Annotated in this window: 43 protein-coding genes (1 of these 43 running past the window's edge); 26 read left to right on the forward strand and 17 right to left on the reverse strand. The window is 48.2% G+C overall.

Features of this window, described 5'->3' with window-relative positions:
- Positions 1–103 precede the first annotated feature (103 nt).
- From ACJJI8_RS02790 to ACJJI8_RS02800, 3 genes are all read left to right on the forward strand, one after another.
- Positions 104–1078 (forward strand): FHA domain-containing protein, encoded by a 975-nt coding sequence (locus ACJJI8_RS02790; RefSeq protein ID WP_444934196.1) that lies wholly within the window; start codon positions 104–106, stop codon positions 1076–1078.
- Positions 1079–1184: 106 nt separating this feature from the next.
- Entirely contained in the window at positions 1185–3767 is a 2583-nt protein-coding gene (locus tag ACJJI8_RS02795; RefSeq protein ID WP_444934197.1) for a protein kinase domain-containing protein, read from the forward strand.
- 126 nt (positions 3768–3893) lie between these two features.
- Entirely contained in the window at positions 3894–6437 is a 2544-nt protein-coding gene (locus ACJJI8_RS02800; RefSeq protein ID WP_444934198.1) for a protein kinase domain-containing protein, read from the forward strand.
- On the opposite strand, the gene ACJJI8_RS02805 is transcribed toward ACJJI8_RS02800, so the two are convergent.
- Positions 6434–6973: a hypothetical protein gene (locus ACJJI8_RS02805; protein WP_444934199.1), complete on the reverse strand. Its 540-nt coding sequence runs from the start codon at positions 6971–6973 to the stop codon at positions 6434–6436. The two genes, ACJJI8_RS02800 and ACJJI8_RS02805, sit on opposite strands and share 4 nt — an antisense overlap.
- Positions 6974–8199: 1226 nt before the next feature.
- Here ACJJI8_RS02805 and ACJJI8_RS02810 point away from each other — a divergent pair.
- The 6 genes from ACJJI8_RS02810 (at position 8200) to ACJJI8_RS02835 (ending at position 15524) form a co-directional block, all read left to right on the forward strand.
- On the forward strand, positions 8200–9981 hold the full coding sequence (locus tag ACJJI8_RS02810; protein ID WP_444934200.1) for a trans-sulfuration enzyme family protein: 1782 nt from the start codon (positions 8200–8202) through the stop codon (positions 9979–9981).
- Positions 9982–10091: 110 nt separating this feature from the next.
- Positions 10092–11390, forward strand: coding sequence for a S1C family serine protease (locus tag ACJJI8_RS02815; RefSeq protein ID WP_444934201.1), 1299 nt, complete (start codon positions 10092–10094; stop codon positions 11388–11390).
- Positions 11381–12421, forward strand: coding sequence for an FHA domain-containing protein (locus tag ACJJI8_RS02820; RefSeq protein WP_282931212.1), 1041 nt, complete (start codon positions 11381–11383; stop codon positions 12419–12421). The genes ACJJI8_RS02815 and ACJJI8_RS02820 overlap by 10 nt, the downstream gene beginning before the upstream one ends.
- Positions 12418–13491, forward strand: coding sequence for a histidinol-phosphate transaminase (gene hisC / locus ACJJI8_RS02825; RefSeq protein ID WP_444934202.1), 1074 nt, complete (start codon positions 12418–12420; stop codon positions 13489–13491). Before ACJJI8_RS02820 ends, hisC begins: the two co-directional genes overlap by 4 nt.
- Before the next feature lie 76 nt (positions 13492–13567).
- Positions 13568–14509: a penicillin-insensitive murein endopeptidase gene (gene mepA, locus ACJJI8_RS02830; protein ID WP_444934203.1), complete on the forward strand. Its 942-nt coding sequence runs from the start codon at positions 13568–13570 to the stop codon at positions 14507–14509.
- A 4-nt stretch (positions 14510–14513) separates the two neighbouring features.
- A complete protein-coding gene (locus ACJJI8_RS02835) occupies positions 14514–15524 on the forward strand; it encodes a D-alanine--D-alanine ligase (RefSeq protein ID WP_413663360.1) in 1011 nt (336 codons plus the stop codon).
- Positions 15525–15577: 53 nt separating this feature from the next.
- Here the strand turns inward: ACJJI8_RS02835 and ACJJI8_RS02840 are convergent, their stop codons facing one another.
- Entirely contained in the window at positions 15578–16147 is a 570-nt protein-coding gene (locus tag ACJJI8_RS02840) for an HNH endonuclease (RefSeq protein WP_282931208.1), read from the reverse strand.
- A gap of 786 nt (positions 16148–16933) precedes the next feature.
- Between ACJJI8_RS02840 and ACJJI8_RS02845 the strand changes: the two genes are divergently transcribed.
- The 7 genes from ACJJI8_RS02845 (at position 16934) to tcuB (ending at position 26242) form a co-directional block, all read left to right on the forward strand.
- Positions 16934–18421, forward strand: coding sequence for a PQQ-dependent sugar dehydrogenase (locus ACJJI8_RS02845; RefSeq protein ID WP_444934204.1), 1488 nt, complete (start codon positions 16934–16936; stop codon positions 18419–18421).
- Positions 18422–18471: 50 nt separating this feature from the next.
- Positions 18472–18786, forward strand: a complete 315-nt coding sequence (locus ACJJI8_RS02850; protein ID WP_444934205.1) for an exodeoxyribonuclease VII small subunit — start codon at positions 18472–18474, stop codon at positions 18784–18786.
- 15 nt (positions 18787–18801) lie between these two features.
- Positions 18802–19695 (forward strand): polyprenyl synthetase family protein, encoded by an 894-nt coding sequence (locus ACJJI8_RS02855; RefSeq protein ID WP_444935137.1) that lies wholly within the window; start codon positions 18802–18804, stop codon positions 19693–19695.
- 95 nt (positions 19696–19790) lie between these two features.
- Positions 19791–21707 carry a 1-deoxy-D-xylulose-5-phosphate synthase gene (dxs, locus tag ACJJI8_RS02860; protein ID WP_444934206.1) on the forward strand — a complete coding sequence of 639 codons (1917 nt, stop codon included), beginning with the start codon at positions 19791–19793 and terminating at the stop codon, positions 21705–21707.
- Positions 21708–21847: 140 nt separating this feature from the next.
- Positions 21848–23698: a DUF885 domain-containing protein gene (locus ACJJI8_RS02865; protein WP_444934207.1), complete on the forward strand. Its 1851-nt coding sequence runs from the start codon at positions 21848–21850 to the stop codon at positions 23696–23698.
- A gap of 101 nt (positions 23699–23799) precedes the next feature.
- Positions 23800–25188 carry an FAD-dependent tricarballylate dehydrogenase TcuA gene (gene tcuA / locus ACJJI8_RS02870; protein ID WP_444934208.1) on the forward strand — a complete coding sequence of 463 codons (1389 nt, stop codon included), beginning with the start codon at positions 23800–23802 and terminating at the stop codon, positions 25186–25188.
- Complete coding sequence (gene tcuB / locus ACJJI8_RS02875; RefSeq protein WP_444925948.1) at positions 25175–26242, forward strand: tricarballylate utilization 4Fe-4S protein TcuB; 1068 nt, start codon at positions 25175–25177, stop codon at positions 26240–26242. Before tcuA ends, tcuB begins: the two co-directional genes overlap by 14 nt.
- 18 nt (positions 26243–26260) lie before the next feature.
- Here the strand turns inward: tcuB and ACJJI8_RS02880 are convergent, their stop codons facing one another.
- A complete protein-coding gene (locus ACJJI8_RS02880; protein ID WP_444934209.1) occupies positions 26261–28339 on the reverse strand; it encodes a TonB-dependent receptor in 2079 nt (692 codons plus the stop codon).
- Positions 28340–28721: 382 nt separating this feature from the next.
- Between ACJJI8_RS02880 and ACJJI8_RS02885 the strand changes: the two genes are divergently transcribed.
- Entirely contained in the window at positions 28722–29849 is a 1128-nt protein-coding gene (locus ACJJI8_RS02885; RefSeq protein ID WP_444932648.1) for an ISAs1 family transposase, read from the forward strand.
- A gap of 328 nt (positions 29850–30177) precedes the next feature.
- Here the strand turns inward: ACJJI8_RS02885 and speA are convergent, their stop codons facing one another.
- From speA to ACJJI8_RS02900, 3 genes are all read right to left on the reverse strand, one after another.
- Positions 30178–32112 (reverse strand): biosynthetic arginine decarboxylase, encoded by a 1935-nt coding sequence (gene speA / locus ACJJI8_RS02890; RefSeq protein ID WP_444934210.1) that lies wholly within the window; start codon positions 32110–32112, stop codon positions 30178–30180.
- Positions 32113–32122: 10 nt separating this feature from the next.
- Positions 32123–32452, reverse strand: a complete 330-nt coding sequence (locus ACJJI8_RS02895; protein WP_444934211.1) for a DUF2218 domain-containing protein — start codon at positions 32450–32452, stop codon at positions 32123–32125.
- 331 nt (positions 32453–32783) lie between these two features.
- Positions 32784–33467 carry a response regulator transcription factor gene (locus tag ACJJI8_RS02900; RefSeq protein WP_444934212.1) on the reverse strand — a complete coding sequence of 228 codons (684 nt, stop codon included), beginning with the start codon at positions 33465–33467 and terminating at the stop codon, positions 32784–32786.
- 476 nt (positions 33468–33943) lie between these two features.
- On the opposite strand from ACJJI8_RS02900, the gene ACJJI8_RS02905 reads away from it, so the two are divergent.
- The 6 genes from ACJJI8_RS02905 to ACJJI8_RS02930 all read left to right on the forward strand — a co-directional run bounded on the left by ACJJI8_RS02905 (position 33944) and on the right by ACJJI8_RS02930 (position 42755).
- The gene (locus tag ACJJI8_RS02905; RefSeq protein WP_444911550.1) at positions 33944–35326 is read left to right on the forward strand and encodes an MATE family efflux transporter; all 1383 of its coding nucleotides are present in this window, start codon (positions 33944–33946) and stop codon (positions 35324–35326) included.
- Positions 35327–35451: 125 nt separating this feature from the next.
- The gene (locus tag ACJJI8_RS02910) at positions 35452–37293 is read left to right on the forward strand and encodes an IucA/IucC family protein (protein WP_444911551.1); all 1842 of its coding nucleotides are present in this window, start codon (positions 35452–35454) and stop codon (positions 37291–37293) included.
- Entirely contained in the window at positions 37280–39199 is a 1920-nt protein-coding gene (locus ACJJI8_RS02915) for an IucA/IucC family protein (protein ID WP_444934213.1), read from the forward strand. Before ACJJI8_RS02910 ends, ACJJI8_RS02915 begins: the two co-directional genes overlap by 14 nt.
- The gene (locus ACJJI8_RS02920) at positions 39183–40490 is read left to right on the forward strand and encodes an AMP-binding protein (RefSeq protein ID WP_444911553.1); all 1308 of its coding nucleotides are present in this window, start codon (positions 39183–39185) and stop codon (positions 40488–40490) included. The genes ACJJI8_RS02915 and ACJJI8_RS02920 overlap by 17 nt, the downstream gene beginning before the upstream one ends.
- A 43-nt stretch (positions 40491–40533) precedes the next feature.
- A complete protein-coding gene (locus ACJJI8_RS02925; RefSeq protein ID WP_413663375.1) occupies positions 40534–41910 on the forward strand; it encodes a DUF6005 family protein in 1377 nt (458 codons plus the stop codon).
- On the forward strand, positions 41907–42755 hold the full coding sequence (locus tag ACJJI8_RS02930) for a sugar phosphate isomerase/epimerase family protein (protein WP_444934214.1): 849 nt from the start codon (positions 41907–41909) through the stop codon (positions 42753–42755). The genes ACJJI8_RS02925 and ACJJI8_RS02930 overlap by 4 nt, the downstream gene beginning before the upstream one ends.
- Before the next feature lie 53 nt (positions 42756–42808).
- On the opposite strand, the gene ACJJI8_RS02935 is transcribed toward ACJJI8_RS02930, so the two are convergent.
- Positions 42809–43696 (reverse strand): carbon-nitrogen hydrolase, encoded by an 888-nt coding sequence (locus ACJJI8_RS02935; protein WP_413663377.1) that lies wholly within the window; start codon positions 43694–43696, stop codon positions 42809–42811.
- A gap of 58 nt (positions 43697–43754) precedes the next feature.
- Positions 43755–44789 (reverse strand): agmatine deiminase family protein, encoded by a 1035-nt coding sequence (locus tag ACJJI8_RS02940; RefSeq protein WP_444934215.1) that lies wholly within the window; start codon positions 44787–44789, stop codon positions 43755–43757.
- Between the two features lie 475 nt (positions 44790–45264).
- On the opposite strand from ACJJI8_RS02940, the gene ACJJI8_RS02945 reads away from it, so the two are divergent.
- Positions 45265–45582, forward strand: a complete 318-nt coding sequence (locus tag ACJJI8_RS02945; RefSeq protein WP_108734565.1) for a DMT family transporter — start codon at positions 45265–45267, stop codon at positions 45580–45582.
- A 39-nt stretch (positions 45583–45621) separates the two neighbouring features.
- Here ACJJI8_RS02945 and rsgA read toward each other — a convergent pair whose 3' ends face one another.
- Positions 45622–46740: a ribosome small subunit-dependent GTPase A gene (gene rsgA, locus ACJJI8_RS02950; protein WP_444934216.1), complete on the reverse strand. Its 1119-nt coding sequence runs from the start codon at positions 46738–46740 to the stop codon at positions 45622–45624.
- 590 nt (positions 46741–47330) lie between these two features.
- On the opposite strand from rsgA, the gene pulA reads away from it, so the two are divergent.
- Both pulA and ACJJI8_RS02960 read left to right on the forward strand, forming a co-directional pair.
- Entirely contained in the window at positions 47331–50657 is a 3327-nt protein-coding gene (pulA, locus tag ACJJI8_RS02955; protein ID WP_444934217.1) for a pullulanase-type alpha-1,6-glucosidase, read from the forward strand.
- Positions 50658–50808: 151 nt separating this feature from the next.
- Positions 50809–52083: an amidohydrolase family protein gene (locus tag ACJJI8_RS02960; RefSeq protein ID WP_444934218.1), complete on the forward strand. Its 1275-nt coding sequence runs from the start codon at positions 50809–50811 to the stop codon at positions 52081–52083.
- Between the two features lie 125 nt (positions 52084–52208).
- Here ACJJI8_RS02960 and ribA read toward each other — a convergent pair whose 3' ends face one another.
- From ribA to ACJJI8_RS03000, 8 genes are all read right to left on the reverse strand, one after another.
- A complete protein-coding gene (gene ribA, locus ACJJI8_RS02965) occupies positions 52209–52826 on the reverse strand; it encodes a GTP cyclohydrolase II (protein WP_108734569.1) in 618 nt (205 codons plus the stop codon).
- A 17-nt stretch (positions 52827–52843) separates the two neighbouring features.
- A complete protein-coding gene (locus ACJJI8_RS02970) occupies positions 52844–53479 on the reverse strand; it encodes a retropepsin-like aspartic protease family protein (protein ID WP_444915485.1) in 636 nt (211 codons plus the stop codon).
- A gap of 18 nt (positions 53480–53497) precedes the next feature.
- A complete protein-coding gene (locus ACJJI8_RS02975) occupies positions 53498–53986 on the reverse strand; it encodes a phosphatidylglycerophosphatase A family protein (RefSeq protein ID WP_444934219.1) in 489 nt (162 codons plus the stop codon).
- Positions 53987–54028: 42 nt separating this feature from the next.
- Positions 54029–54970 (reverse strand): thiamine-phosphate kinase, encoded by a 942-nt coding sequence (gene thiL, locus ACJJI8_RS02980; protein ID WP_444934220.1) that lies wholly within the window; start codon positions 54968–54970, stop codon positions 54029–54031.
- Between the two features lie 10 nt (positions 54971–54980).
- Positions 54981–55424, reverse strand: coding sequence for a transcription antitermination factor NusB (gene nusB, locus ACJJI8_RS02985; RefSeq protein WP_444934221.1), 444 nt, complete (start codon positions 55422–55424; stop codon positions 54981–54983).
- A 69-nt stretch (positions 55425–55493) separates the two neighbouring features.
- Positions 55494–55964, reverse strand: coding sequence for a 6,7-dimethyl-8-ribityllumazine synthase (gene ribH / locus ACJJI8_RS02990; protein WP_108735355.1), 471 nt, complete (start codon positions 55962–55964; stop codon positions 55494–55496).
- Between the two features lie 77 nt (positions 55965–56041).
- Complete coding sequence (ribBA, locus tag ACJJI8_RS02995) at positions 56042–57163, reverse strand: bifunctional 3,4-dihydroxy-2-butanone-4-phosphate synthase/GTP cyclohydrolase II (RefSeq protein ID WP_413663385.1); 1122 nt, start codon at positions 57161–57163, stop codon at positions 56042–56044.
- A 78-nt stretch (positions 57164–57241) separates the two neighbouring features.
- On the reverse strand, positions 57242–57671 hold the 3' portion of the coding sequence (locus tag ACJJI8_RS03000) for a riboflavin synthase (protein ID WP_108734575.1). It continues 233 nt past the right edge of the window; the window shows 430 of its 663 coding nt (coding positions 234–663); its start codon lies off the right edge, out of view; its stop codon occupies positions 57242–57244.

Genomic DNA, 57671 nt, shown 5'->3' on the forward strand with positions numbered 1-57671 from the left:
CTGAGGTATTCGCAGGACAAGCACAGCGGGCATCCGCCAGTATGAATGAACTTTGTCGCAATCAGGCCACAACTTGAGTTGGCCACGGCAGAAGGGTAGGAATATGGCTTGCTTGCAGCATCCAGATAGGGAACAACCAGTTTACTTAATGGCACACCACACCATTGGGCGCCGGCAGGGTGCAGTAGACACAAGAATCACAAGTGCTGAAATATCGGGCATCCATGCCGCAGTGCAGTGGACCGGTACTCATTGGAATATCCGCGACCTGAGTCGCAATGGCACTTGGCTAAATGGCCAGCAGCTGGTACCAGCTAAGAGCTACCCACTCCAAACCGGTGATAAGATCGCTTTTGGTCGGGCTAATAACCCAGCCTGGATCGTCGAAAACCTCGACGCTCCCGAGAACTTGTTGATCGATATTCACTCCGGCGAGGCACAGCCACTGGAACAATACCACCTGCTGCCCGACGAAAATGAGCCTCTCGCCAGCCTTCAGTACAGCCCCCTAACAGGACAGTGGTTGTACGAGTTCACAGGCCCATCCGCTGAAGACGGCGATAAGATCCTGGTAAATCATGGCGATCGCATCGATTGCGGCCTGCATAGCTGGCAGCTATTCCTGGCGGACAACCAAGGGGCAACGAAAGAGTTGTCACTGCAGCAGCTGTCTATTGTCGACTTTGAGCTGAAGTTCTCTGTGAGTTCCCACGAAGAGCATGTGCAGTTACAACTTCAGCGGGAAGGCATGAAGCAATCCTTACCAGCAAGAATCCACAACTATCTCTTGTTGTACCTTGCTCGTGCCCGCCACAAAGATATGCAGAGCGGCATGGACACTGACTCCCAGGGCTGGGTTTCTATTCAGGTAGCCACTCACGAGCTGGGTATCACTGTTAACCACTTGAACACCCAAATCTTCCGCGCCCGCAAACAAATCTCTGAATCCCTACCTGATGCAGTGGATACATCGAGCCTAGTAGAGCGTCGATCCTGGGAAATCCGTATTGGTTGCCCGCAATTCGAAATTTATAAAGGCAACCAACTCGAGGCAAAAACAGAGCCGGAAACGGTATAGCCTCACCTCCAGAAAGGGGGCTTAAGGCTAAGCCCCTTATTATCTATTCAGTAATTATTTGCCAGGGTGGCGGAGCTGAATATCTTATCCCTCGGCAAGAATTACAATGTCAGCGCAACCACCCTCTTATATCGGTCGGTACAAGATCATCAGGCAGCTTGGAGCCGGGGGAATGGGAGTTGTGTACCTCGCCAAAGATGAGCGACTTAACCGAGAGGTCGCTATAAAGCGATTGCTCAACAACCCTGAAGACGAATCTGCCTCACGGCGAATTCGCCAGGAAGCATTACTGCTCGCACAACTAAACCACAACCATATCGTACAAATTTATGATGTTGTGGAGGAGCAGAACGATGTAGCCCTAGTTATGGAGTATGTTGATGGCCGCCCACTCACCTATTGGGCACGGGAGTTTAACCCCAGCCTCTGCCAGAAAATCCAGCTACTCAAGCAAATCACTACCGGTCTTGCGCGTGCCCATGCGGCTGGAATTATTCACCGCGACTTGAAAGCTGACAACATCCTTATTGACAGCAATAACGTCGCAAAAATCGCTGATTTTGGAATTGCGCGGAGCTGGCAGGATACGAAAGAAATTACCCGCGAGCAGCATATCGCTGGCAGCTGGTACGCAATGTCTCCCGAGCAGGCCCTCGGCGAGAAACTGGATAACCGCTGTGACTTATTTGCCCTGGGGATGCTCGCCTATCACCTACTGTGTGATCAGCCTCCCTTCGGCAAGCATGGAAGCCCATACGTTATTATCGATCGGATCATCAACAACCCGCACCCACCAGCAGGGGCCATAAACCCCGGACTTCCTACGGCGCTTTGCAAGTTACTGGATAAGCTGCTGGCCAAAAACCCGGACAAACGCCCCGTCAGTGCTGCCGTTGTAGCCACCGATTTGGATGTGATACTGAGCCAATTAACATCGGATCATGAAACCGCCGATGACCATGACATCACGATCACCACGGAAGACTTTCATGTACAACATCGACGTACAAACAAAGGACACAAACTTCTAGCCGGCATACTCCTGGCATCCGGTGCGATGTTACTCGGCTTAACCGCCGCTGTTTTTCCTGAGCTTTCTCTATGGGGAAGGAAAGAACCCTCGGCAAAGTACATTGCGATTATTGAGCCAGACTTATCAAACCTGCGCAGCCGAGAGGAAAAGCTACTGGCCAATAACCTTCTCAGTTCCATCAAACAGGGGCTTTCCGATCAACCAGCGCTACTACTTGTGCCCTATTCGGAATCCCAGCAACTAAAAGGCAAGCCTTTGCGGGAGCAGGCGCAAGCGCTCAACGCACAGCTGCTGCTCCAGTTTGCCCTAAACTGTGAAGCCACCGCCTGTGAAGCTTCATTTGCCCTTATAGAAACCGAGGGGTTTGCTGAAGTCGCCAACCGCAGTGCCATGCTGAACCTGGATGCACCGCTGGAGAGCCGCGCACGTGTTTTGCAGCAACTGCACTATCTACTTCCCAACTACCCAACAGGAAGCCTAAGAGTTCAGTTCAGCCTTAGCCCTGAAGATTACCAGCAATACCTCGAGATATTCGAACAGCGCAATAATGAAGCTAATGTTGCCGAGGCAATTACCAAAGTTGAGGCTCTGCTAAAAAGGAACCCCTACTTCCCCTCCTACTATGAACTGTTAGCGGATCTATTAGCCACCCACCTATATCACTCGCGGGATACCAAAATACGCGGCCGACTCACAGGGCTTCTCAACAACATACCAACAAAGATTTCCAACCACCCAACGGTGTTGATCACTAAGTTGCGTATTGCCATCTTCCTGGCAGATACAGAGCTTACAGAGTCCTTACTTGCAAAACTAAAGCTGCAACTACCTGATCAGGCTCTCTACTACTTCCTGCGCGCGAAAGCCTATCAGCGAGGGGGGAATTACAACCGTGCGCTGGAAGTCATTAACCAAGCACTCAACATTCGTACCAGCCCTCTTTATCTTCGCCAAAAGGCTCTGACCCTGACCCTGATGGGACAAATGGAAAAAGCGAGACCTTACCTTTTACAGGCTATCCGTCTCAACAATCAATATATTGATGCTATCTCCTTGCTTGCAGCCAATGAATTGGATTCCGGCCGCCCCAAAGCGTCTATCCGGCTCCTTAGTGAGGTGGGCTTAAAGCATTTAGGGGATCGGGATACCTTCAACCTTTGCTTGTCCTATTACATCGAACATCAGCTACAGGATACGAAAAACTGCCTGAGCCATGTTGCTGAACGAGCCCCTAACGATCCCCATGTATATCTGCTGCTGGCAGAGATTGCCCGCCTGGAAAATAGGCAGCTGCAATCACAAGAGTTTGCCCAGCGCGCTCTGACCTTGGCACAAAAGCAGGAGGACTGGCTTGGATTGTTACTGCGAGCAAGAGCCTATTCTGAACTGGGCCAGGGTGAGCAAGCCATTGAGACACTATTAAAGATGGATAACACCGCGCCAGACGGCCTATTTGTCAATTACAGCCGCGCCCAGGTTTATATGGCCAGCGGCGATATGCTTTCCGCCAAAGCCTATATACGAAAGACTTTAGAGTTAGGTATGGCTCCAGTGTGGTTCACAACAATTGGCTTTCAACCTATTTGTACTTTGGCAAATTTTGAAGATTTGCGCACTAATTATCCAACACTATGTTCTGACAGGATTGACAGCTAAACAGTCATAAGCAAGCCGAACAGAATGGAATAACGTGAACCATTTCCCTTTAAGAGGCGACAGATGCCTTCACGAAATTGTACTATCAGGTAAAATCCCCCATCCATCCGAGAAGAACAGATTACAATGGACGTAGTTGCGCTAGAGAAAACTGAGGAATATCAGGGCCGTTATAGGGTTGAGCGTACCCTCGGTGCCGGGGGAATGGGCGTTGTTTACCTTGCCGAGGACATCAAGCTCGGGCGCAAAGTAGCTATCAAACAATTGCGCTCAGATATGACTGGCAACTCTGCAGAAGCGCGCTTTCGCAGTGAAGCTCAACTTCTCGCCAGGCTCAATCACCCCAACATTGTCCGTCTGTACGATGTCCTTGAAGAAAAGCACAGTATTGCCCTGGTAATGGAGTTGGTTGAGGGGGTAACCCTTAAGGAGTGGATGCGAGAGAACTCCCCGACCCTGGCGGAAAAGTTAGACCTGCTAATGCAAATTTGCCAGGGCCTAGGGAAGGCCCACTGCCTGGGAATCATCCATCGCGACTTAAAACCAGAGAACATTCTTGTCACTATTGATGGCATCGCCAAGATTACCGACTTTGGTATTGCCAAAGCCCTGGACTGTGATCAACAGTTGACCCGCGAAGACCATATTGCTGGCAGTGTTCAGGCTATGTCCCCAGAACAACTGCAAGGGACGAAGTTGGACGCTCGCAGTGATCTCTTTAGCCTTGGAAGTATTGCCTACGAGCTGCTCTGCAACGAAAAACCCTTTGAACGCGGAGAGATGGGCGCACTCGCCTTTGCCCAACAAATTACCACAAAACCCCATATACCGCCTCAAAAGACCTGGCCGGAGATCCCCAAACCTCTAATCGCCCTTCTCGATCACTTGTTGGCGAAACGGCCAGACCAGCGCCCCGATAGTGCACAGCAGGTTTTTGAGGCCCTAGAGCTGGTGCACAAGCACGGTATTGACGAGGATACTCAGCAGTATTCGGAAACGGTTACACAGTTACTGATTAAGCCCAAGAAGCAACGCCGTCGCATTGTCTGGGCCGCAGCGGGGTTAGCGGCCATTAGCGGAATAGGTTTTTGGGTGTGGCATGCGTTTATGCAGCTGCCTCCACAATATGTTGCTGTCTTACCTGTGCAAATTAATGGAAACTTGAAAGGCGGTAAAGAAGCAGAGGTCTTGGTATCTACAATGGTACGACGCGCCTTGATGAGCACTCCGACTAAACTGAAATCAAGTGCCCTAGTTAGTTACAACCCTGCTAGAGGGATAAGTATTGACTCCCAATTAGAAATCTTACGCGATAGAGGTGCTACAGATGCCCTATTTGCACACCTGGAGTGCATGGAATTCCGCTGCACCATTGAGCTACAACGTATTAGCCCGATTGATAACCAAGTAAAACAGCAAGAAAGTTTTGTCTTTCTCAGTGAAAAACAGCAGGAAGCTCAATATTCAATTAGTAATACAGCTGTGGAACTATTCCCTCCAGCATATCGAGAGAGGTCAACAACCGAGATTCGAATGAGTCCAGATGATTATGCACAATACTTGGATATCATGTCGCTCATCAGAACTCCAACGTCAAGTACATTGGAAGTACTTGAAAGGCTTATAGGTAAGTACCCTAAAAATACAAATCTCTACACCACATACGCTGAAGCAGCAGCTGGATTGTTTACACAAACCAATGATAGTAAGGTACTTACATCCGCTCTTGCCATCTTAATAAATGGAAGTGATTCAGGTGCAGATAAAACATCACTTCTTGAAGCCATGCTTCAAATTAAATCCCTAAGATCCGATCGAGAAAGCTTCGAAGCAACACTCAAGAAGCTACCAAAGGGCTACCCTTCTGCCCATATATTGGCTCAGTTTGCTCGCTTCCACTACTCACAGGGTGACTATGAGCAAGGGCTGAACTATGCCTTACAAGCCGTTACCCTCAATCCCTCTAACAATAACCGCTACTTATTAGCAATTAATCAGTATGCCGTTGCAAATTATAAGTCTGCTAGAGAAAACCTTGAGAAGTTAATAAAAGAACAACCCAATTATTGGCCTGGCTATTCGGTACTGGCAGCTATAGAGCTTGAGCAAGGGGACCTTGTTGAGGCCGAACAAACACTAATTACAATCCCTCAGGATAATCGGACCTGGGGTATGAAGAGTAATCTAGGAACAGTATTATTTTTGCGAGGGAAATATTCTGATGCTCAGGCGATATATCTCGACTTACTGAAAGAATCTCCAGAAAATCTTGTAGTATTAAACCAAGTAGCTGAGACATATTTAATGCTAGAGCAGCAATCAGAGGCTAATGTATATTTTAGCAAAATACTTAAAATTACAGGTCATAGCTCTGATTTAAGATCTAAGCAGTATCGTGCAATCTCACTTGCCCACCTTGGTAAAACTGCAGCATCAATTGCCTTAGTGAACGAGCTGTTGCAAGAAGCCTCTGAAGATACATATATCAAGCATTCAGCCACTCAAATTTATGCCATGGCAGGAGAGTGGCAGTCAGCTAACTATTACTTAGAACAACTACTAAACCAAGGGATGAGCGCCGATTGGTTTGCACTACCGCCGTTCCAAAAACTATGCGCTCAACCCCAGGCATCTCAAAAAGTGCTCGATCAAGCATGCCCGTCTAACTAGGTACTACCGTCCGAGCCAGTATTATTATCGTTATTACTATTTCCTCCGCCGCTAGCAGGGAAAGGATCAACAACCGCCTGAGGATCACCCGATACAAAATGCATACCAGTTTCAGGATCAACACACATCCAAAGGAAGTTAAAGCGGTCCTGAATATCTGCCCTATCCTTAATGCGGATAATCAGCTGGGTGTAATCCCCATCCACTTCACGTGCACGAGCGCGGAACTGGTGACGAAAATCAGGGGTCAATGCAATGAGACCGTCAAGCTTATGGCCCTGGCGGTAACGTACAAACTCAAGCTCACGTCCTGGCACATCTGACAGGTCCAGCTTCACTCGTAAGATCAGTTCAGCCTTCCGGTGAATTTTGAAGTGCATATTGCCAAACTCCTCTCCAGGAGTCCCCTCAATATGCAATGGCCAGTATACTGGCTCATTATTTTTCTGCTCCTGGGGCCGCAAAACCAGATCTAAAGTCATCCCCTCTTTAGGCACCTCAAGGTCCAGTGGGAGCTTTTTATCACACTCGCCCATTATTCATCCCTCTCCAAAAAATTGTTATTTGGTGTCATCAACGGACATTTTAATTGATATAAAATACGTCCGTGACTGTATCATCACAACCGGCTTATCCCCTAAAAAAGCCGGCGGTAATAAAACTGCCGGCCCGAAATGATGGTCCCAACCATCGACGGTTACAACAACACTATCAAGAGCAAAATTCGGCATCCGTGCCCGGGCAAGCATATCCAGTTGAATCGACCAAGACTCTGCACCTGCCGACTCCAGCTTGACCGCTCAGCTTGCGCTGAATCCCTTCACTCCCTAACGCGCAATGGGCGATAAGGGAATTAAATCCATCCGAAATTTTATTGTGGGAGCTACCCTTCCATGGCGAGGTAACTGTTCCCACAATCACCTGTACTCCCTCAACTGGACCTCAATGTACAGACTTAAGGACTACAGGTCGATCACACCTTATTACAGACAATCACACACCAAATATATAAAAGGGGCACATAGCGCGCACAGAGTCACCGTACGCCAAAAATAATATTTAATCAGCGCTCAACTTAAGAAGAACCGAGACGCAAGGATTATTCCTTTTCCACTATTGCGACACCGAGACCAAAATCAGGCCATATTTTTTAAAATAAATATAAAACTGTTCTTGGAACTTGTTGAAATCAATCGATGATCCCATTCGCCAATTTAATCTAATTTGAATTGCGTCACAGAACTTTATTGGGTGCTACACGGCAGGCTTGAAGACTGGAAAATATTGTATGGGTAATAGCTCTCAAAATGGAGTCCAAATTAAAAAAAGCCGGCAGTAATAAAACTGCCGGCCCGAAATGATGGTCCCAACCATCGACGGTTACAACAACACTATCAAGAGCAAAATTTGGCATCCATGCCCGGACAAGCTCATCCAAGAGAATCGACTAAGACTCTACACCTGTCGATTCCAGCTTGACCGTTCAGCTTGCGCTGAATCCCTTTATTTCATCGCACCACCTAAGGCTACGAGGAAATTAAATCCTGTTTAAATGTTGTGGGGGCTGCCTTTCCATGGCCGGCAACCATTAACACAGCCACCTACCCCCTCAACTGGAAGCTACTGTACAGATTTCCAAATTACAGATCGATCACGCCAAAACACAGCAAATTACATACTAATTGCCCGCCAAGTGTTTTATGCGCCGCACAGGACTGTTAGAGTCGCCATATAACAAAAAGCATCACGTAGTGAGGACACAATGGAAGCGAACCTAGAAGATGTAAAAATTCTCTCTCCCCGCCGCAACAGCACCGAGGCAAAAAATATTGATGAGCTGGCAAAAGAGCAATTGCAGCACTTTTGCATTGATAGTGAATCAGAACATGGAAAACTGTTAGAACAGACCGCAACCCTGCTCTACCAGGCACAGGGAAATCTGAGCCAGCTGTGGAGCCAGGTAACGGACACACTCCAGCGCTTGGACAAGTCTGACAAGATTGCCTATTTCAATGCCAAACGCTTTATGAGTTTCCAGCTGGCGAAATTATTGGACACCTTACAAAACCCATTGCGAGCCAGCTTTCAAAGCCTACAGGGGGACGACTTTAATATCACCACACGGGGTGGTTACCCCCTGTTCGATAATATTCCTGCTATTTTTTCTGCAACCCCGGTAATTGCCCGCACGGCAACTTACATTTATGCCTGCACCGAGTGGGTGGACGATGCTTTCCGTGGGCGCGAACCGAGCCACGATATTTATTCACGTTTACTCAACCCCACTTCCATTTCCCTGGCCAATGCTATTGTGGATTTGGAATGCGGGCCTGAAGCCAGTGAGTATATGGCCTGGAATTTTAATTCCGGTATGGCTGCAATCGATGCACTCCTGTCAAATCAATTGCGCCACGGGGATATTTTAATTGTTTCCAGGAATATCTATGGCGGCACTCACCAGCTGTTACAGGATTTCTACGCCCGCAAAGATAAACTGTCTATCAATCTGGCCTGGTTTGATGGCACTACCGGTGAAGAGTTCGAAAAGCTACTGGCTGATACCCAGCATGCATACGCAGACGAAATCAGTGCCGGAGCAAAAATACACGTCTATATTGAGTCTCCATGCAATCCCCACGGGATCATGCTGGATGTACCGGCTATTTGTAAAACCGCTCACCGGGAAAATATCCTGGTAAGCCTGGATGCCACCCTGGCAACCCCTTTCCTATATCAGCCACTGCGCCGCAAAGATAGGGAAGAGAGACCGGATTTTGTTGTTCACTCCTACACCAAGGATATCGGTGGCACCGGTGCCGCCACTGCCGGTGTGGTTATCGGCGAAAACCACCGCATGTTTATCCCTAAAGGCGACAGCGCAAAAGGCCTTAATTGGGATCAGTGCATGTTCTGGGATGTTTATTACATCAAGGGGGCTTTCCTGGATGCAGACAAGGCCTGGGAAGTGCATTGCGGTATGCGCACCCTGGAAATGCGTATGCTCACCAAGTGTATTAATACTTTGAGCCTCAGCCATTTTTTCGCCAGTCACAGCAAGATTCGTGTCAACAGCCATGCAGTGGAAACCCACCCCAATTCCGGGCTGCGAGAATCGCTGATGCGCTACCAGTTCCCCACACCATTATTCAGCATCGACATGGAAGCTGCGCAAATTCCCACCGAAGCCTTTAAAAGTTTCTTTGACGCGCTGGAGCCCGCTTTCGGGCAGATGGTGAGCTTGGGCCAGACAAATACCATGGTGCTCTGCCCTGCCCTGACATCTCACTCAGAGCTATCACCTGAAGCGATGGAAGCGGCGGGTATATTCCCAACCACCATCCGAATTTCTGTTGGGGATGAAAATATGGCGCAGATGGCCGCTCATGTGATCAACTGCGCGCGCCTGCATCTCGATCCAGCTAGCCCTGGTTTTAGCGAGGGCTTTATCGCTCCGGAAGAAGCCGACAAACTCTTCAGCCGCTTTTATCTCGAGTCGCACCAAAAAGTGATAGAGACACAGCCAAAAATTGTGGACTATCTCTAACCATCCAAAACAAACCCATCACTGGTAGATAGCGCCGGTGATGGGCGCTTGTTGCACTATCCTATATCCCGTAGTATCACGCTTCCTGTCCACAATTTAATCAATTCAAAATGCCGAAACTTTCCACGTGGCTCTTCGCCTGGATTCTGTGCTGCTTATCCACTGTTGCAATGGCGCAAGGCTATGAAAAGCTCTACAGTGATTATCGCGGCAGCCTCTATCAAATTCGACTTATCGAAAAATCCTCCAATTCAAAAGCCGGCCTGGGGTCAGGCTTTCAAATCTCCCCCGATGGATTGATCGCCACCAATTACCACGTAGTGGCTCAAGCGGTTAGCGAGCCGGACGAGTACTCCCTGGAATATCTTGCAGTTAATGGCACCCGGGGAAAATTAACTCTACTGGATATTGATGTGGTCAATGACCTGGCGCTGCTGCGCCAGGAGAAGCCGGGAGACGAATACCTGGAGTTGGCGACAGACACCCCCAAAAAAGGGGAAACCATTGTCTCCCTGGGTAACCCATTGGACCTCGGCATGACCTTGATTCCCGGGACCTATAACGGTATTGCCGGCGGTAGCTTCTACGATCGTATTCACTTTGCCGGATCTATTAATCCGGGAATGAGCGGCGGGCCAGCGATCAATACCCAGGGGCAGGTAGTGGGCATTAATGTGGCGACTGCGGGCAACCAGGTTAGCTTCCTGGTACCAGTGGATAAGCTGTCGTCACTTTTAAAACACTACCGCGCTGAAGGCGGCACTCTCAACCTGAAGCAAGTAACTTATCAACAGCTTTTGGATAACCAGCAAAAAATTATCGACTCAATACTTAGGGCCGACTGGCAGCGTCGCGCCCTCGGTGAGGCCCAGGTTGTCGGTGAAATAATTCCAGCCATTAAATGCTGGGGAAACACCCAAGAGAGCGAAACCAATCCGATCAAGCGAATTGATAAAGGCTGCACCGGACAAGATGTTATTTTCCTGTCCGACGACTTCAACACCGGGCGGGTAGAGTACGAATTTTTCTGGCTGCAAGCCGAGGATCTTCTGCCCGCGCGCTTTTATGCCAAGTACGAAGGGCAGATGGACTCCTTTTACCCAGGCAATAGCGCTGGAGAAGAAGATGTAACCAATTTCCGCTGCCAGCAAGGATTTACCTCTCAGGAGCGCGGCAATGAAACCTCGGTATCGAAGCCGGATCGCAATCGCGAGCCCCTGATCGCACGCACCAGCTATTGTGTCAGGCGCTACAAGGACTTCCCAGACCTCTACGATATTTTCTTCCTGAGCCTAAGTGTGGATCAGAAAAATCGCGCACTGGTCAGCCACTTTACCTTGTCCGGCTTTACCCAGGAGTCCGCCGACGCCTTTACCCAGAAGTTTACGAGCGAGATCCAATGGCCCTGATTATTGAAGAACTCAATCGCGCCCACCGGGTGCAGCTGCGCTACCGAATGGACGGGGATAAATTTACCCTGGGCCGCGCTTACGACAACGATGCAATTCTGGAGGACATCCATTCCGATGCCCACCATGCCGAAATCAAGCGGGGAGAGGACGGCCAGTACGTCTTACACGACCTCAATTCGACCAACGGCTGCCAGCTTTTGGGAAACCTGAAAGATAAGTCCGTTAAACCAGATACCATCGCTCAACACAGGATTTCCTCCGGTGACTTGCTGCAGTGTGGGAAGTCACGCTTCCGGGTTTTCCATACGGATGACCCGGTACCTGAAGCTACCCCTCTCCATTCACTGGAAAACCTGTTTTCCAGCTTGTCCCACCCCCTGGGAGCAATACTGCTGCTGTTGTGTTTTGGTTTTGCCAGCGTACTGATGAGCTACCTCGGTTACGCCCGAAACTATCAATGGACTATTGCCGTCAACATTCTTGCCACGGCCATAATTGGCATGGTGATTTACGCCGGAGTCTGGGCGTTTATCGGCAGGGTTGTCAGGCATGAAACGCACTTTTTCACCCATCTATCCATCGCCGCCATAGGTGCACTTACTTACACTTTTTGGGAATGGCTGAGGGGGCTAATCAATTTCAATTTTGCCATCGGCACTACTATTCAGGTCCTGGACTTCCTGGTACTCGCCATCATATTACCGGCAATGCTCTGGTCCGCCTGCTATTTGGCCACCAACCTCGCCAGAGGCTGGCGCTGGACAGTGGCACTGACACTGCCACTGGCATTCCTCGGCCTGGGTTTAGCTGAAAGCGTTAACAACATGGACGAATTCAGCGAGGTTCCGCCGATATCCACAGAGCTGAAATACGATAATATGCTATTCCGCAACCCTGTTCCCATGCAGGAATTTATTGGAAATTCGGCCGATCTGTTTGATATCCCCATCAAGAAAAAAGAAACTAAAGAAGGCGCTGAAGGCTCCTCCAGCGACAATCAAAGTAGTACCGCAGAGGTGGAATCATGAGCAAGATTTATTGGAGCCCAGGGCTCGACCAGCTGGAACCCTATACACCCGGGGAGCAGCCCAAGAGTGAAACCCTGATAAAGCTCAATACCAATGAGAACCCCTACCCTGCCTCCCCCGAAGCTTTAAGGCTCCTGGAGCAGCACGACTTTGCCGATGCATTGCGCCGCTATCCCGACCCGGAGTCCTGTGAATTGCGCCGCGCTATTGCCGATAAGCACAATCTCTCTGCCGAACAAATATTTGTGGGCAATGGCTCCGATGAAGTGCTGGCTCTGAGCTTTTACAGTTTTTTCCGCCGCAGCGAGCCCCTGCTATTTCCGGATATCACCTACAGTTTTTACCCGGTATATTGCCAGCTCTTCAATATCAAAAGCCGCGCTGTTCCCCTGCACGTTGATTTCTCTATCCAGCTTGAGGACTATGCCGCTCCCGCAGCCGGTGTAATTATTCCCAACCCCAATGCACCCACGGGACGGTACCTGCCGCTAGAGCAGATTGAGCAGCTATTGCGCTCACAGCCTGAGAGAGTGGTGGTTATTGATGAGGCCTATATCGATTTTGGCGGACAGAGTGCAGCAACACTCATCGATCGCTACCCCAACCTGTTGGTGATACACACACTGTCAAAGTCCTATGCCCTCGCAGGGCTTCGCCTCGGCTTTGCCATGGGGCAGAAACACCTGATTGAAGGATTGCTGAGAGCCAAGAACTCCTTTAACTCCTACCCCATTGATGCCATTGCCCAGCGTGTGGCCACTGCAGCGATCCGCGATACCGCCTGGCACAGCGACAATTGCGGCAAGGTCATCGCCACCCGCGAGCGCTGTGAGCGGGCGCTTACAGACCTGGGGTTCGAAGTGATTCCCTCCCAAGCCAATTTCCTTCTGGCCAAACCACCGGAACCCGGCGCAGAAGCCCTGTATCTGGCACTGCGGGAGCGTAATATTCTCGTACGTTACTTCAACAAGCCCCGGATCAGTGAGTACTTGCGTATCTCTATTGGCACCGATGAGGAAATGGAGCAGCTGATACGGAACTGCAAAGAGATACTTGCGTCACAGAGCTAGCACTCTGTCTGTCTATACTCGTCGGGCGCCACTTGAGGTGGCCCGACAACTGTGACTTATTGGTATCCAGGGACCTATGCACCCGAAAGCTCAAAATTCAGTATCCACTACCGAGACCGTTAGCCCCTTTAAAGCGGGATTTTTACGGCAACTAACCCACACCCTGATTCTCGCCTCGGCCCTGGCGAGCGGCGCCGCAAGTGCCAACGACTGGGATAAGGTCGAAGGGCCCAGTGCACAGACACCATCGAGTATTGGCACCTACACCAATGGCTGCCTGAGTGGAGGGGAGACCCTGCCATTGAGGGGAGAGGGCTATCAGTTGGTGAGGACTGGCCGCGATCGACATTTTGCCCACCCCCAGACCATTGACTTCCTGAAGGAGTTCTCCCAGAGCGTGGCGCAGAAAGATCTGGGCAGAATCCAGATCGGTGACATGTCTATGGCTCGAGGGGGCCCTTTCGGCAGTGGTGGGCACAACAGCCACCAAACCGGCCTGGACATAGACATCTGGTATTCCCAGGATCGGCGAGCCGCAGAGCGTCCCCTCACCCCGTGGGAGCGTGATAATATTTCTGCTGTTGCCTTGGCTGATGAGCGCAAACACCGCCTAATCCCTGAAAACTGGGACGACCGGGTTCCCAAAATCCTGCGCTTGGCCTCAGAGGACCAGCGGGTCGAACGAATTTTTGTACACCCGACCATCAAGCGCCACCTGTGCGAAATATCCGGCGAAGATAACGAGTGGCTGCGCAAAGTGCGCCCCTGGTGGGGGCACAATTACCATTTTCATGTACGCCTGGCGTGCCCAGAGGGAAGCACCAACTGTAAGCCCCAGGCTCCGGTGAGCACTGCAGCCTGTGGCAGTGACTTGGATTGGTGGTTTAGCGATGACTTCTATGCAATTCTCAATGGCACTAAACCCCAGCCGAAACAGAAAAAGCCGAAACCAAAGACCTTGCCCCAACAGTGCGAACAGGTATTAACCGCACCTTCGGCAGGCACTACGACGGAATAATTTTATGATTAACACCTTGCTTATCTGCGGCGGTGGCGGCAGCGAGCACGACGTATCCCTCAGAACTGCTGATTTTATCGAGGACAAGTTGTCAGCAGCAGAGGACATCGCCCTATTGCGGGTGGAAATGGATAGCAGTGGCTGCCTTACCGACAGCCAGGGCCGGGTTTACCATATCTTTTACGATCGCAAAATTCGCGATGAAGAAGGTAACTCCTGGGATGTGGACTACGTAATTCCTGCAATTCACGGCTACCCGGGAGAGACTGGCGATTTGCAGTCGCAACTGGATATGTTCGGCATCCCCTATTTCGGCTCTGCACCTGAGCCCAGCAAAATCTGCTTTAACAAAATTAAAACCAAGATGTGGCTCAGCGCTCTGGGTATTGAAAACACACCTTACGAGTTTTTGCACAGCACTGAAGTCGAGGAACTACAAAAAGCTCACGATGCCCTGGAGAACTGGGGCGAGGTATTTGTAAAAGCCTCCAATCAGGGATCTTCCGTAGGTTGCTTTAAGGTCCGTGACAAAGAGGAGTTAGAGGCCGCGATCGAGGATGCCTTTAAACTCTCCCCTTATGTGCTGATAGAAAAAGCATTGAAAGCCAGAGAGCTGGAAGTTGCGGTTTACCACTACAACGATGATGTGATCGCAACCCGCCCGGGAGAAGTACGCGCCCCAACGGATACTTTTTACACTTATAAGGAAAAGTATGCCGAGGGCAGCCGCGCGGTCACCTTTATCGAAGCTGCTGATCTTCACGAAGAACAGCTTCAATGGATAGCCGAAGTATCCCTGCGCACTTTTAAGGCCCTAAAGCTGAAGGATTTGTCCCGCATAGACTTTTTCCTGACAGAAACCGGCGAACTCTACCTCAATGAGGTCAATACTTTTCCCGGTATGACCCCAAACTCCATGTTCCCCAAAATGATGGAAAACCACGGGCACAATTTCACCGAATACCTGGCCGGTCTGATCCGCTCTGCGGTATCTTCACCTAACGACAAGACATAATTAAAAGGGGCTTATTGGCCCCTTTTCTTTTTTGCTCATTTCGATCCGACGGGCTAGTGCAACAACCACCCCTGTTGACGTCGCCGTGAAAACTGGCCGCGCAGAAACTCCATCTGATCGCCGCGAATCCGCTCACTGTTAATCAGGGCAAGGTATTCAGCTGCATTGGGGCAGAAGGGCAAGGCCAACAGCTCCATGTCGATATTTTCCAATAATTGATTGCCCTTATGCTGGTTACAGCGCCTGCAGGCCGCGACCACATTTTCCCAGGAATCAACTCCGCCTTTGGAAACAGGAATAACATGGTCCCGTGTCAAATCCACACTTTTAAAGAAATTACCGCAATAAAGACAAGTATGGGAATCGCGAAAAAACAGTGCTCGATTTGTTAGAGGTGGGCGCCGGCGCGGACGGGCCATACGTGCACCGCCACAGGCGATAATAGCGGCCAGATCGAGGCTGGAACGATCGCCATTGCGATTAAAGCCTCCTCTCACCCGCTGGACAACACCTCCCAGCGACCATGTAACCAGCTCCCGCACGTACAAACAGGATGCCTCTTGCCAACTCAGCCACTCCAGCGGTTGTCCCGCCAGATTTAAACGCAATATTCTCGCGTGCATAACCTCGCCTCCCCAAAGTCGAATAGAACAAGGCAGCCCCGGAACTGTTTCCGTGTAATCACAACGGTTTTTATAAAGAAGAAAAAAGAAGTTTTGGAGTGACAGATCGAAGGGACTGAATGACGATGACACAGGCTGACGCAATTCGCAGCTTTAGAAAAAACTGCCACTTTCGAAAGTAAAAGCTTGCTTCCAGACAAGATGAAGGAGCCTGAAAGCTTTTTTACCAACGAAAATAAAGATGCCCACAGGCGTAGTTTTGCCTTGGGTAATACGGGCACTTCTGCTGGTAAATTACTGAATGCGCCACCCTCCGCCGGCCCATGGGTAATTTGGCCGGCCTATCAACATTAAAGCGGATAACTATTACAAATTCCAGACATCGACATGCCGCTGATGGAATAACAGCAAATTACAGAAGAAAGGTGTAAATTGTGGAAAGCGTTGCAGGCAGGTTAAAGCAGAATGTAAAACACCGCCCAGGCAATCCGGCCCGGGCGGTGCGTCTCACAGGATGGTGCCCATATCCCTAGGGCGAGCGGCGCAATCCATTTATCCATTGCCGCAGTAGTGCAGTCCCTTTCGCGTCCTTGCAAGTTAATTATGGACATCAAGGGAGAAAAAAGTAGGGGAAATCTGCTGAATTTTGTGTAAGAGATATCTCACAAACTGAGCTACCTGTTACAAAAGGGAGGGGAGACAGGAAATTAATCCCGTGCTAACTATAGGGGTAAATAGATAAGCGCGGCAACTATAAACATCTTTATTTCAAGTTCAATCGATACCATGAAGAAAACGTTGAAATATACGCTAATATTTTTTATCGCCCTCGGCGCGGTGCTTTCTACCGCCTTAGCCACCTTTAAATCCAGCGTCAGTGTGCCTTGGCGCCAGCTGGTCGGTGGTGTCAAAACAACAGAAAAAGAAGTGACAGGCCGGCTGACCGCAGCAGATGGATACTCGGTCCAGTTATTCGCAGGGGATGTTCCCGGCGCACGCTGGCTCACAGTGACCCGCAATGGAGACATCATCGTCTCTCAGCCTAAACATGGCAAAGTTTCACTTTTATTACAAGATAAAGACGGCGACGGCCGCAGTGACGGGCAAAAGACCCTTATTGATAATCTTCAACGGCCCCACGGATTATTGCTACACGACGGTTGGTTATATATTGCCGAAAGTGACGCAGTTGGACGGGTTCCCTTTGATCATTCCGATGGGCGCCTGGCTGGACGCTACCAGAGAATTATTGAAAACCTTGAGGACAATGGACACTGGACAAAAACTATTGATATGAATCCCGATGGATGGCTTTTTCTCAGCAGTGGTTCCAGCTGCAACGTTTGTATTGAAAAAGATCCTCGCCGCGCAACCATCATGAGAATGAAACCAAATGGACATAATTTTGAAATATACGCCACCGGCCTGCGTAATAGTGTAGGGTTCGATTGGTCTCCAAAAGATGGCGGACTTTACGCAACAGATAATGGCCGCGATTGGCTCGGCGACAACCTACCGCCAGATGAGCTCAACCTGATTCGCAAAGACCAATTCTACGGATGGCCCTACGCCTACGGTGACCGGGTTCCCGATCCGGATCTTGGGGTGGATGCAAGCCCTGAAATCCAGCAACAGATTGCTGACTCAATTCCTCCCGTGTACGAATTTCGCGCTCACAACGCACCACTCGGGATTAAATTTTTGCGCAGTGTGGAACAGCCTAAGGATTATCGCCATGCAGCGCTGGTCGCCCTGCACGGCTCGTGGAACCGTAGCGTGAAAGATGGCTATAAAGTTGTCTCCCTACACTGGAGTGACGACGGGAAAATTCAACAGAGGGATTTCCTGTGGGGATTTCTCAGTAATGACCGCCAAACGGTTTACGGCCGCCCTGTCGCCATCGCCGAGGATAAACTGGGCAACATCTATATTTCCGATGACTACGCCGGTGCAGTTTATCGTGTGAGCCAAGGGGCCCCTCGCCAAGCTGTATTGACAACACAGCAGCCACAACTGCAAAAAACAACCACGGCCAACGCACTTTCAATAGATGCCGAGGTGGTGCAACTGGGCGCGCAGCTCTATCGGTCTAACGATTGTGCCCACTGCCATCAGGCCCAGTTTCCCCTGCGCAACCTGTCCGCTAAATACACAGCGCAGACCCTGGCTGACTACTTCGATGCCCCAACACCACCAATGCCTAACTACAACTTTACTGCGGTGCAGAAAAAAGCCCTGGCGCACTATCTTTTATCCCGGGAGTCGAGCCTCTAGGAATTGCACGCCTAAACGACACTGAGAAGAAGCTCCCGGATGAGGGGGCCATGGAATTGACCCCCGCAGCGCCAGCCGCTAAGGTTGCCCCGCAATTAAGAGGCGATGCTATGGCGGCAAAGAAAAAAACAGCAACTTTTGAAGAGAGTCTCGAGGCGTTGGAACAGCTGGTTGAGCGACTCGAAGGCGGAGATCTCCCATTGGAGGAGGCTCTCGCTGATTTCGAAAAGGGAGTGAAACTCACCCGGGAGTGCCAACAGAAGCTCGCCAAAGCCGAGCAGAAAGTGAAGCTGTTAATTGAAGAGAGCGGCAATATCCGCGAGCTCCCCTTTGATGCCGACGACAACTCCGGGGACCCAATTTAAGTGAGTTCCGCAAACCTGCCAGAGGAGCTGAAAGCCTTTCTACAGGCCTCCTCCACACGCGTCGAAAGCCGAATCCAGCAGGCGCTCAACACCCCGATCGACGGCTCAGAAAAGCTGTTCGAAGCAATGCTCTATGCCGCACTGGGCCCCGGCAAACGCCTGCGCCCCGCTCTCGTCTACGCTTGTGCGCAGGTTTTTCGGGGTGTCGATTTTGACCTGGCCTATTGCGATAGCACAGCGGCAGCCCTGGAGTGCATTCACGCCTACTCCCTGGTCCATGACGACCTGCCGGCAATGGATGACGACGACCTTCGTCGAGGTCGCCCCACCTGTCATATCGCCTTTGACGAAGCCACAGCCATTCTCGCCGGCGACGCACTGCAAACCCAGGCTTTCGAGTTGCTTCTCGCAGAACCGCTCGCGCCTCAATTGCAGTTACAGTTAATGCGTGAGCTCGCCACTGCGGCGGGGGCCCGAGGTATGGTCGCCGGCCAGGCTATCGACCTGGACTCCGTTGACCAAACCCTGACCCTGGATCAGCTGGAGCCCATGCACCGCCTGAAGACCGGGGCTCTGATTTGTGCCAGCGCACGTATGGGCGCACTGCTGGGGGGTGCCAGCGAGAGGGAGCTGGAGGTTATTACCGGCTACGCCCAAGCTATTGGCCTGGCATTTCAGGTTCAGGACGATATTCTCGATATCACTGCTGAAACCGCGGTTCTGGGCAAAACCCAGGGCGCCGATGCCCTGCGCAACAAACCCACTTATGTCTCTCTGCTCGGCGTCGACGGCGCCCGGGACAAGCTGGCAAAACTGCACGCCCAGGCCTCCCAGGCACTGCAAAGTCTCGATGGCGATACCCTGCTACTGCAGCAGCTCGCAGACTATATCGTGCAGCGCGGACACTAAGTCACAGCCTTGCCTGTGGGGTTTGGGATGCAATATGCCCGCCACGGGCATACAATCCCCCTCAATATCACCATCTGTTGCAACTGATACATTTGATGCTCGAAGAAATTCCACGCACACGCCCGCAGACACCGCTTCTCGACTCGATCGACGACCCGGCGCAGCTGCGCGCCCTCGATGAACGCCAATTGCCGGAACTCGCCAGCCAATTGCGCGAGTACCTGCTGTATTGTGTCGGCCAGACCGGCGGGCACTTTGGTGCCGGTCTCGGTGTGGTGGAACTGACCATCGCCCTGCATTACATATTCAATACCCCGGAGGACCGGCTGGTTTGGGATGTGGGCCACCAGACCTACCCCCATAAAATCCTCACCGGTCGCCGCGAGCAGATGCTGTCCATGCGCCAGCAAGGGGGCCTGTCCGGCTTCCCCAAACGCAGCGAGAGCCCCTACGATACCTTTGGTGTCGGTCACTCCAGCACTTCGATCAGCGCCGCCCTGGGTATGGCCCTGGGCTCCCCTGACGATCGCAAGGTAGTGGCGGTGATTGGCGATGGCGCCATGACGGCGGGAATGGCTTTCGAAGCCCTGAACCACGCCTCACATACCGGCAAGGACATGTTGGTTGTTCTCAATGACAACAGTATGTCTATCTCAAAAAATGTCGGCGGCCTGGCTACCTATTTCGCCAAAATCCTGGCCAGTAAAACCTACCTGAACATGCGCGAGGGCAGCCGTAAGATACTGTCTGCCATCCCCAAAGCCTGGCAATTGGCGCGACGAACCGAAGAGCACGTCAAAGGCATGATCACGCCGGGCACCCTGTTCGAAGAACTGGGTTTTAACTACGTAGGCCCCCTGGATGGCCACAACATGCACGACCTGGTACACACCCTGCGCAACTTGCGCAGCCAGCCGGGCCCGCAACTCCTGCATATTGCCACCACCAAGGGCAAAGGCTTCGGCCCTGCTGAAGAAGACCCGGTGGGCTACCACGCGCTGAACAAGCTGGAGCCGGAAGCCAAGGTGCAAGTGGCCGTACCCGGCAAGAAGAAACTGCCCAAGTACCAGGATATTTTTGGCCAGTGGCTGTGCGATGCCGCAGAACAGGACGAGCGCCTGGTCGCTATTACCCCGGCCATGTGTGAGGGCTCCGGTATGGTGGAGTTCTCCAAGCGCTTCCCGGACCGCTTCCACGACGTAGCCATTGCCGAACAGCACGCCGTCACTCTCGCTGCGGGCCTCGCCTGTGAAGACCAGAAGCCGGTAGTTGCTATTTATTCGACATTTTTACAGCGCGGCTACGACCAAATGGTGCACGATGTGGCAATCCAAAACCTGGATGTCACTTTCGCCATCGACCGCGCCGGCCTGGTGGGCGAAGACGGCCCCACGCACGCGGGTAGTTTTGACCTCACATTTATGCGCTGCCTGCCCTACCTGGCTATCGCCGCGCCCAGTGACGAAAACGAATGCCGCCAGCTGCTCTATACCGCCTACAAACACAACGGCCCCACTGCTGTGCGCTATCCGCGCGGAACCGGTATGGGTACCGCCATCAACAAGGAAATGACAGAGCTACCGATCGGCAGGGGGCGCCTGTTGCGCCAGGGCAGTGGTGTAGCCATCCTCAGCTTCGGAACCTTACTCGGCCCCGCTATGGCCGCGGCAGAGCAGCTGGGGGCCTCCGTAGCCGATATGCGCTGGGTAAAACCCCTGGACGAGACACTGATCGATGAACTTGCCGAGAGTCACCAACTCTTAGTTACCATCGAAGAGAACACCATTGCTGGTGGTGCTGGCAGTGCCGTACTCGAATACCTCAATAGCACTGCGCGGTCGGTACCGGTGCTGCAACTGGGGCTACCAGATCAAATTATTGAGCACGGCAAGCACAAAGACCTGCTGGCGGCCATCGGCCTCAATGCCTCCGGTATTGAGGAACAAATTCGCAGGCGCTTGCAACTGATCAATCACCAGGAGTTTGGCAGTCGCACAGCGGCAGCCAACTGACCCAGCCCGCCTTTGGCAGCCAGCTAATGCGGCTGGCTGCTCTTCGAATGCCCGGCAATAAATTGCCGGCAGTGGTAACAAACCACCCATTGACTAAATCCGGCCACTATTTGGGCCACACTTTTTCACTTGAGGGGATTATGTCGTTTATCAGAAAAGCCCTATTTACATCCCTGGGACTTGTTGTAAGCCTCAATGCCTCAGCGATGGACCAGGACACCTTCCGAAAAGCTTACAAATCCCTTCCTGAGCGCAGCGCCTCCGAGCGACTCACCGCCCTGCAGGATTTGCGCTATCGCTGGATCATGGAGAGTTATCCCAGCCAGGCAACCTACGAGGGCTATCCCGGGCAAAATCATCGCTGGGTGGATAACTCTCTTAAGTCTGTGGAACTGCGTCAAAAGCAGACCAGAATCCTTTTAGGGGCTGCACGTAATATCGATCAAAGCGATCTGCCAGCCGAACAACAATTGGATTACCAGCTGCTCTACCAGGACTTGTTGGGAGAAGTGAAAGGCTTCCAGTTCCCGGACCACCTGCAACCGCTTACCCATATGAGCGGCATCCAACGCAGTATACCGGAAGTAATCAACAGCATGCCCAAGCGCACTGCAACCGATTATGAGACGATAATCAGCCGTCTGGAAAGGTTGCCAATCCTGATTGAACAAACCCAGGGGCTGATGCGCCGGGGTCTGCGCAAAGGAGTCACGCCACCACAAATCACCCTGCGCGACCTACCGCGTCAAATACGCGCACTGGTACCTGCCGCGCCGGAGCACAGCCCATTGCTGACAGCATTTAATCAAATGCCTGAGGCCATTCCAGCAACTAAGCGGAAAAGCCTGCAGCAACGCGCCTATGCCATTTACAGCAAACAACTGGTACCGGCCTGGCAGGGTATGGCTGAATTTGTTGAGCGCAAATATATTCCCGAGGCCCAGATAGATACCGCTTTAACCAGCCGCCCTGATGGTCTGCGCTGGTACGCCCATAAAGTGGAAGAGAATACCACCACCGACCTCAGCCCCGAGGAGATCCACCGCATTGGGCTTGCGGAAGTGAAGCGAATTCGCGGGGAGATGGATAGAGTTATCCAGAAGACAGGCTTCCAGGGAGACTTCAAAGCATTCACCGAGTTTCTGCGTACCGACCCGCGCTTTTACCACACCAGCCGGGAGGGGTTACTGCGGGATTACCGCGATATTGCCAAGCGCATTGATGCAGAGCTGCCCGCTCTGTTCGGCACCTTGCCACGCCTGCCCTATGGCGTGAAACCTATACCCAGTTATTCAGAACAATCCCAAACCACAGCTTATTATCTGCCCGGCTCCAACGAAGCTGGCCGTGCAGGTATCTTCTTTGCCAATACCTACAACCTGCCCAGCCGCCCAAAATGGGAAATGGAGGCGCTCACAGTGCACGAGGCGATGCCGGGTCACCACCTGCAAATTGCCTTGGCACAAGAGCAAACTGATATTCACCCACTGCGCCGTATGGCTCTCTATACCGCATTTGTAGAGGGTTGGGGCCTTTACTCCGAAAGTCTCGGTTACGACCTGGGCCTGTATAAAAACCCCTACAGCGAATTCGGTGCACTCTCTTACGATATGTGGCGTGCAGTGCGTTTGGTTGTGGACACCGGTATGCATCAGCTGGGCTGGAGCCGCGAGGAAGCGATCGAATACTTTATGGAAAACAGCGCCAAACCGCTCCACGATGTAACCGTCGAGATAGACCGCTACTTAATTTGGCCCGGCCAGGCCCTGGCCTACAAGCTAGGGCAGCTCAAAATTAAAGAGCTGCGCAAAGAGGCGGAGGAAACCCTGGATAGCAATTTCGACATTCGCAGTTTCCATGACGCTCTGTTGGGATCTGGAGCACTGCCACTGAATATTCTTGAAGAGCGCATGGACAACTGGCTGGAAAGCCAGGCCTCTGTATCTGTTCACATCGACATGCAGCAAGCTGAACAACCCGCCACCAGCTAACGATTTTTTGCGGCAGGGATTGCCTGCCCGCCTATTTATTCTCAATTTTCACCTACCTTTTGCAATGGAACACTGATCCATTGCAAAAGGGTTTTCTATCGGTGAACACTCACTACGACCTCGCCGTAATTGGGGGTGGCAATGCCGCTCTGTGCGCAGCTATAACTGCTGCCGAACTTGGGGCCAAGGTGATTATCCTGGAAACTGCCCCCAAGCCCTATCGAGGCGGCAATTCCCGCCACACCAGGGATATACGCTGTATGCACCGAGGCCCCCTGGGTCCACTGGAAGGTGATTACAGTGAAGACGAGTACTATGAAGACCTGCTAAAAGTTACCGGGGGTAAAACCAATGAGCAGTTAGCTCGGCTGGTTATACGCTCATCAGAAAAAGCGCTTCCCTGGATGCAAAAGCACGGCGTTCATTTCCAGCCGCCTCTGTCCGGCACACTATCCCTCACGCGCACAAATGCTTTTTTCCTTGGCGGCGGTAAGTCCCTGGTTAACGCCTATTACCGAACTGCAGGCAAATTAGGTGTTGATGTGCTGTATCGGGCACACGTTAAGCACCTGCAGCTAGAGGGCAATCATATTACTCGTGTCGACTATGTTTACGAGGGACAGCAATACCAAATTGAACCCAGGTCAGTTGTAGCAGCCTCCGGCGGATTCGAAGCCAATCTTGAGTGGTTGGAAAAAGCCTGGGGCCCAGCTGCTGAAAATTTCCTGATACGCGGAACACCTTATAACCGGGGTGTGGTCTTGGAAGATTTACTGGAGCAAGGCGTGCAGTCCGTCGGAGATCCCACCCAGTGCCATGCAGTGGCAATTGACGGGCGAGCGCCGAAGTTTGATGGGGGCATAGTAACCCGCCTGGATTGTGTCCCCTTTTCCATCGTCGTTAACAAGGATGCCCAGCGCTTTTATGACGAGGGAGAAGATATTTGGCCCAAACGCTATGCCATCTGGGGCCGCCTTGTCGCACAACAGCCAGACCAGGTGGCTTTTGCAATTATCGACTCCAAGTCTTTAAAAATGTTTATGCCGTCAGCATTCCCTCCTACCGAGGCGAATACCTTGGAGGAACTCGCGGAAAAAACCGGTTTACCCTCTGAAAAACTGATCGATACCATAGCAACCTTCAATGCTGCTTGTGGCAGTAGTGACGCTTTTCACCCCACCGAGCTGGATAGTGTCGCCACTACCGGCCTGACACCAGAAAAAACTAATTGGGCCCGCCCCATCAGCGAGCCACCATTTTACTGCTATAGCTTGCGCACCGGGGTTACCTTCACTTATCTGGCGCTCAAGATTGATGAGAATGCCCAGTGCAGCACTGCCACAGGGCCGGTAAAAAACTTGTGGGCTGCAGGGGAAACCATGGCCGGGTCAATCCTTAGTCAGGGATATTTGGCTGGGTTGGGTATGATGATCGGCACCGTTTTTGGGCGTATTGCTGGAAGGGAAGCCGCTAACTATGCAAATGGATAATTTGGAAGAGGCACGGCGGCAAGCAGAAATCTGTAATGCCTGTCGCTATTGCGAGGGCTACTGCGCCGTTTTTCCAGCACTTCAACTACACCGCTCTTTCTCAGAGGGAACCATCACCCAGTTGGCCAATCTCTGCCACAACTGCCGAGGTTGTTACTACGCCTGCCAGTATACCGATCCCCACGAATTCAATATTAATATTCCCCAAGTCATGGCCGAAGCGCGACAGAAAAGCTGGGAAACTTTTGCCTGGCCGGGAGGTATTGCTAGAATGTTCCAAAAACGCGGCAGTCTGATCGCCCTGGCTACTATCATCGGATTTGCCATCATCTTTTATGTAATAAGAGTATTGAAACCCAGTGGTGGTGAGGGCTTCTACGCAATTGTTTCTCACGCCACTATGACCAGTATTTTTTTACCGGCCTTTCTTTATCCGCTGTTTAGCCTGGGGATAAGTTTACGTCGCTACTGGAGGAAAGTCGGCGGGGAAAAAATTACCTGGGGTCAATTTAGAAGTGCATTAATTTCAGCAGGAAAACTAAAGAATCTATCCGGGGGCCACGGAGATGGATGTAACTTCGAAGAGGAAGACCGATTCAGCAACCAGCGACGATACGCACACCAAGCTGTTCTATACGGCTTTTTATTGTGCTTTGCAGCCACCTGTTCGGGCACAGTAATGTATTACTTTCTGAACATGCCAGGGCCATACTCGATTTTTTCTGTACCCAAATTACTTGGTATCCCCGGTGGATTACTCATATTAGTGGGGTGTAGCAAGCTTATTCAGCTAAAGCTCAAGGCTGATCCAGAACTTGGCTCAGCAAGGGTTTGGAGCGGGGAGATGGGGTTTGTTGGCCTACTGTTATTTATCGCTCTCAGCGGTCTATTACTATTTGCCCTGGGGGGAACAGCTGCACTACCCCTACTATTGGATTTACACTTGGGTGCAGTTCTCGCATTTTTTTTACTTACGCCCTACACCAAAATGGCTCATGGTTTTTATCGGATGGCAGCTTTGATTCGTGATGCTCAAATGAAACCTGAAAATTAAAAGCAAGCCCTTTCTACATTACCAATCAAAATTAATTCCGAAGTAAATTGAGCGAGGCTCTCCGGGGAAATAGCGGCTACCACTAAAACTACTGTAATCCGCGCGCTCAGCATAGGCTTTATCGGTAATATTCAGTATTCGAGTAGAAATTTCATATTGTTTCCACTGCCAGGCCAAATGGAGGTTCAGTAAGTCATGTCCTGGATACCGATAAGCATTTTGAGGATCTGTAAAATAGCTACCCTGATGTAACCATTCAAGCTCCGCTGATACCAAAGAATTCGGGGACCAGTGAAGTCGATAACTACCAAAGGTCTTTGGCGCAGAATCTACAAGATTTCCATCCAGTTCTACACCTTGCAACTCCCTTTGATCTGCATAGCGATGTTCTGCATAGCTGGTACTCACCTCTAGCCGTAAGCTTTCAGTGAATTCATAATCTACAGCCAACTCAACTCCCCAGTGCCGGGTTTTGCCATTGGACTGGTTAAAATAGTCAGCATCACGAAATATTACATTCTCCTTTTTCATCGTATAAGCCACCCACTCATATGACAAAGAGTCGCCTATTTTCCTCAGCCCTACTTCAAAGCTATTAATTTCCTCTGGATCCAGCTCTGCTACCGTCTGCTCTCGCTGTAATCGATATAACTCTGTCGCTTGGGGTACACGATAACCCTGGGCCAATTGAGTAAAGAGTTGTAGTTCATTACTTAACCATAATAGCGCTCCCAACTTGGGGGATATATTGTTAAAGCTATCTTTTCGGTCATTTGGCCGGCTAAACCGACAGCCTCCAAAGTCACAGGGTAATCCATTTTCACCTGTGCGCCCGGGAAGCATTTGATTGTCGTAGTCATAGTGTGCAGATTCAATCCTGACTCCACCAGTGACTTCTAATTGATCATTAACCTTCCAGGTTGCCGATGCATAGGGGGCGATATTCCAGGCTACGACTTCATAATCGTAGTGCTTTCCCTCTGGTATGGTTGCCTGCAGAAATTCAGAGCCCTCGGTAACACTCTCTTGGGCTTCCAGGAGATATCCTTTACTTAATTCAGTATCTATACCGGTTAGCAGATTAAGCTTTTCACCCAGTTCCAGATAATAACCGCTTCTTATCCCAACACTCTCCTGGCCATTTTCCTCCATTGGTTGCCCCGGTAAATAATGCTGCAGAAAACGCATGTCAGTTTTACGGAGGTAAGGAGCCAAATGTAATTGACTAGTTTGATTCACAGGTATATCAATCAGAGAGTAAAATCTGAGAGAATTGGCATCTCGAAACGCCTCTGGATTAGGGTTGGTACGACTCAATCGACGATTGCGGTAAACTCCGTCACCCTCGAGGTAACCAGCCGTCTCCTGATTTAAGCTTGTCGCTACTAGACGAGTTCGAACTCTGCTATCACCGACCTGGTGGGTATACTGGATGCTAGCCTTTTGCTGGTCCAATCCTGACTGATCCCTATATCCTCCATCAGTCATCAAATACAAATCTGCACTGATCACATCACCTTCACTACTGTGGCGACGATCTGCTGATACACCCAGTCGATAGTAATCGTGGGGCCCCGCTTCAATGTTGAGAGATCCATTCTCTCCTTCTACAGGATCGCGGCTGATAACATTGATCAATCCATGCATTGCATTAGAGCCATAGAGGGTACCAGCAGGCCCTCTAACAACTTCGACATGCCGAGCTGTCTCGCTGAAGGATTCAAATAGCTCATTGATATTACAAAATCCATTTGCTCTCAGTGGAATCCCATCCTCTGCTGTCAACAAACCACCACAGGCTCCCGCACCAGTCAGTACTGGGGAACGTAGGGCTGGCAGGTATTCCTGTCCATTCCCTCTTGCTAGGTTTGCTCCAGGTACACTCACCAGGCTTTGTTGAATATGGGTATTACCACTTTTTCTGAGTACATCATTATCTAGAACAGAAATACTCTCCACCCGCTGTGAAATATCCTGTTCATATCTACCCGCAGTCACAACGATAGTTTCAATCTGAGTTTCACTGCTATGTGAAAAACTGATCGGAAGCAGAGCCAGTGCAATATAACCCAAAGTGATCTTATTTATGATCCTCAAGTCCACATCCCTATTCTTTAAAAGATAGAACATCTTATGTTGTGACCAGATAATATCAGAAAATCATATTCATAATCCTTATGAATATTAGCTAAACCTAGCTTCCTTACTAAATGGCGTAAAATTTAATATTTTACTTCTCGTTACTTTTTACGCAATAAAAAATGCAAGTAACAATCAGACAAAGAAACAAGAAAGATCAAAACTCTTAACAACTATTACAGAGAGGTAATATTTCAACTACAGGCACACTAAAATTTAAAAGCAAGTATATTCAGAGCTCTGCAATAGCAGGGCTGTCCCATATAAATCGGTGTAAAAACGAACAAAATAGACCTAGAATAGCTATCTTTTTTGATAAATAGAGTGTTTTTCAGACAAAATGGATAGCGTAAGCCTTTTACATCACTTTGACGACATGGAAGATCCTCGAGTTGATCGGCACAAGCTGCACGCCCTGCCCGATATTTTACTTATCATGTTTTGCGGTGTTATTTGTGGTGCTGAAAGCTGTAGAGATTTTGTCGATTTCGCAGAATCTAAAATAGATTACCTAAAACGATTCACCCCGCTAAATAGCGGAATACCCTCAAAAAACACTTTTAGCCGTGTTATTTCAAGCTTAGACCCCGAACAATTTAAGCGCTGCTTTCTGCAGTGGGTCCAAGGTATTCAGCAAGAACTCGGTAACGTAATTGCGATCGATGGCAAGGCGCTAAGGCGCAGCTTCGATCAGGCCAGCAAGCGATCTCCTATACATATGGTGAGTGCTTTTGCGTCCGAGGCGCGACTTGTCCTTGCTCAGCAAAAAGTAGAAGAAAAGTCGAATGAGATTACGGCCATACCGAAGTTACTGGAGGTTCTTGATCTTAATGGTGCGATTATTACGCTTGACGCCATGGGCTGCCAGAAAACGATCACCCAGAAAATTATCGAACGAGGCGGCGATTATGTGATTGCTGTGAAGGGCAATCAGGACAAACTGCACCAGCAAATTACCACGCATTTTAATAATTTGTTCGATATGCAGTACCACAAGGATGTCGATACTGATTGTGTGGAAGAGGTGAGCCGAGGCCGAATAGAATCCAGAAAATGTCTCTCTACTAACAGTATTGATTGGCTCGGAGGTAAAGAGCAATGGCACGGTCTAAGAAGTGTTATCGCAGTCCAGGCGAAGCGAACTGTAGATGGGCGAACTAGTTGCGAAACGCGCTACTATATCAGTAGTTTAGAGCCGTGCTCAGCAGAACTTAATCATATTATTCGCTCTCACTGGGGTGTTGAAAACTCGTTACACTGGATTTTAGATGTGGTTTTTCGTGAGGATGATAGTCGCTTCAGATCAGGAAATGCACCAGAAAACATGGCGATCTTGAGGCATTCGGCACTCAATCAGTTGCAAGCGGCAAAGCCCAGCTTTAAAAAAGACATGAGCATTAAAAGGCTTCGGAAAAAGGCTGGCTGGGATAATGAAACCTTGGACAAGATAATTACAGCCACCATTTAGACTGATTTATATGGGACAGCCCTGTCTGCAATAGCCACAAAGAAGAATAGATTCTATATAAGTGTATAATACTATCACTACAGAAAATTAGCTGACGCTAAATTAACCAATATAAACCTAAAACACTAAATCAGGATAGGTGCTAACATCATAACTATATAAAAATAAGGAATTTATTAACGTGGCTGGGAGCTAGCTTCACAGAGTAGGGCTTAAATATTTTAGCCAGATCGAAGATCTGGCATCGTCGACATACTTAGATTTAACCTTTCACATATACAGCTAAAGATTTAAACAGGTCAAGTCTCTCACTGCTTTCTACTCTATTCTAATCTCTTTCATAATAGGTATAACCTTGCATACTTGCATTGAAGGTCTTAATTATTTGCTGACGTTCACGAGCGCTAATACGCCCACTGCGAACAGCCGCTTCAACCTTATTACGAAAACGCGTCTTTACTTCATGCGGCTGATACTCGACATAGCTTAAAACATCCTCAATAGTATCCCCATGAACCTCTTTCACAAACTCAAAGCTGGCATCTGAATTCAGTCTCACACTGACAACATTCGTATCACCAAATAAATTATGCAGATCACCCAGAGTTTCCTGATAAGCGCCCACTAGGAAAACACCGAGATAATACTCCTCGCCGTGCTTTATTGAATGCAGAGGTAAGGTTTTTTCGACTTCCTGGTTGACTACGAATCGCTCAATTTTTCCATCACAATCACAGGTAATGTCGGCCAAGATAGCACGCCGACTTGGAGCCTCATTTAGTCGATGAATAGGCATAACAGGAAATAACTGATCAATAGCCCAGCTATCAGGTAAGGACTGAAATAAACTAAAATTACCATAATAGATATCAGCTAATGAATCTGCCAAGCCTTCCAGATCTTCAGGTATTCGCTCCATTTCTGAAAGAGTCTCTTTTATACGATGCAAAACATTGTAATAAATTGTCTCTGATACAGAACGAACACGAAGATCTATTTGGCCACGCTTGAATAATTCGCGAACTTCGTCCCGATAAAACTGCGCATCATTGAAGCACTCTTGCAATCTTTGAGGCTTCAAATAAGTCAGAATTTCACGCATATTTTGAAGCAATTGATGCTCATCTTCCTCAGCTTCTTTTAGCTCTTCTGAGTCGAAACTTACAACATCAAGGATATTAAAGAGCAAAATTGATGTGTAGGCTACAGTAGCACGACCAGACTCCGTAACAATTATCGGGTGGGGTAAGTTCTTGCTATCTAATGTACTCTTAATTGTATCAATAATATCTTCGCAGTATTCCTCAAGTGAATAATTGCGGCTTTGCCCGGTACTTGACTGTCTACCGGTGTAGTCAACTGCTAAACCACCACCTAAATCAATATACTTTAATGCCGCGCCCTCTTTACATAAATCGGAGTAATAGCGACAGGCTTCTAGTACACCACCGCGGATATCACGGATATTCGGAATCTGAGAGCCCAAATGGCAATGTAGTAACTCAAGGCAATTGAGCATTTGATGCTCTTTTAAGTAATCAACCACATGTATAAGTTGGCTTGATGACAGTCCGAATACACTTCTCTCACCACTGGTAGCACTCCAATGCCCACTCACTTGAGTCGTCATTTTAACGCGCACGCCAATATGAGGGAAAATATCTAACGCTTGACTTCGCTCTACAATAATCGGCAATTCGGTTAAGGTTTCAATAACAAAGATACATTTCAATCCAAGTTTTGTTGCCTCTAACCCCAATTCTATAAATTCTTGGTCCTTATAGCCATTACAAATAATTAGGCTATCAAGTTCTTCGATGGTGGATAAAGCTGCAATCATTTCAGCTTTACTACCAACTTCAAATCCATGTTGATAGCGAGAACCAAATTGAGCTACTTCATCGACAATTTGGGCCTGCTGGTTTACTTTAATTGGATAAACACCTTGGTATTTATTCTGGTAATCCAGTTTTTCGATTATCTGACGGAAAGTTTCATTAAGTGAGCTAATACTTTTATCAAGAATATTCTCGACACGCAGTAAAACAGGCATGTGTAAATCGCGGTCCCGCATACCCTCTATAATTTGCATCAAGGGAACAGCATCTGCCTCTTCATCACTAGGATTTTTTACGACAACATTACCCTGTGAATCTATATCGAAATAACCATTGCCCCACTGGTTAACACCATAAATATTCCCTGCCTCAGCTATATTCCACTGAGTATTAACTTCACTCTCGAGTTTATCTTTCTCTAACATCTTTTTACCATTAAGAATTCATTAGATTCCACTGAAGTGAACATTCCACACCTTTCGCAAATCGTAAGAAGTGGGAATCAATGCAATCTATGATCTCTTTTAACTCCGCATCAGAGTTAGCACCACAACACAAATCCAATTGATCTCCACTTCCGTTCATATCACAGAAACCCATATCAAACTCAATATGGCCGCACTCGCTGCTCCAGTGGGCATTAACTTTGTGAGCGAAGTGCTTACATAAACGCCTAATCATCCTCTCGCTGTCAATGTGAATTACCGTTGAAAAAGCTAAAAATTGGCTATCATGCTCAGCCTCAACTTTATTAATAGTGCTCATATCCCCACTTCTTAATTAATTCACTTTATGCCGAGCCAACTTTTAAACGAAAAGATGTATTCAGCAATTAACACCTTTGGTAATGATAATCATTATCAAAGATGTTAATTGCTTTCATGGCCGAAAAAAACCACTTTTACAATTGTTACGGGAGCATAATAGCTAATAAAAACCGTCGATAATTAAAACGTTTTGAACTCAAAGACAGCTTTAAGCTTGCTGATGTTAAACAAGCCTGATTAGAATTTTAGAAAGGAAAAAATACTTGAATAATGCCTAAACCGATACTTAGTACACCTAAATTTACCGTTTAACTTAAGCTAGTCTTTTATTATGAAAATCTATAACCTTTGCCATGAATCGTAGCAAAGCGGTCAGCCGATATACCAACTTCAATAAACTTTTTCCTGATACGACTAAGATGCATCTCAAGGCTTCGATCATAACGGGAAAATTGCCTGTTGAGTACCGCACGATATAAAAATTGCTTACTAACTACCTTGAATCGGTTCTCAGCGAGTATCCAAAGTAATCGAAACTGAATAGGTGTAAACGCTAAATTATCTCCCCTATAAAAAACCTGCTGCCTTGATTTTAATAACCTTAAATGATCGATATCAATCTCACCCTCAATGTTACTTTCCCCCTTGTGAGTCCTACGCAGTATTGCGTTTACACGCAGCACTATCTCAGTGGAATCAATCGGTTTGGATATAAAATCATCAGCCCCCTGCCGAAAGCTCTCTATCCTTTTTGCCGTTGTATTAACTGAAGAGAGAACAATTACAGGCGTTTGGCCCCAGCTACGTATAGCCTGTAAAGGTGATAAATCATCATTGGTGGGCAAAAACGCATTAACTAAAATAAGATCAAAATAGTCTGCGGGCATCACCATCAACCCATCACTAACATCTTGACATTGAGTGACATCAAATCCTTGCTTTTGCAAAGTGCCGCTCAATTGTCTGCTTATTTTAGTATCACTTTCCAATATTAAAATATGCGCAGTTGCCACAACAGCCTCTTATCCACAACCAAATTAAAACTTGAATTTTTTGAATCCAAAATTATTCATAGCGCAAAAATACTCTCGCCCACGGACGACCTTAATATGGGGGAACCCGACTGGAACCTACACATAGCTCTTACTTTTGACGTCTGACAGTAATTTTAATAGTACATTTTCTAAACTATTTTCAATGGATACACATATGACTTACCAGGACATTTAGCACTGCAAAACATCAATACTGCTGCGCACTTCCTGTACAACCATTGCCCGGGACACGCCACCAGCATGCTTAGTGCCCAACACAATATTGCATTGGCTATAACACAAATCTGTTCACATTTAGAACATCAAAACTTCACGATGCAGCTTTATGTATCAACCTAAATTCACCGATATTAATGATAATCACTATCATTTGCAACAAGTGGAATATATAATACTGCCTCAGAACCTATTTTCTCATGATTTGAGACACTTTAATGTCAGCCCAAAATCCAGCGCTTTCCGGTCGTATCGTCAAGACTTTTTTTTACTATGTACTACCTTCAATAGTCGGCTTAGTTGCAATAACAAGCGCCAACCTGATTGATGGCTTTTTTGTCGGCAACACCATAGGTACAGACGCTCTCGCTGCAATCACTCTAATGATCCCGTACTTCACCTTGTTGATAGCTATTGCCATCATGCTGGCAATAGGCGGGGCTGTGAGCGTAGGTAAAGCCATAGGTGAGAAAGATCCGAAAACAGCAAACGCCATCTTCAGCCAATCCCTTATTGCCGCTGTGGTTATTAACACTCTGTTAGCGCTGGGCAGCTTAGCCTTCAACGATTTACTTTTTGAAATACTCAATATTTCAGCCCAGGTTGCTGTATTAGCAAGGGAATATTTCGACGTCATTCGCTGGGTGTTCATTTTACAGTTAACCACAATGGTGCTGTATTATTTTGTACGTGCTGATGGCCATCCGATATTAGCCACATGTGCATTAGTAATCGGCGCTGTTCTCAATATTATTCTCGATGCCTGGTTTATCGTGTACTTGGAATTCGGATTAGCTGGGGCTGCTTATGCAACTGCAATAGCACAAGTTATACAATTTTTAGTATTGAGCCGTTATTTTTTTAGCAAGAAAAGAACACTTAAGTTCGAATTACAACAAAGAAACTGGAAGCTACTTCTTAACTCAGCTTATAACGGTATATCAGAGTTTATAAACGAGATATCTGTTGGTATTATTTTTTTCATTCTAAATACTTTAATGATAATGCGGCTAGGCGTAGATGGTGTAGCGGCATTTACTCTGGTCAATTACTTCATTTTCTTAAGTGTCATGCTTAGTTATGGTTTAGCTGATGCACTTCATATCGTTGTCAGTCAAAATTTTGGCGCTCGGCACTTAACTAGAGTGAAATCTTTTTTGTCAATTGCAATATTAAGTACCATCTGCCTGGGTATCATAATCGTTGCGCTGCTCGTTTTTTGGCCAGAAACTGTTCTGAGTTGGTTTACCAATGAACAAGATCAGGAAATATCCCGAGTCAGCATGCAATTGCTGCCATTGTTGCTTCCACTATTTTTAATTAATGGGACTAACATCGTCTTAACCTGTTACTTAACAGCAATACACAAACCAAAACCTTCAGCTTTAGTTGCTATTAACCGCAGCTTATTATTCCCCGCCGTATTTTTGATTGCCTTTTATTATATGTTGCCCAGCTGGCACTTATTACCAGCAGCAATAAGTGATTTATCATTTATTGTTGCACTGCCATTAGCAGAATGGTGCACCTTTTTGTTGGCCGCCTATTTTTGCTACCAATACAGGCCTACGAAGCTGAAAGTAAATCAAACTTCAGTCTAAGTAACGCCAAGTGAGATACAGCTCTAAAACAATAGTAACAATTGTAAACTTACTTGCTGGTGAGAATGTGTATCATTATCATCTGGGTAAGTTCTTTTACTTAGTATCTCCAGGAGAATATCGTCATGCCATTCACCGCAAAAGAGCTGGCGGAAAAGGCTTCTTTTCAGGCATTTGCTAATGCATATATAAGAGAAGTTGACCCCGGTGTTTGGCATACAAGCTCTGATTGGCAATTACAAACTGGTGTGGCCCTTGAAGAAGAAAATGGTTATGCACTAGAACTTTATTTGAACGGAACTGGAGTTACACTTGCTTTAGAGGCTTCTTATCGTTCAATTGTCGGCCGACATGTATTTACTAAAAGCTATCGCAAATTAGCAAATCAATGGAATTGGCAACCCATAGATTTTACTTCTGCGATTATGATGTTAATAGATAACATTTATGCAAAAGATAATAACCAAAACAATAAGCCAAATACTCCAGCCAACAAAATAGAACTATTAAATCGCACTTTAGAAAGTCTTCAAATCATGCAGGATTATCTTACTAAGCGACTAGATGATCCTACACTTAATAGCTCCGATTATATTTGTTCTGAACAGTCTCTGTTATTTGGACATTGGCTTCATCCAACACCCAAGTCACGCCAAGGCATTCACTCTTGGCAACATGAAAAGTATACGCCGGAATTGAAATCTAAATTTCAATTACACTTTTTTGCCGTGTCAAAAGATCTTCTGGAGCAAGATTCTTTACTCGACGAGAGCGTTGAGGAAATTATCAATAATATATTAGGGGCCGATATCGATATTGATATCGATAAACAACTAATACCTGTACATCCCCTACAAGCACAGTGGCTGTTACACCAGGACTATGTTCAGCATTTACAACGTGACGGATTAATTGTCGACTTAGGTCTTATGGGTAAGATGTTTACGCCCACTTCTTCTGTCCGCACTTTGTACTGCAGTGAGCTGAATTATATGATTAAGCTCTCGATCCCTGTAAAAATAACTAATTCGCTAAGAAAAAATATGGCTCACGAATTAGATCCGGGATTAAATGTTGGAAAGTTGTTCTCATTAAGCAACTTCAAGCAAAAATTTCCACAGTTTGTTTTAATTGAAGATCCTGCCTTTATTACTGTTAAATTACCTAATATGCAGGAAACAGGCTTTGAAACTATTATACGGCAAAATCCATTCAGTAGAGATACAAACAGTCTAGAACTACCCACAGTTTCAATCGCTGCATTGGTACAAGACCCTATCTTATCCGGAACTCAGTCTAAATTAGCGCAGCAAGTTTTAAGCTTGGCTTCCAAGCAGGGCATTAGCGTAGAGGAAGCAGCGTTAAAATGGTTTAATTGTTATTGGCAATGTGCAATTGAACCAACAATTAGACTTTACGATAGTCAGGGTATTGGTTTAGAAGCTCATCAACAAAATTCTCTATTAACTATTTATGATGACTGTCCAATTAGATACTACTACCGAGACAATCAAGGTTTCTACTTGTCAGAAAAAATGCAGGATAAGTTGCTCGAAGCTGTACCTGAGTTGAGGAATAATCCTGACTTATTTTATCCTGACAATATGATTGCAGACCGGTTTGGATACTATCTTTTTGTCAATCAGTTATTCTCAATTATTGGCCGTATGGGACAAGATGACCTTATTGATGAGAATAAACTATTACAATTAAGTTACAGCAAGCTTAATTTTCTAAATTCTAGGGTACTGACAAGCGTCGGCAAAAACTTTACAGATAGATTATTTAATAATTCTAGTATTCCCTGCAAGGGAAACCTTCTAACTCGCGTTGAAGATGTTGATGAGCTGGAAGCGGAAAAAGAATTAGCTGTTTACACTAATATACGAAATCCTTTCTTCGACCTGCATCAAGAAAGCTTGACTACCCATAAGCAAGTTAACGAGGTGACTCTTGCTCACAGTTAACCCACAGCAGCATTTATCTCAACAAGACTTAGAAATCTCTCCTTATAAAAATTCTGACAGCCACTTAGCTGAAGAAAAAAGAGTGATTCGCCAGCTCCTGGAAGCATTGTTGTTCGAGCATCTTTGTGATTACTCTTATCACGATGGTTTTTTCTATTTTACATTAGGAAGATCTTTTTATCGTGCTTCAGGAAGAATTTCTGGTTTTAGTCGAATTAGAATCAATGCAGAAGAAATGTTTTTTTCTCAAAGAGATGAAAAGCATGTAGATACAAAACTTCAGGCACAATGGATAAAAAATATATCTCAAAGCATTGATTGGCAACCAATAACACTAAATGCCCTTGTTGAGGACTTGCCTACTTCAGTAGTAGTAAAGAAAAAGCTCGCAATTGAGCTTGAACAAACTGTTAAACTTTGCCAGTGGAACAATAAGCATTTAAACCGCCATATAAGCCGTCGTGAATTAACATATACCCAGTTAGAGTCTGCAATTGATGAAGGGCACCCTTATCATCCATGCTTCAAGGCACGAACTGGGTTTAGTGAGCTTGATCATAAACTTTATGGTCCAGAGTTTGGCAATAATTTTCAACTACATTGGTTGGCGATTAGACGATGCTATTTGAAGCGTCGATTTAACTCTGTAACTGAAAAAATATTTTGGGAAACTGAGCTTGGTGAACAATGTTACCAGCAGTTAAATACACAAATTAAAAATCTAACTTCCGATAGTACTGCATTTTCATTGATGCCCATCCATCCATGGCAGTGGAAGTTTTTAAAAGATAAACTTGAGCCCGCTATTGCTGATGGACAAGTATTTTACCTTGGAGAGGCTGGCGATCAATATCAAGCCAGCATTTCTATTCGTACATTATTAAATATTAGCCATCCTGAAAAAGCTAATATAAAACTACCTCTGAATATAATTAATACTTCTTCACTACGCACTATAGAAAGTCACTCTATTTGTACTGCACCAGCTATATCAAACTGGTTAATACAAATTCTGGAGTCGGATAACTACCTGAAGCAAAATATGATTTTGCTGGCGGAGTACGCCGGAATAAGGCCTACAAATGATGGCACTGAACATCAGGAATGGATTGAGAATCTCGATGGTCAATTGGGTGTAATTTTTCGACAGAGCCTGCACTCATACTGTGATGAGAAAACTGTAATACCTTTTGTAGCCCTAAGTATAATAGAACAAGATGGCAGCCCTTTTATCGAGCCCTGGATTGCCGAATATGGTTGTCATAGTTGGCTGGAGAACCTGCTCGAAAAGGTGATTATTCCCATATGGCACTTACTAGTTCATCACGGTATTGCAATTGAGGCGCACGGGCAAAATATCTTATTGCAACATAAAGATGGTTGGCCTGAAAAAGTTATAGTGCGCGATTTTCATGAAAGCATGGAGTACGTTCACAATTACTTAGCACAACCGGAATTAGCGCCTACTTTTACTGACTTCGAGGAAAAATATAGTTTTGGCGGGCCAAACCAATATTATTGGATGGAAAGTGTCGAAGCTTTGCGCGAACTTTTAGTAGATACCTTATTGGTTTTTAATTTATCTGACTTGGCCGTATTACTTGAAGATTACTACCAATTTCCAGAAAGTGAATTCTGGAAATCAGTTTATCACAGCTTTAGAAAATATCAGCAATCAAACTTAACTGATCAAAAGCGCATAGCCCAAATCGATTTATTCCAACCGGAAATTAAAACCGAATCACTATTGGATAAGAAATTTCGCGGGAATCGTGAAACAGAATTTCATCATCACATAAGAAATCCGTTAGCAGACGCTGCTTTACATGATACCCAAAAGGAAACCTCCAAGACATCAATATCAGTGCCAGCAGTACCAGGAAAATCCTATGCTTACAATAAATGATAAGTTTTATAGTAAAGAAGACTTTAACGAGCAACAGCAGTCCTATGTCTCAATAAATACTATTAATGAGAGTAACGCTGTTGCGGTATGTGTTGAAGATAATTTTATTTGGTTGACTCTATGTTATTACTTAAAGTCAAAGAAAATATCTGCCATGCCTATCCACCCCAGTGTTCCAAAGGATACTGCAAAGCGTATGGCAGAAAAAGCTGGCTGCGAATTGCTGATTTATGGTGACTTAGCAGGATTAATTGAGCTACCGGCAACTAATTTGAATAAATCTGAAGCAGGTATTATTCAAATGAGCTCCGGCACCACAGGTGAGCCAAAATGCATATTGCGAAGCTGGGCGGATATTGATATTGAGGTAAAGAGTTATTGCCAGGCTTTCAGCGACCCGGACAGCATGACTCCAGTTGTCGCTTGTCCCGTTACCCATTCATATGGATTAATTTGTGGCGTAATGGTTGCTCTGAATCGGGGTCAGTCACCACTGATAATTAGCAATATCAATCCTAAATACCTTATCAAGAAGCTGCAGAGTTGTCAGCGTCCGCTTTTGTATTCTTCTCCGGTAATGTTGCAGGGATTATTACGTTTATGGCCGGCCAATAGCAAACTATTTGCTGCTATGACTTCAGGTTCCACTATGCCACAACAGGTATTTGAGCAGATTCAGGCACGTGTAGAAAACTTATATCAACAGTATGGATGCTCTGAAGCGGGCTGTATTAGTATAGGACAGGATTTATCTGCTGCTAACGATCAAGGAAAGCCATTACCTCATGTCGAAATTACCTGTGGTAATCTCGACAATAAACAGCAAGAGATAGTTGCTTATGTAAAAACTGCATCAGGAATTAAAACTGTTAAAACACAGGATGTCGGCTATTTGAGTGAAAATGGTCGGCTGCATTTTCTTGCACGAATGGATGACACAATCATCGTATCAGGGCTAAATGTATATCCTGCAGAAGTAGAAGATATCATACTTGAACACCCGCAAGTTAATGATGTAGTGGTATTTAAGATAGATGATCAATTTGCGGGCCAACGAGTTTGCCTACAGTATGTCGCTTCCCCAGCAATAGACCCCTCCGAACTACGCCAATGGTGCAGTCAACACTTAGCACTATTTCAAGTACCGCAAATATTACAGCCGGTCGATGAGATAATGCGAATGGCTAACAGTAAAGTGAACCGTAAGCAGATTGCGCTGAACTATCAACAGAACATACTAACCAGAACAAATAAAAGTAGTGAAGGAAAACAAGCTGAAAGAGCCAACTAGTAAGTAGGGGCTATCTATTGAGCAAACAAACAATATATTAATTATGCAAAAGACTGAAATAGTAGATTCGATTCAGAGCATACTTACTAATGAGTTGAATCTAACACATATAGAAGATGTTCAGCTTCACTCCAAGCTAAATGAAGATTTATACCTTGATTCCGTACTGATCCTGCAAGTACTTATTAGCTTGGAATTAAAGCTGGGAATTGATATACCCGATGAAGCCTTGAACTTGAAGGATTTTGATACAGTCGATAGCTTTAGTGAGTTTATATTAGGCCGGGTTAACTATAAGAGCGAGAATGGCGCTTCTCCCAAACATACCGATCCTCAAGAGAAATCAGGGGTCGAAATAGCTCCAGCAGAACAAGCTGAAGAGCAGACAGAAGAGTTTGAGGATATTAAAGTACATTGTTTTGTGAGTTGTCTATGCGAGTGTATCAAAGCAAATGATCATGTTGACCATAGACCATTTTATTTTGGTGTATGGGACGCCGATGTTGTAGTTGATAATGATTATTGTATCAACTATCACGCTGAGAATTTGAACCATGACTTCTTTCGAAACTGGTTCGAGAAAATTTATGGTGTCGAGGTAAAGTCCTGGTACAACCAAGGCTTATCCAAAAGCGACAATATTAACACCTTACTAACATTACTAGACAATAAATCTGCCAGTCAGAACATAATGGTAATGCTAGATATGTATAGGTTGCCAGAACGCGAAAATAAGTTTAACCAGAATCCATTCCCTCACTACGTAATGCTGGAAAATAGCCAAAATCCAGAAATGTTATTTATGTGGGATCCTGATTTTCGCTGGGAAGGAGAGCAAAATAAAAAACAAGTATTACACGCAATTGAGTCGGATGCTGTTGCTGGCGGTTATATCTTTGATAGCAGCCAAATTAAACCAAGCTCCAATCAGGCAATCCATGACTATTTTACTACCTGTTTGAACTTAAACAATAATCCGATGACGGATGCTGTGCGAAAAATTGTCAAGGCACATTTGGCTCCTGAAAGTCAGCTAAGCCCCTCTAATTTAAGCCGTGCTCTCACTCAGCTTCCCGTATTGGCTATTCGAAAGTATGCCTACGAACACGGCTTAGCATATTTTATGTTGCAGCTAAATTTGGATTTTGATGAATTTGAAACATGGTGCGACATTATTGAAGAGTTAGTTTCCACTTATAAGCAGATTCAATTTCGTTCTATGAAAATCGCGAATTACGCTACTGAAGGAAACTATCCATCCGAATCATCGACAGATATTAAAACAGAAATCATGCAGCTACTGGATCAACAAGATCAGCGAGAATTTAAAATCAAAGGTCAGCTACATACATTATTTCAACAATGGCAAAACCATGTAGCTATTACTAACAAAGAACGTTCCAATGAGGTGTGCATATGATTTTATCTATCTGTACAATCTCTTTTCGCCATCAACTGGTTTCAATTGATCATTTGGCAAAGTGGGCGAAGCATAATCATTTTCAGGGTATTGAATTGTGGGGAACTCACGCAAAAAACCTCGCCTCTCAACCAGAATATAATAAAGATTGGTTGGCGGACTACGGCCTAAAAATCACGATGTTAAGTGATTATTTAGCACTATATGCCACTGAAGCTGAGTTACATAAACAAGTAGAACATTTATGTTACTTAGCAAAACATTGGGGTGCTAAGAAAATTAGGACTTTTGCCGGCTCCGAGGCAAGCGCAAACACATCTGAGCATGGCTTTGCACGATTAACAAAGACGTTGCGCAAGGTCTGTCAATGGATGTCCCGACATGATCTCAACTTGATTATTGAAACACATCCCAATACATATGCGGATTCCGTCCCAGCAACAAAGCATTTATTACAGAGCGTTGCTTGTGACAACCTTCAAATCAATTTTGACGTACTCCATGTCTGGGAATCAAAAACTGAAGTGATCCCAGCTTTTGAGGCTTTAAAAGATAATATTAATCATATCCACTTAAAAAATGTAAGTTCTGCAGAATTCCTGAATGTGTTCTCGCCTGCTAATGTATATTCTGCTTCTGGCTCGCGGGAAGGTATTGTCCCGCTGTTTGATGGCGCTGTTAACTATCAGGAATTCGTAAGTCATATTAGTCAACATCCAGACAAGAGAGTCCGCAACATTGAAGCTTCACTGGAATGGTTTGGTGATGACTGTAAAGAAACACTAGCTAGAGATAGATACCTAATTCAACAACTTCAGCAGTGTCGCGAATCACTAGCCATTTAGTAAATTGGGTCTGCTAATTTCTAGGAAATCTGGCAGACCCAAACTATCAACTCTTAATCACGGTAAATTTTCGTTAAGTCTTGGTAATGATCGACACGTCTATCTCGCAAGTATGGCCAAATACGACGTACTTGTTCACTTTTCTCCATATCTATATTCGCAATTAGTATCTCACCATCACTTTCACTTGCACAGGCAAGTAGCTCGCCCTGTGGACCACAGATAAAGCTATTACCCCAGAAATCAATGCCGGCAGAACTTCCACTGGAATCACTTTCATGGCCCACACGATTACAACTAATAACTGGTACGCCATTCGCTACCGCGTGGGACCTTTGTACAATTTTCCAGGCTTCAAGTTGCCGTTGCTGCTCAGCCGCATCATCGCGCGGGTCCCATCCAATTGCGGTTGGGTAAATCAGTAATTCTGCTCCAGCCATTGCCATCAGTCGGGCAGCTTCAGGAAACCATTGATCCCAACAAACCAATATGCCCAACTTGCCAATACTCGTATCTATAACTTCAAAGCCCAAATCACCAGGCGTGAAATAAAATTTTTCGTAAAATCCCGGATCGTCCGGAATATGCATTTTTCGATACTTTCCGGCAATAGAGCCATTTTTATCCAATACCACTGCAGTATTGTGATAAATACCTGCAGCACGCTTTTCAAATAAAGAGGTCACTATGACCACGCCGAGTTCTTTTGCAAGCCTTCCAAAATAATCCGTACTGGGTCCAGGGATCGTCTCAGCTAAATCGAATAAACTCACATCTTCTGACTGACAAAAATATAGGCTACGATGCAACTCCTGCAGCACTACCAAATCAGCACCTTCACTCGCTGCGGCACGTATTCCCTGAGTTGACCTATCAATATTTTGTTGGCAATCAACAGTGTTATCTTGCTGAACAAGTGCCACTTTAACTATGTTACTCATTAATAAATTCGCTAGATTGTTTAATTTTAGATTAGATGCAAAAAATTTTTTTTAACGCCTAATTAGCCAAGAGGTTTTTCGGCAGCTGCATAGTTAAACAATGCAAACTACCGAACTGTTCGATAATGGGCCGGCAATTAACCGCAACTATCTGATGCTCCGGAAATGCCATCTGGAGAGTTTGTAACGCCTCAGTATCTTCTTCAACATCATATACAGGAGCTAGTACCGCATCATTGATAATTAGAAAGTTGGCATAAGTGGCAGGTAAACGCTCGCCACTTGCATTTGCTTGTCCGCTAGGCCATGGTAATTCCAGCAAATTAAATGGTTTCCCATCAAGCGAGCGCATTTGTACTAAACTCTGCTTCATTTTCTCAAGTTCATCAAAAAAACGATAACCACTTTCATTACAGCCCTGATAGACAATAGTTTGGCCAGGTGCGAACCGTGCAAGAGTGTCGATATGACTATCTGTATCATCGCCCTCTAATGCGCCATGATCCAGCCATAGAATATTCTTTGCACCTAACTCAGTTTTTAGCAGTCCCTCGATATCCGCTCTTGTCATGCGGTGGTTACGATTTTTATTTAGCAGACAGCGCTCAGTCGTTAAAAGGTTGCCCTTTTCATCAATATCTATTGCTCCACCTTCAAGAACGACGTCAATTTTCCGCCAATTACAGATACCCAATTGCTTAAACATTTCCTGGTTAATCTGATTGTCTAAATCAGCCGGGTATTTGCTTCCCCATCCATTAAACGTAAAATCGAGAGCAACAACTTCTCCTTGGCTGTTCACTACTGAAATTGGGCCATGATCTCTCGCCCAACTATCATTTGTGGCAACAACAACAAACTGAATATTTTGAATTATTACATTAGCCACATGTAATAGCTGGCTAATATGTTTTTTTAAAACCTCATCATGACAAACGACTACCAGTTTTTGTCGAGCAGTTATAGCTTCGCAAATAGAAACATAAACCGCTTCTACTTCGCTTAGTATCGGCTTCCAATCAGTATCCGCATGAGGCCAAGTGAGCATTATTGCATCTTGCTTTGCCCATTCAGGTGGCAATCTATTTGACATAAGTTTTAATTACTTTATCTGATAGTTATTTTAAATTTACAGGGGTATTGAACCAGCACCAAATGATAATAATTATCATTACAATAATATAGAAAAATTCATTTCGCGCAAGTTTGGGCTCGGATTTAAATAGACTTTCGCACAGTTTTATCGTTTTCCTGATTTCATCTGGAAAACAATGCAAAGCCCTCTCAGTAAAGATTTTATTTATTTAGCATGCTCCAACTTCCTCCGAAACAATGCACTTGGCAATGTAACTAATAGATTGCGTTTTAAGAGCTCAAACAGGTCCGGCTGCACTTTGAGATTAATTACTGGATGGGAGCGAGGCACAGCTATCCACCTGACTTTCAATAAAGCTATCTCAGCTATTCTCAACTATATCTGTTCTAATACGGGAAAGACTTGTTTACTGACATGTCAACATTGATTTCTCCGCTAGAAGCAAATCGCCGAGTCTCTTTAAAGGAATATCATGGCCTGGTTCTACTTAATACTCGCCGGACTATGCGAAATTGGTTGGGTGCTGGGACTGAAAATTTCACAGGGCAGTAACACCCGCCTTCTGGGTGTGGTTATGGCTGTGGTATTTATTGGGGTCAGTGGATTTCTTCTGTGGCTGGCGCAGCGAGAGATACCTATTGGTACTTCCTATGCGGTCTGGACAGGAATTGGTGCCGCCGGAGCCTTTGCGGTAGGAGTGCTGTTCTTTGGAGACTCCACCAGCCTTGGACGCTACCTGGGAGTTTTGCTCATTATCTTAGGCGTTGTCACGTTAAAACTCTCTCATTAATTGAGAAGCACCCGGGAAAATTCCCGGGCGCCAGTTCTATTAATCCTCTGAATATTTGTGTTTACGTGCCTGGTTTTGCACAGATCGATACATCTGGGATAGCGCTCTCTCCCCTGCCCGTTTCTGCGCGAGAGTTTGACCGTTACGGCTTAGTTCCTGTTGCAGTTTTTGCCAATTGCGCAAGCGCCGATCATCCAACGAACCGCCCGTTATTGCCTCTTGTACCGCACAGCCTGGCTCTGACTGGTGCTGGCAGTCAGAGAAGCGACACTCTCTGGACAAGGCCTCAATATCAGAAAAAGTCTCCGCCACGCCATCTTCAACATGCACCAACCCCAGCTCCCGCATTCCAGGGCTATCGAGTAACAGCGCTCCCCAACTCAGGGAGTGAAGAGAGCGTTTCCGTGTAGTGTGACGCCCTTTACTATCGGCTTCGCGAATGGTCCCAGTCTCAGCCAGGGGTTCGCCATACAGCGCATTTAGCAAAGTGGATTTACCCACTCCAGAAGAACCTAACAGCGCGATAGTTTCCCCAGGTAAGCACCACTGGCGCAGCTGTGCCACGCTTTCTCGATCCAGGCTATTTACCATTGCAGCGGGTAATTCGCCGAATGGACGCAATGCCTGAAGAAAAGGGGCTGTATCTTCACACAGATCGGTCTTAGTCAGTATCAGGTGTGGGCTGCAACCAGACTCCCGAGCCAGAGCCAAATAGCGCTCAATACGTGAGAGGTTAAAGTCATCATTCAGGGAGGAAACAATAAAAACACTATCGACATTGGCGGCGATCATCTGCACCTGATGCCCCCCAGGTGCCATGCGCTCAAACTGGCTGCTGCGGCTCAACAAACGCACGAAATATCCACTGCTCTTCTCTAACAACAGCCAATCCCCCACTGCGGGCAAATTAGCCACAAGACTCCCGGTTAGCGGAAGGGACACAGCCCCCTGCTCGCCGGCCAACTCCAGGCGACTGCGGTGTACAGCCATAACCCGCAGCGGCAAACACTGCTCGAGTTCTTCGAGCGTCAGCTGCTGTTGGAAAAAAGGCTTCCAACCGAGTTTTTGCAGCGGAGAAGCTTCCCGCTCAATTTTGATAGATGGGGATTTAGTGCCGAATCTATTAACAGACCGGCGGGTAAAGCGAGATTTACTCAAGATTGAAACCCTCTGGGCGCAATAAAGCACCAAGCGACCGCACATGCGCGGCCAACAGAGCTTTCTCAGGGAAAGCCCGACGTCTAGGAATCTATCGCCGGGCGTGGGCAGCTGGAGGCTGCTACTGGACCCGACGGAGGGTTGCAACAATCATCAATCATCCTCCGCAGTCATTGAGTTCTGGATTCCGCCAAAGTACCTGGCGGGTTATGGGCAAATTAGCACTACCCGGGGATAGGAGCAAGGATAATCCCGGGAAGCCTCTTAGTAATTGCCCCGCCATAAAAAGCAAAGCCGGCAAAAGCCGGCCTTCGAATCCGATTACAGCGAGTGCATCACCTTTCTCGACTCACCATAACCCGATCAGCTGAGTATAGATCCGGCTTTTTCTTTCGCCATCGCGTTTACTCGAGAAGCATCTTCTCCTGCGGGTATTTCCACCAAGTGACGAATCTATAAAGGTTTTATGACACCCCCAACCACCTCCCCCAGACCTCCACCTCCTCGGGGTGGGAGGCCGTCAATGCGTGACTGCGATTCAATACCAACTGAGAGAACCGCAACAAGTACAACAAAAAATGGGAAGCGCTATGCCAACAACAAAATTTACAGGGCCCGGCACAAAGGCCGGGCTGATTCTGGGGGCAGTCTTCTGCTCCATCCAAATACCGGTGTGGGCATCTGACACACCAGACCCCACAGAGGTCAATATTCCCGGCAACCTACAAAGCCAACTGGGCTGCGATGGCGACTGGCAACCAGGTTGTGTCGCCACCCTGCTCAGCTATGACAGCGAAGACGACAAATGGCAAGGCAACTTTTGGATACCCGCCGGCAACTGGGAGTACAAAGCCGCTCTCAACAACAGCTGGGATGAAAATTATGGCTGGGGCGGCCAGCGGGACGGCGGTAATATTTCCCTTAGCCTGGATGAGGCCCGCGAAGTTAAATTTATCTACGACCACGAGAGTCACTGGATCGCCGACAACCACAATAGCGTGGTCGCTACTGTAGCCGGCAACTTCCAATCCCTGCTGGGGTGCCCGGGAGACTGGCAACCCGGTTGCCTGCGCAGCTGGATGCAGGATGCCGATGGAGATGGCACCTACACCTTTATCACCTCAGCACTGCCTGCCGGTTCCTATGAATTCAAGGTAGCCTTGCACGAAGGCTGGGAGGAGAGCTACGGAAACAATGGAGCTAACGTCAGCTTTACCGTGGCTGCCGATTACGACGAAATCTACTTTGCTTTTGACTCGAATAGTAAAGAAGTCACCGTCAGTAGTGATGGCTTCGCCAAGGGTGACCTGAGCAGCGATAAAGCTCACTGGGTGGATACCAGCAGCTTTGCCTGGGATATCCAGGTGCAGGAAGGTATCGAGGTTAAATTGCACTACAGCAACAGCGCCGAGCTAAAACTGGAGGACGGTGATATCCGTTCCGATGGCACCATCGATCTCACCCCTCTCGCCACCCTGCCCGACAGCGCCCAACAAAAATTCCCGCACCTGGCCAGTTTCAGTGCCTGGCAATTGCCGGGGCAGGCTTCCACTAGTGATCTGGTAACCCAGCAACTCGCCCTCGCCGCTTACGATGCGGAGGGCACGTTACTGGATGCGACTGGTGTGCAGATGGCAGGCGCGCTCGATGATCGCTTTTACTACGACGGTGAACTCGGTGCCCGTGTCGGCGAGGAGAATATCCAGCTCGATCTTTGGGCTCCCACCGCACGGGCAGTAAAACTGCACCTGTTTACAGACTCCAGCAGCGACAGCGCCGATCAGGTGGTATCCATGCTGCGCGATGAATCTACCGGGGTTTGGAGTGCCGATATCGACAAGCAGTGGGACCGCAGTTTTTATCTCTATGAGGTCGAGGTGTACTCCTACTTCAGCCGTCAGATTGAAACCAACCTGGTCACCGACCCCTACTCCCTGAGTCTCTCCATCAATAGCGGCAAAAGCCAGATCGTCAACCTGGATGACCGGGACCTGAAGCCGCGCGGTTGGGATCGTCTGCGCAAGCCCAAGTTAACCCAGCCGGAAGACATCAGTATCTACGAGCTGCATGTGCGCGATTTCAGTATTGCGGATCAAACTGTCCCCGAAGCAGAGCGCGGCACCTTCAAGGCTTTCACCCGCAAGCACAGCGACGGCATGCGCCACCTCAATAAACTGGCCCACGCCGGCCTCACCCATATCCACTTGCTGCCGGCCTTTGACTTTGCCACAGTCAATGAGGATCGCACCCAGCAGCAGCAAACCCCGGACCTCTCAGACTACGCGCCGGACAGCAGCGAGCAGCAGGCCCAGGTAGATGCTATTCGCGATACCGATGGCTTTAACTGGGGCTACGATCCATTGCACTACACGGTCCCCGAAGGCAGCTATAGCAGCGCTCCCGATGGACCTGCGCGCATTCGCGAATTCCGTCAAATGGTGCAAGGGCTATCCCACTCCGGCCTGCGACTGGTGATGGACGTGGTTTACAACCACACCAGCTCCTATGGCCAATACGACAACTCCGTACTCGATAAAATCGTCCCCGGCTATTACCATCGCCGCAATCTGGAGGGTGGTGTGGAAATGAGCAGCTGCTGCGCCAATACCGCCAGTGAGCACGCCATGATGGAAAAGCTGATGATCGATTCCCTGGTCACCTGGGCCCGGGCCTATAAGGTGGACAGCTTCCGTTTCGATCTGATGGGACATCACAGCCTCGACAATATCCTCAAGGCGCAAGCGGCATTGCAATCACTGACCCCGGCAGCCGATGGTGTCGACGGCAAAGCTATCTACCTGTACGGCGAGGGCTGGAATTTTGGCGAAGTGGCTGACGATGCTCGCTTTGTACAGGCCCGCCAGGGCAATATGGCCGGCAGCGGTGTCGGCACCTTTAACGATCGCCTGCGCGATTCCGTGCGTGGCGGCAACCCCTTTGGAGGTTTTGAGGAGCAGGGCTTTGGTACCGGTCTGTTCACCGACAGCAACGGTAAGTTTGAGGGAGAAGATGAGCGTGCCACACTGCTAACCCTGGCAGATAAAGTCCGCGTTTCCCTCGCCGGCAACCTGGCGGATTATCCTTTTGAAGATGCCAACGGCAATATCATTACCGGCAGCGAGCTGGTCTATAACGGCCAGCCCACCGGCTATACCGCCGACCCGCAGGAATCCATTAATTATATTGCCGCCCACGACAACGAGACGCTGTTCGACGGAGTACAGATCAAAGCCAGTGACAGCGCCGACTTGGCTGAACGAGTGCGTATCCAGGCATTCAGTAATTCCCTGGTTCTGTTCGCCCAGGGAGTGCCGTTTATCCACGCAGGCCAGGATTTCCTGCGCTCAAAGTCGATGGATCGGGACAGTTACAACTCCGGTGACTGGTTTAATGCACTGGACTTCAGCCTCGCCACCGATAATTGGGCTGCGGGTTTACCTATCGCAGATAAAAATGAAGATAACTGGTCCCTGATGCAACCTTTACTGGCAAACCCGGAATTGGCTCCCGAGCGCCGGCACCGCTTGTGGAGCTCTGCTCTATTCCGCGAGCAGCTGGCGATTCGCAACAGCTCTCCCCTGTTCCGCTTGTCTGATGCAGAGTCCGTAGAAGCACATCTCAATTTCCTCAACACCGGACCCGACCAGATTCCTGGGCTGATTGTGATGGAGTTATCCGATTCCAGTGGCAGCATCGATCGCCGCTTTGAACGTATTGTGGTGCTGTTTAATGGCGATGACGAATCATTGGAATTTACCAGCGAAAACCTTATTGGTGAGTACCTGTTCAAGCACCCACGTCAGCGCCGATCAGTAGACTCACGCCTGCACAAAGTAAAATTTGATAGGAGCAGCGGCACCTTTACTCTGCCCGGCCGAACTACCGCAGTATTTGTGCAGCCACGCCGTAGATATTAATTCTTCATAAATTTTAAAAGGCCGGATTTTCCGGCCTTTTTTTCATTTTTTAGAAACTATTTCCCGGCTCTAACCAAGTAATCAACTCGCAATTGTCATATTCCGCAGATTGATTTAGCGTGTACCTAAATAATAAATAGGTGTACAAATCATGAAGCGTCTCCTTCTCTGCGGCATCGCAACTCTTCTCTCATCCGCGACACTGGCAAAAACTACTGTTATCCATGCAGGCACACTCCTCGCCGTTCCCGGTGAGAAACCTTTGCAAGAGCAAAGTGTAATTATCGAGGACGGCAAGATCAGTGCTGTCAGATCCGGTTATGTAAGCCCGGATAACGCTGAAGTCATTGATCTTAAGAATAGTTTCGTAATGCCGGGCTTAATGGATATGCACGTGCATTTACAAGGTGAGCTGGGCCCTAAAAATGATACCGAGGCTCTCAAGATGTCCATGCCGCTGACCCAGATGCGCTCGCAAATGTTTGCCATGCGAACCCTGGAGTCTGGTTTTACCACTGTGCGCGATGCTGGTAACAGTGGTGAAGAAATGTATGCGATGCGCGATGCGATCAATAAAGGTTGGGTAGATGGCCCGCGAATTGTTGCAGCCGGCAGGGTGGGAATAACTGGTGGCCACGCAGATATCAGCGGGGTCAGTCCAGAGCTAATGGAGCTGCATGATGACAAGACCAAAACTGTATGCGACGGCCCCTACGAGTGCCGACGCGCGACCCGCCATGCGATCAAATATGGTGCTGACTTTATCAAGATTACCTCTACCGGTGGTGTGCTCACCGATCGCGCTACCGGAACTGGTCAGCAGATGGAAATGGATGAGTTAAAAGAGGTGGTCCTTGCAGCCAAACGTATGGGCCGCAAGGTGGCCAGCCACGCGCACCAGGAAGAAGGCATTATCGCCGCACTGGAGGCTGGTGTAGACAGTATTGAGCACGGCACCTACGCAGGTCCCCGCGCCCATAAGCTATTTAAAGAAACCGGCGCTTATCTGGTTCCGACACTTCTCGCCGGCGATACCGTGGTACAGCTGGCAAAAAATACCGATGTCTTATCTGAGGCTCAGAAGGAAAAAGCCATTCGTGTTGGCACAGACATGCGCGGCAATTTCCGTAAAGCGGTCAATGCCGGAGTAAAAATTGCTTTCGGTACCGACTCAGGTGTATCCGAGCACGGCATCAATGCCCGCGAGGCGGTACTGATGAGTGAAGCCGGTATGGACAATATGGCCATCCTGCAATCCGCTACCGTTAACGCCGCCGACCTGATCGATATGAGCGATTCACTGGGCACCATTGAGTCCGGTAAGTATGCCGATATTATCGCCACCGATGGCTCGCCACTGGATAATATCGATGAGCTTTTAGATGTGGATTTTGTGATGAAAGGGGGCAAGGTCTTTAAGAATTAAAAGGCTCTGAATAGTTTAAAAGCGAAATTAAAATATTCGAACCCAGTTTTAATTAATTTCTACAAAATAAAAAAGGCCGGATAACTCCGGCCTTTTTTATTGGGGTGCTTAAAGAAAAGTGAAAGTTAGTTTTCCTCTTTTCCTTCTTCATCCTCATTTTCGATCAAGTGACCAAGTTTGCCTTTTTTGGTGGACAAATACTTGGCATTGTGGGGATTACGTCCGGACTGGTGCGGCAGACGCTCAGTCACATTGATGCCCAAGTCCTCCAGCGCTTTTACCTTACGCGGGTTATTGGTCATCAAGCGAATGGCATGAATACCCAGGTGTTCGATCATTGCTTTCAGAATTGAGTAATCCCGCATATCGGCGCCAAAGCCCAACTGCTCATTGGCTTCCACCGTATCCGCACCACAATCCTGCAAGTGGTAAGCGCGAATCTTATTTAACAGACCGATACCGCGGCCCTCCTGGCGGAGATAGAAAATAGCTCCACGCCCCTCCATCGCTATGCGATGCATCGCATGTTGTAGCTGGGCACCACAATCACAGCGCAGGGAGAAAAGTGCATCCCCGGTCAGGCACTCAGAATGAATACGGGCCAACAGAGGCTCTTCGGTATCGAAGTCACCCATGGTGAGCACTACGTGCTCTTTTCCGGTTTCCACTTCCTCGAAACCGTGCATCTCAAACATACCCCAAGAGGTGGGCAGTTTTGAGGATTCCACAAAACGAATGGTCAACTTAATACCTCTTTAAATCAGTGTCGGGCGCGCAGTAGCAGCACACCGCCCTGCTGTTCCATATCAACCCGACTGAGAAAACTATTGCCGAGAAGCACTACGCTGGGAAAATCATCGGAGTGTACAGTCGCATCAACATTGTGAAGCTTGATTCCGCCAATGGTTACACTGTTCAAGCTCACTTTGTAAGCCCTGGTAACTCCATTGGCAGTGGAAACCCGTATTTCTTGTGCAGTATCCAAATTCAAACCGAGACGGCGAGCGGTGGGATAATTGAAGGCAATGCTGGTAGCACCGGTATCCACCATCATCGGCACTCTCATGCCATTAACCCAGGCATCCGTCATGTAATGACCCCGGCTATCAGCGGAAAGCCGTACTTCAGCTTTTGCCGCCTTGGCAAAACTGGTTGCGATAGGAGCCGCCAAGGTCAGCTTTTGCTCCTGCCCGGCAACACTGATCCGCGCATAACGAGTAGTTGCCTCCAGTAGGGTGACGCCCTCTGGGGATTTTTGTCCAGCCTTAAGGATTTTCTGGCGGCCATCAATCTCCAGCATGGCGCTATCGCCAAACAGGCCTTTTAGCTGCACCTGCTGTGCATTGACATTCAGTGCAAATAAAAAGCTAACTATAAATACAAAATAGCTGCGCATTGATCTTCCCTATCCAACCTAGACACCCAGTACCCATGCGGTTAATTGCAGCACCAGTGACGCGTAAACGGCGGCCAGTATATCGTCGAGCATAATTCCAACGCCACCTTGCACCTTGCGATCAGCCCAACCAATGGGCGGGGGCTTGGCAATATCAAATATCCGGAAGAGGACAAAACCGTATAGCGCCCAAGCCCAACCTGCAGGAGCCATAAACATGGTGAGCCAGTAGCCCACCATTTCATCCCAAACAATACCGCCGTGATCGTGAACTCCCATTTTCTTGGCAGCTGCACCACATAGATAGCAACCTACCACACCGGTAACAAACACAATGGCCAGATACCAGAATGGAGGCAAATCCTTCATCAACCACCAAAAAGGAATCGCTGCCAGGGTACCAAACGTACCCGGCGCTTTGGGTGCCAGCCCAGAGCCGAGCCCAAATGCCAACAGAAGAGTGGGATCGCGCAACAGCTGGGAAAATGTCGGGTTGTTAATGCTCATGTTATTGAATTCTCACAAAGGCACTATGGTCTACACAGTGACTTAAAAGTGCCTATAGCCTGGCGATTGAGCAACCCAGGGGTTCCCGTGATAGGAGCAGCGTACCTGCGGCCCCCCCTCAACGAGTTTCCCTATGGGTGTGAAACCCAACAGACGAACTTGATCAACAGCGGCTGCCGGTGCAGTAAAACAGAGCTGATAGTCATCCCCTCCACAGGCCGCCAGCTCTACGGCAGTATCAGCTGCCAATCGATTGGCCAGGGGTGCTATGGGCAGAGATTCCAGGTTTATTTCTGCTGCCACACCGCTCGCTTTGCAGATATGGCCCAGATCCCCCAATAATCCGTCGGAAATATCCAACGCACTGGTAGCAATGCCTGCAATCGCGTTGGCAGTTTCTAATTGCGGCTCGGGAAAATAGAAAACCTGCTCCGCTTCCCGCCGCACTGACTCAGTCACATTCCGCTCTGCCAAAACAACGGGCAGGGCTGCTGCGGCAGCGCCCAGTGGGCCGCTCACATAAATATTGTCGCCGACAGAAGCGCCATCCCGCCGGAGGGGCTTTTCGGTATGGCCGATCACCTGAATCGTAATGGACAAGGGGCCTGCGGTGGTGTCACCACCCACAAGGGAAACCCCAAACTTGCCAGCAGTTTCCAGCAGGCCACTGGCGAATTTCTCCAGCCAAACGGCGTCGCTATCGGGTAAGGTCAGGGCAAGGGTAAACCAGAGGGGGCGGGCATTCATTGCCGCCAGATCACTGATATTCACACGCAGTGCACGGCTCGCAACCATGAATGGGTCAGCACCTGCGGGGAAGTGACGACCTGCTACCAGGGTGTCCATAGAAGTGGCCAGCTGCCCGCTGACAGGTGCTTGCAATAGCGCGCAGTCATCGCCAATCCCAAGGGCTACACCTTTGCCCTGGGGAGCGCGGGCGAAGTAATCGCGGATGATCTCAAACTCCCCAGGCGCTTTAGACATAATTGCTGGCTCAGCCCTTCTTGTCTGCGGCTACCTCTGCCGAGCGCAGGTCCGCAGCGGTCTTATCCAAAATGCCATTGATAAACTTGAAGGCATCGGTGGGACCAAATTTTTTCGCCAGTGCCACCGCCTCATTAATGACAACCTTGTAAGGCACATCGATACGGTTTTTCAGCTCGTAAGTGGCCATGCGCAACAGCGAGCGGGATACAGGGTCCAGATCTTCCACTTTGCGATCCAGGTGCGACGTGTAAGCGCCCTCTACCTCATCAAGGTTTTTCGCTACGCCGTGGAAAATATCACGAAAATATTCCACGTCGGTTTTGCTCATATCATTATCGGCGTGAAACTCGGCCTCAATGGAATTAAGGCTGGCGCCGGCCATCTGCCACTGATAGAGCGCCTGCATGGCGTAGTGACGTGCCTTACGGCGGGCGGATGCAGTTACGGTCATTGTCTTTTCCGGTAGATACTTCACAGAATGGGCTGCACCGACACACCTTTTGTGCCGGCGCGCCGGCAATTAAATCTTGCCGAGTAGGGAAACCATTTCCAGGGCGGTTTCGGCGGCTTCACAACCTTTGTTGCCAGCCTTGGTGCCTGAGCGTTCAATAGCCTGCTCAATGGAGTCCACTGTCAGCACGCCAAAGGTGACGGGAATACCAGTATTCATGGATACCTGAGCCAGGCCTTTGGTGCACTCGCCAGCCACATACTCAAAGTGCGGGGTGCCACCACGGATAACCGCACCCAGGGCAATAATGGCATCGAACTTTTTAGTCTCAGCCAACTTCTGTGCCGCCAGGGGAAATTCGAATGCGCCCGGGGCGTAGTAGATAGTGATATCTTCATCCTTGATACCCTTGCGGCGCAGGGTGTCCAGTGCACCATCCTTTAGGCTTTCAACCACAAAGCTGTTCCAGCGGCTCACCAACAGTGCGTATTTGCCCGTACTGCCGACAAAGTCCCCTTCGATCACTTGAATATTGCTCATAATTTTCAATCCGTATTTCTTGTCCATCGCCGCCGCTATCAGGACAGTAGCGGCGCTTCAGTATTGTTACTCTTTTACTAGGGTTGCGGCGCTTCCACGTTCAGGTATTCCTCTACCTCCAGGTCAAACCCGGAAATAGCACTGAATTTGAACGGTGCGCTCATCAGGCGCATTTTGCGCACCTTGAGATCCCGCAGAATTTGCGAACCGGTACCTACCTGTTTGTACACCAGGTCCTGGCTGGGGCGCTGTTGCTTGCCGCTGATCAGCCAATCAATACTCTCTTCGATTTCTTCGGTGGTTTCGTTGTGGCAGATCAGTACCACAACACCCTTGCCCTCTTCTTCAATACGCTGCATCGCGCGGCGGAAGGTCCACGGGGTGAATTTTTCATCGCCGCGCTGAATCGTAAGCACATCGCGCAGAGTATTTCCCACATGCACACGAACCAGGGTCGGTTCTTCTGGGGTGGGGTCGCCTTTAACAAAGGCAAAGTGGCGTTCGCGGCGGGCCTTATCGAGATAAGTGCGCAGTTTGAACTCACCGAACTCGGTGCGCACCTTGCGCTCATTAACGCACTCAACGGTTTTCTCATTCAGGGCGCGATAGGTAATCAGGTCGGCGATTGTGCCGATCTTCAGGTTGTGCTCTTTCGCGAACTTTTCCAGGTCCGGGCGGCGGGACATGGTGCCGTCTTCATTCATGATCTCAACAATCACCGCAGCCGCCTCAAAACCCGCCAGGCGGGCCAGGTCGCAACCGGCTTCGGTGTGGCCTGCGCGGCTTAATACACCTCCGGGCTGGGCCATAATGGGGAAGATATGGCCGGGCTGTACAATATCGCTGGGCTTGGCATTTCTGGCCACAGCGGCGCGAACCGTGCGCGCGCGATCGGCGGCGGAAATACCGGTGGTGACACCCTCTGCCGCCTCAATGGATACGGTGAAGTTGGTGCTGAACTGGGCTCCGTTGTCCCGCGACATCAGCGGCAGGTCCAACTGCTCACAGCGCTCTTTGGACATGGGCATACAAATCAGGCCACGGGCATGAGTGGCCATAAAGTTGATGTCTTCAGCGCGAATCTGCTCCGCAGCCATCACCAGGTCGCCCTCGTTCTCGCGATCTTCATCATCCATCAGGATTACCATTTTGCCCTGGCGGATATCGTCGATCAGTTCTTCAACCGTATTTAGTTCCATGGTTAACTCTGGATAAATTTATCAATTGCAAATAGAGCGGCTATCGCTGCTGTTTTCGCCGTGGTGCACGGCCCATCTTTAGCGCTTGTAAAACCCGTTCTGGGCCAAAAATTCGAGGGTCATGCCCCCACCACTAGGCTTGGCTGCCTCATCACCGAGGAGTAGCCGCTCCAAGTAGCGCGCAATCAGGTCCACTTCCAGGTTGACCCGAGTACCGGCGGTATAGCCGGCCATAATCGTTTCCTGCAACGTGTGTGGCACTATGGTGAGTTCAAACTCAGCCCCATCCACGGCATTGACCGTGAGGCTGGTGCCGTCGACGGTGATAGACCCTTTATGGGCAATATAGCGAGCCAGATTTTCCGGTGCGCGCAGGCGGAACCGCTCGGCGCGAGCCTCGGACTTGCGCCATACCACCTCGCCAATACCATCCACATGGCCGCTGACAATGTGTCCACCCAGGCGGGTCTGGGGTGTCAGTGCTTTTTCCAGATTGACCCGGTCGCCT

This window comes from Microbulbifer maximicatervae (SeqCode), from assembly GCF_052467695.1.

What these genes read in the sequence shown, in the direction of transcription:
- ACJJI8_RS02790 (WP_444934196.1), top strand. Translation starts at nt 104, where the DNA reads ATGGCTTGCTTGCAGCATCCAGATAGGGAACAACCAGTTTACTTAATG.
- ACJJI8_RS02795 (WP_444934197.1), top strand. Translation starts at nt 1,185, where the DNA reads ATGTCAGCGCAACCACCCTCTTATATCGGTCGGTACAAGATCATCAGG.
- ACJJI8_RS02800 (WP_444934198.1), top strand. Translation starts at nt 3,894, where the DNA reads ATGGACGTAGTTGCGCTAGAGAAAACTGAGGAATATCAGGGCCGTTAT.
- ACJJI8_RS02805 (WP_444934199.1), bottom strand. Translation starts at nt 6,973, where the DNA reads ATGGGCGAGTGTGATAAAAAGCTCCCACTGGACCTTGAGGTGCCTAAA.
- ACJJI8_RS02810 (WP_444934200.1), top strand. Translation starts at nt 8,200, where the DNA reads ATGGAAGCGAACCTAGAAGATGTAAAAATTCTCTCTCCCCGCCGCAAC.
- ACJJI8_RS02815 (WP_444934201.1), top strand. Translation starts at nt 10,092, where the DNA reads ATGCCGAAACTTTCCACGTGGCTCTTCGCCTGGATTCTGTGCTGCTTA.
- ACJJI8_RS02820 (WP_282931212.1), top strand. Translation starts at nt 11,381, where the DNA reads ATGGCCCTGATTATTGAAGAACTCAATCGCGCCCACCGGGTGCAGCTG.
- hisC (WP_444934202.1), top strand. Translation starts at nt 12,418, where the DNA reads ATGAGCAAGATTTATTGGAGCCCAGGGCTCGACCAGCTGGAACCCTAT.
- mepA (WP_444934203.1), top strand. Translation starts at nt 13,568, where the DNA reads ATGCACCCGAAAGCTCAAAATTCAGTATCCACTACCGAGACCGTTAGC.
- ACJJI8_RS02835 (WP_413663360.1), top strand. Translation starts at nt 14,514, where the DNA reads ATGATTAACACCTTGCTTATCTGCGGCGGTGGCGGCAGCGAGCACGAC.
- ACJJI8_RS02840 (WP_282931208.1), bottom strand. Translation starts at nt 16,147, where the DNA reads ATGCACGCGAGAATATTGCGTTTAAATCTGGCGGGACAACCGCTGGAG.
- ACJJI8_RS02845 (WP_444934204.1), top strand. Translation starts at nt 16,934, where the DNA reads ATGAAGAAAACGTTGAAATATACGCTAATATTTTTTATCGCCCTCGGC.
- ACJJI8_RS02850 (WP_444934205.1), top strand. Translation starts at nt 18,472, where the DNA reads ATGGAATTGACCCCCGCAGCGCCAGCCGCTAAGGTTGCCCCGCAATTA.
- dxs (WP_444934206.1), top strand. Translation starts at nt 19,791, where the DNA reads ATGCTCGAAGAAATTCCACGCACACGCCCGCAGACACCGCTTCTCGAC.
- ACJJI8_RS02865 (WP_444934207.1), top strand. Translation starts at nt 21,848, where the DNA reads ATGTCGTTTATCAGAAAAGCCCTATTTACATCCCTGGGACTTGTTGTA.
- tcuB (WP_444925948.1), top strand. Translation starts at nt 25,175, where the DNA reads ATGCAAATGGATAATTTGGAAGAGGCACGGCGGCAAGCAGAAATCTGT.
- ACJJI8_RS02885 (WP_444932648.1), top strand. Translation starts at nt 28,722, where the DNA reads ATGGATAGCGTAAGCCTTTTACATCACTTTGACGACATGGAAGATCCT.
- speA (WP_444934210.1), bottom strand. Translation starts at nt 32,112, where the DNA reads ATGTTAGAGAAAGATAAACTCGAGAGTGAAGTTAATACTCAGTGGAAT.
- ACJJI8_RS02895 (WP_444934211.1), bottom strand. Translation starts at nt 32,452, where the DNA reads ATGAGCACTATTAATAAAGTTGAGGCTGAGCATGATAGCCAATTTTTA.
- ACJJI8_RS02905 (WP_444911550.1), top strand. Translation starts at nt 33,944, where the DNA reads ATGTCAGCCCAAAATCCAGCGCTTTCCGGTCGTATCGTCAAGACTTTT.
- ACJJI8_RS02910 (WP_444911551.1), top strand. Translation starts at nt 35,452, where the DNA reads ATGCCATTCACCGCAAAAGAGCTGGCGGAAAAGGCTTCTTTTCAGGCA.
- ACJJI8_RS02920 (WP_444911553.1), top strand. Translation starts at nt 39,183, where the DNA reads ATGCTTACAATAAATGATAAGTTTTATAGTAAAGAAGACTTTAACGAG.
- ACJJI8_RS02925 (WP_413663375.1), top strand. Translation starts at nt 40,534, where the DNA reads ATGCAAAAGACTGAAATAGTAGATTCGATTCAGAGCATACTTACTAAT.
- ACJJI8_RS02930 (WP_444934214.1), top strand. Translation starts at nt 41,907, where the DNA reads ATGATTTTATCTATCTGTACAATCTCTTTTCGCCATCAACTGGTTTCA.
- ACJJI8_RS02935 (WP_413663377.1), bottom strand. Translation starts at nt 43,696, where the DNA reads ATGAGTAACATAGTTAAAGTGGCACTTGTTCAGCAAGATAACACTGTT.
- ACJJI8_RS02940 (WP_444934215.1), bottom strand. Translation starts at nt 44,789, where the DNA reads ATGTCAAATAGATTGCCACCTGAATGGGCAAAGCAAGATGCAATAATG.
- ACJJI8_RS02945 (WP_108734565.1), top strand. Translation starts at nt 45,265, where the DNA reads ATGGCCTGGTTCTACTTAATACTCGCCGGACTATGCGAAATTGGTTGG.
- pulA (WP_444934217.1), top strand. Translation starts at nt 47,331, where the DNA reads ATGCCAACAACAAAATTTACAGGGCCCGGCACAAAGGCCGGGCTGATT.
- ACJJI8_RS02960 (WP_444934218.1), top strand. Translation starts at nt 50,809, where the DNA reads ATGAAGCGTCTCCTTCTCTGCGGCATCGCAACTCTTCTCTCATCCGCG.
- ACJJI8_RS02970 (WP_444915485.1), bottom strand. Translation starts at nt 53,479, where the DNA reads ATGCGCAGCTATTTTGTATTTATAGTTAGCTTTTTATTTGCACTGAAT.
- ACJJI8_RS02975 (WP_444934219.1), bottom strand. Translation starts at nt 53,986, where the DNA reads ATGAGCATTAACAACCCGACATTTTCCCAGCTGTTGCGCGATCCCACT.
- thiL (WP_444934220.1), bottom strand. Translation starts at nt 54,970, where the DNA reads ATGTCTAAAGCGCCTGGGGAGTTTGAGATCATCCGCGATTACTTCGCC.
- nusB (WP_444934221.1), bottom strand. Translation starts at nt 55,424, where the DNA reads ATGACCGTAACTGCATCCGCCCGCCGTAAGGCACGTCACTACGCCATG.
- ribH (WP_108735355.1), bottom strand. Translation starts at nt 55,964, where the DNA reads ATGAGCAATATTCAAGTGATCGAAGGGGACTTTGTCGGCAGTACGGGC.
- ribBA (WP_413663385.1), bottom strand. Translation starts at nt 57,163, where the DNA reads ATGGAACTAAATACGGTTGAAGAACTGATCGACGATATCCGCCAGGGC.